Raw genomic sequence first — 56,545 nt, forward strand, 5'->3', positions numbered from 1 at the left:
AGGGAGCGCCCTTGAGGGACCGGCCCACACCGAAAGGACACTGGACTGCCGGGACGCCCCCCGGAACCCCACGAAGCCAAGGGCCAGCCCGCAGCACAGGCCACTCTCACGCCGCCAGCTCGATCCCTCTCCGGCTCAGCTTCAGCGTGTACACCGTGTCCCTGCTGAGCAGGCGGCTCACGCCCGTTGCCAGGGCCACCGCCAGCATGAAGGGGGCCGTCAGGGTGTACTCGCCGGTCAGTTCCACCATGATGACCACCGCCGTGATCGGGGCGCGGGCGCTGCCTGCGAAGACGGCCGCCATGCCGACCAGGGCGAAGGCGGGGGCGTTGGCCGGGGAGGTCAGCAGGCCGAAGGCGGCGCCGAGGGTGGCGCCGATGAAGAGGGACGGGGCGAAGACTCCGCCCGAGCCGCCGATGCCCATCGTGGTGCTGGTCGCCAGGATCTTGCCCAGCATCAGGAGCAGCAGCAGGCCCAGGGCGTACTTCCCGTGGACCGCGCCCTCCAGGACGGGGTAGCCGACTCCGTACATCTGGGGCAGCGCCAGGAGGATCAGGCCGAGCAGCAGTCCACCCACCGCCGGGCGCAGCCATTCCGGGCCGCGCCACAGCCGGTCGCACAGGTCCTCGGCCGCGTAGAGGAAGCGCGTGAAGCCGATCCCGACGGTTCCGGCGAGGACTCCGAGGGCGGCGAAGAGCAGGTACTGCCCGGGGTGTCCCGCGTGCATCGCCTCCAGGGCCAGGAACGGCCGGTCGCCGAAGACCGCGCGGGCGATGGCGCAGGCCGTGACGGAGGCGAGGGCGAGGTACCCGAAGGTGCGGGAGGACCAGCGGCGGAGGATGAGTTCCATCGCGAACACCGCCCCGGCGAGCGGTGCGTTGAAGGTCGCGGCGATGCCGCCGGCCGCGCCGCAGGCGAGGAGCAGCTTGGTGTGCTCCTCGTTGGACTTCAGCAACCGCCCGAGGGTGGAGCCGAGTGCCGCGCCGATCTGGACGATGGGGCCTTCGCGGCCGACGGAGCCGCCGCCGCCTATACAGAGGGCGGAGGCGAGGGATTTGACGGCGGCGACGCGGCCCTTGATCTGCCCGCCGTTGTGGGCGACGGCCAGCATGACCTCGGGGACCCCGTGCCCCCGGGCCTCGCGGGCGTAGCGGTGGACGAGCGGGCCGTAGACGAGGCCGGCGACGACGGGGGCGAGCAGGACGAAGTACGGCCCGAGCAGGCGCGCGCCGGGGTGGGCGGCGTGGCCGGCGGCCGCGTAGTCGGCGTGGCCGGAGAGCAGCTCCGTCGCGCCGATCACCATCCACCGGAACAGCACGGCTCCGACGCCCGCTCCGATGCCGATGAGCAGCACGGGACCGAGGCTCTTGAGGTGGGAGATGCCGCTGATACCGGCGATACGGGTGGGATGGGTGAGACGAGTAAGACGGGTGGGACGGGTGGGACGGGTGGGACGGGTGGGACTTTGCGGCATATGTTCACTTTAGGAACAAAACACGGGCCGCAGGTAGGGGCGAACGCCTTCCACCCCCCGGGACCAACGGGGCAAGATCTCAGCCATGGCTGCAACAGAATCCGCCGACCGCGTCGGCCCTCCCCTCACCGGGGGCGAGCGCGAGACGCTCCGCGCGTACCTCGACTTCCACCGGGCCACCCTCGCCTGGAAGTGCGAAGGCCTCACCGACGAGGAGCTGCGCCGCCAGTCGTCCCCTCCCTCCACGCTGTCCCTGCTCGGGCTGGTGCGGCACATGGCGGAGGTGGAGCGGCACTGGTTCCGGCGCACTTTCGGCGGGGCGGACGTCCCCCACCTCTGGTCGGACACCCACGACTTCCAGGCCGCCTACGACGCCTCCGGCTCGACCCGCGACGAGGCCTTCACGGCCTGGCGGGCGGAGGTCGAGCACTCCCGCGCGGTGGAGGAGGCCGCCGAGTCCCTCGAGGTGACGGTGCGCGTCGAGAAGTGGGAGGAGGACGCCTCGCTGCGCCTGCTCATGCTGCACATGATCCACGAGTACGCCCGCCACAACGGCCACGCCGACTTCCTCCGCGAAGCCGTCGACGGCGCCACGGGCGCCTGAGGCCGGCACACCCCCTCACCCCTCCCCCCTCACCCCCTCACCCCCGATCCGCAGGCAGCTCCGCCAGGAATCCGGTGATCAACGCCGCCCACTCCTCCGGGAGTTCGGCGAACGGCAGGTGCCCGGTGGCCAGTTCCGCCCACCGGGCACCCGGCAGCACGTCCGCCAGCTCCCGCTGGACCTCCAGCGGTACGAGCCGGTCGGCGGTGGTTGCGATGACGAGCGCGGGTACGTCGAGCCGCGCGAGGTCGGCTCGCAGATCGGCCCCCTTCACGAGTGCGGCGTGGTCCCCGCCGCCGGGCGGGAAGGAGGCCGCAGTGGCTCGTACGGCCTCCTCCACCTGCTCGCCGGTCAGCCCTTCGAGCACCTGCGGGCTGAGGGTGAGCGAGACCAGGAGCCGGGCGAGCAGCTCGCGCTCCCCGCGGCGGGCCAGTTCGGCCCACAGGTCGGTGACGAGTCCGAGCCGATGTCCGGCGCGGGCGAAGCTCGCCGTGAGTACGAGCCCGGTGACCCGCTCCGGGTACCGGGCGGCGAGGCGCACGGCGACGTTCCCGCCGAGTGAATAGCCCAGGACGGCGAACCGCTCCAGCCCCTCGGCGTCGGCGGCGGCGACCAATTCGTCGGCGAGCGCGTCCAGTTCCAGCGGCTGCGTGGCGCGCGGGGTCCCTCCCGTACCCGGATAGTCCACGCCCACGACGGTGTGGCCTTCGGCCAGGACATCGAGGATCGGACCGAAGTTCGACTCGATCGAACCCCCTCCACCATGGGCGAGGAGCAGGCCGGGGCCACCGTTCTCCTTGCGGACGGTGCGGGCATAGGTGCTGGCCAGTGCGGTGCTCACGAGGAGTCCTCCAATTTCCGTAACGATCGCTACAGAAAGAACCGTACACGCTTTAACTAGCGATCGCTACAGAACTCTGGTCTTGGACGGATGCCGCACGGGTCGACGGCGCGTCAGCTCAGCCCCACCCCGGAGCCCCAGATGCCGGTTGAGGGCGGTGGTGAACTGCCGGGCGTCCCGATTGAGGCCCACGTAGCAAGTGCGCCGCAGCAGCGGGTTCTCGCGTACCGCGTCGTGAACGTGCACGAGCTCGATCCGCGCGCAGTCTGCCGGACCGCCTGCCGGGAAGGTCTCGATGGGGGTGCGGAAACCGATTCCCATTGACCCCGCCAACCGACCCACGGGAAACTGTGCATCCATCAAATACTGGGCGCTGGGGGGAAATTGACCAGCCAGAATCTTCACATCGGGCCGGACTCGGCAGCAGACCGCTACCGATTGCTCCGGTCCATCGGGCGCGGCGGGGAGGCCGTGCTCTATCTCGCGGAGATCGAGCTCGCGGGAGGATCCGAGCCCGTCGTCGTGAAGGTGCTCGACTCCAAGACCACGATCACCCCGGACGTCTTCGACCGGATCAGCCAGAAGTGGAACGAGCAGGCCGAACTGCTGCGCTTCGTCCACCGGCCCGGTGTCGTGGGCGTACGGGAGCACTTCGAAGGGCCGCCGATCCACCGGCCCGGGGAGTCCTCGACGCTGACCGGCCGGGCCCTGGTCCTGGTCATGAACCACGTCGACGGACTCGACCTGCGGGACTGGCGGGCCGAGCGGACCCTCACCACGGCCGCCGAGCGGCGCGAGGTGATGCGCACGCTGGAGCAGCTGGCCGACGTACTGGACTGGCTGCACTCCGGGAAGGCGACCCCCTCCGGGCGCCAGGTGATCCACGGTGACCTGTCACCCGGCAACGTCATGGTCGACGCGCACGGGCAGGCCACCCTGGTGGACTTCGGCCTCAGCAAGCTGACCGCCGACCACCAGACGGCCGAGGTGTGGTTCACCCAGGGTTACGCGGCGCCGGAGGTCTTCGAGGGCAAGCGGACCCCGGGCGCGGACCGGTACGCCTTCGGGGCCATCGCGTACTTCCTGCTGAGCGGGGAGTCCCCGCCCTCGACGCCCGAACTGCTGGCGGGGGCCCTCGTACGGCTGCCGCAGTTCGCGGTACTGGACGCCGAGCAGCGGGCGCGGATCGCCTCCATCTACGCCGCCGACCCGCTGAAGCGGCCGGTGAACCTGGCGAGCTGGATGAAGGACATCCGCCGCGCGGTGGTGTCCACGACCACGTCCACCTCCCAGCGGGTGGTCCAGGACGCGCCGCCGGTGCCGGCCGCGCCCCCCGCCGCTCCCCCGGTCCCGGCGGCGGCCCCGCCGAAGCCGGTGGCTCCGCCCCAGCAGCCGCCGGCGGCGCCGATGGCGTCCCCGGCCGTCCCGGCGCACCCCCCGGCGCAGCCGGTGCAGCCGGTGCACACCCCGCCACCCGCCCAGCCCGTGTACACGCCCCCGCCCACCGAGCCGGTCTACACCCCGCCCCCGGTCCAGTCGAGCGTGCCGCCGGGGTACGGACCTGCGCCCACGGTCGTCTCCGCCACGGAACCGGCACCGGCACCGCCCCCGCGCAAGAAGCGGCGTACCGGGCTCGTGCTCGGGGCGGTGCTCGCGGTGCTGGTGGTGGCCGCCGGTGCGGTGGTCGGCGTCAAGCTCCTGGGCGCCAAGGACGGGGACGACTCGAAGACGGCGGCCGGCGGGGACAAGTCGGTCTCCGCGTCCGCGTCCGCGTCCGCCTCCGAGAGCCCGACCCCGACGCCCAGCTCCGCAGAACCCTCGGCGTCGGCCTCGGACGAGCCGACGGCCCAGCCCACCGCGGCCGGTTCCGAGCCCCCGTCGGGGGTGGCGCCGGGCGTGAAGGCGGCCGATCTGACCGTCATGGCCCCGGTGAAGGACCTGGACGAGTTCAAGGTCGGGCCCGCCAAGATCAACACCAAGCAGTACGGAGCCGCGTTCATCAAGGAACGCAGTTGCGACTACGAGTCCTTGGTGGAGTTCGACCTCAACCGGGCCTGGAAGACCCTGGAGTTCACCGCGGGGATCGACGACGGCTCGGTGAAGGAGAAGGGCCGGGTCAGCATCTCGCTCGACGGCCAGCCCGCCGCCTTCTCCGAACTCGTTGAACTGGGCAAGCCGATCACCCACACGTTGGACGTGAGCGGCGCCCTGCGACTGCGCATCAAGGTGGACAAGGGCTGCGACTACGGCACGGTCGTCATCGCCGCCCCGCAGCTCAAGCGGTAGCCCCGGAGGGAACGCGGCGGCCCCGCACCGGAGATCCGGTGCGGGGCCGCCGCGTACGTACGGGGTACGGGTACGCCTACTCCGAGACGCCCAGGCGCTCCAGGATGAGCTCCTTGACGCGGGCCGCGTCGGCCTGGCCGCGGGTGGTCTTCATGACCGCTCCGACCAGGGCGCCGACGGCGGCGATCTTGCCGCCGCGGATCTTGTCGGCGATGCCCGCGTTGCCCGCGATGGCCTCGTCCACGGCCGCGCCGAGCGCGCCCTCGTCCGAGACGACCTTCAGGCCGCGCTTCTCGACGACCTCGTCCGGGGTGCCCTCGCCGGCGAGGACGCCTTCGAGGACCTGGCGGGCCAGCTTGTCGTTGAGCTCACCGGCCGCCACCAGGGCCGCGACGCGCGCGACCTGGACGGGGGTGATGGGCAGCTCGTCGACGACGACGCCCTGCTCGTTGGCGTTGCGCGCCAGCTCGCCCATCCACCACTTGCGGGCGGCGGTCGAGTCGGCGCCGGCCTCGATGGTGGCGACGATGGAGTCCACCGCACCGGCGTTGAGGATCGACTGCATGTCGTGCTCGTTGATCCCCCACTCCTGGAGGAGGCGGTTGCGGCGCACGCGCGGCATCTCCGGCAGGCCGGAGCGCAGCTCCTCGACCCAGGTGCGGGCCGGGGCGATCGGGACCAGGTCGGGCTCCGGGAAGTACCGGTAGTCCTCGGCGTTGTCCTTGATGCGGCCGGCCGTGGTGGAGCCGTCCTCCTCGTGGAAGTGCCGGGTCTCCTGCACGATCGAGCCGCCGGAGGAGAGCACCGCCGCGTGGCGCTGGATCTCGAAGCGGGCCGCGCGCTCGACGGAGCGCAGCGAGTTGACGTTCTTCGTCTCGCTGCGGGTGCCGAACTCGGACTCGGGGGTCGGGCGCAGCGACAGGTTGACGTCGCAGCGCATCTGGCCCTTGTCCATGCGGGCCTCGGAGACGCCGAGCGCCTTGATGACCTCGCGCAGCTCGGCGACGTACGCCTTGGCCACCTCGGGGGCGCGCTCGCCGGCGCCCTCGATCGGCTTGGTGACGATCTCGATGAGGGGGATGCCGGCGCGGTTGTAGTCCAGCAGCGAGTGGGACGCGCCGTGGATGCGACCGGTGGCGCCGCCGACGTGCAGCGACTTGCCGGTGTCCTCCTCCATGTGGGCGCGCTCGATCTCCACGCGGAAGATCTCGCCGTCCTCCAGCTGCACGTCGAGGAAGCCGTTGAAGGCGATCGGCTCGTCGTACTGGGAGGTCTGGAAGTTCTTCGGCATGTCCGGGTAGAAGTAGTTCTTCCGGGCGAAGCGGCACCACTCGGCGATCTCGCAGTTCAGCGCGAGACCGATCTTGATGGCGGACTCGATGCCGATCTCGTTGACCACCGGCAGCGCGCCGGGCAGTCCGAGGCAGACCGGGCAGGTCTGCGAGTTGGGCTCGGCGCCCAGCTCGGTCGAGCAGCCGCAGAACATCTTGGTCTTCGTGCCGAGCTCGACATGGACCTCCAGGCCCATGACGGGGTCGTACGACGCGAGGGCGTCCTCGTACGACAGCAGTTCGGTGACAGTCACAGTGGAAATTCCCTCTCAGCCCAGCAGGACGTCGTCGTCGCCGAGACGCTTCAGTTCGCGGTAAAGGATCGCGAGGCCGGTGACGATGGCGGCGGCGGACACGACGGCGTCGATCAGCTTCAGCGTGTCGTGCTCGCTGCGGGCCTTCTTGGCCTGCTTGACCACGCTGAAGGCACCGAAAGCGGTGGTGCCGATCGACAGGTACGTACCGGACTTGGACTTCTTGAAGCCCTTGGCCTTGGACAGCGCACTCGTATTGGAACTCACAGCGACGGAGCCTCCTCAAGCAGCGGGTGGCCCCAGCGCTCGACGAAGGCGGCCTCGACTGCGGCACCCACCTTGTACAGGCGGTCGTCCTTCATCGCCGGGGCGATGATCTGGAGCCCGACCGGCAGACCGTCCTCCGGGGCCAGGCCGCAGGGCAGCGACATGGCGGAGTTGCCGGCCAGGTTGGTCGGGATGGTGCACAGGTCCGCGAGGTACATGGCCAGCGGGTCGTCCGTGCGCTCGCCGATCGCGAAGGCGGTGGTGGGCGTGGTCGGGGAGACGATCACGTCGACCTGCTCGAAGGCCTTCTCGAAGTCCCGCGTGATGAGCGTGCGGACCTTCTGGGCGGAGCCGTAGTACGCGTCGTAGTAGCCGGAGCTGAGCGCGTACGTACCGAGGATGATGCGGCGCTTGACCTCGTCGCCGAAACCGGCTTCGCGGGTCAGGGCGGTGACGTCCTCGGCGGACTTGGTGCCGTCGTCGCCGACGCGCAGGCCGTAGCGCATGGCGTCGAAGCGGGCCAGGTTCGAGGAGCATTCGGACGGCGCGATGAGGTAGTACGCGGCCATCGCGAGGTCGAAGGACGGGCAGTCCAGCTCCACGATCTCGGCGCCGAGCTCCTTGAGGAGGGCGACGGACTCGTTGAAGCGCTGGACGACGCCGGCCTGGTAGCCCTCGCCGGCGAACTGCTTGACGACGCCGACGCGCATGCCGGCGACGGAGCCGTTGCGGGCCGCCTCGACGACCGGCGGGACCGGGGCGTCGATGGACGTGGAGTCCATCGGGTCGTGACCGGCGATGACCTCGTGGAGGAGGGCCGCGTCCAGGACCGTACGGGCGCAGGGACCGCCCTGGTCGAGGGAGGAGGAGAAGGCCACCATGCCGTAGCGGGAGACGCCGCCGTAGGTGGGCTTCACGCCGACGGTGCCGGTGAGGGCGGCGGGCTGGCGGATGGAACCGCCGGTGTCCGTGCCGATGGCCAGCGGCGCCTGGAAGGCGGCCAGCGCGGCCGCGGAGCCGCCGCCGGAGCCGCCGGGGACCCGGGCGAGGTCCCAGGGGTTGCCGGTGGGTCCGTAGGCGCTGTTCTCGGTGGAGGACCCCATGGCGAACTCGTCCATGTTGGTCTTGCCGAGGATGACGACGTCGGCTTCCTTCAGCTTGCGCGTCAGGGTGGCGTCGTACGGCGGGATCCAGCCTTCGAGGATCTTCGAACCGACGGTGGTGGGGATCCCGACGGTGGTGAAGATGTCCTTGAGGGCGAGCGGTACGCCGGCCAGCGGGCCGAGCTCCTCGCCGCGCTCGCGCTTGGCGTCGACGGCGGCCGCCTGGGCCAGCGCGCCCTCGCGGTCGACGTGCAGGAAGGCGTTGACCTTCTCGTCGGTCGCCCCGATACGGGCCAGGTGGGCCTCGGTGACCTCGACGGCCGTGAGCTCGCCGGAGGCGATCTTCTCGGCGGTCTGGGCGGCCGTGAGCTTGATGATGTTGATGTCAGCCATGGTGATTAGTCCTCCCCCAGGATCTGCGGCACCTTGAAACGCTGCTGCTCCTGGGCGGGAGCGCCGGAAAGCGCCTGCTCGGGGGTGAGCGACGGACGGACCTCGTCCGCGCGCATGACGTTCGTCAGCGGCAGCGGGTGGGAGGTCGGCGGGACGTCTTGGTCGGCGACCTCGGAAACGCGGGCGACCGCGCCGATGATGTCGTCGAGCTGTCCAGCGAAGTGGTCGAGCTCTTCGCTCTTCAGCTCCAGACGTGCCAGCCGAGCGAGGTGGGCGACCTCCTCGCGCGTGATGCCAGGCATGCAGCGATCCTCTGGGGGTGGTGAGTGTGTAGGTTTCGGGCCCAATCCTATGGGGCCCGGCCCCCGCCCGGCGCCCCGGTTTACCCCCGGGGCGGTACGAAGCCCCCGCGCGGGCCGATTCCTCCCCCGGCGGGGCCGCCTGCTGCGGCTTGCGCGGAGCACGCCCCGCCCCCGGCTGCGGGCGTGCCGCTGCGCGGGGCGGAGTCCCCTACCCGCCCTTCGCCCGTTCCCCGGGCTGCGCCCGGACCCCTCCTGGGGCTCCGCCCCAGACCCCGCGCCTCAAACGCCGGCGGGGCTGGAATTGCCCTGCGGGCAATCCAGCCCCAGCCACATCCAGCCTCTCCGGCGTTTGAGGAGCGGGGTCCGGGGCGGAGCCCCGGGGAACGGTGGAAGGGCGGGTAGGGGACAGCCCCGCAGGGGATCCGTCAGGTGCGGCCGGCAGGTCCGGCGGTCAGCTCGGTGCGGGCCGCGGTCACCGTTTCGGGGAGGGTGGCGTGGACCGTGAGGTCCGGGCGGGAGAGGGACAGCTGCGTGACGACGTCCGCCCGCCGGGGGTAGCCCGGGTCCGCGCCGACGACCAGCCGGCGTCCTGGGGTGGCCGCGGCCGCGCCGAGTTCGTACAGGGTGATCGGCTGGACCGTGAGGGACGCATCGCACGCGGGGAACCAGAAGAGAGTGAGGTCCGCCCGCAGCAGGTGCGCGTACTCCCACGCGATCTGGACGTCCGTCTGCGAGGGGTCGGACACGTCGAAGTCGGTCCGCCGCGGGTTGAGCACGACGAAGTCGGCCAGCCCCCGCGCCGCCTCCGGCTGCCAGCGCGGGCAGTGCGTGATCCCGCCCGCGAGGAAGACCGACGGCGGATCCCCGGGCGCGGGCCGGTGCACCGCCGGCGCTTCCACGTACCTCACTGGGACTGCGCCGCCGCGGCCGCCGTCTGCGCCGCGGCCTCCGCGGCCAGCTCCGCCGTGATGTCCGCCGGCCGCCGCCAGCCGCGTTCGCCGCGGGCCAGCAGCCAGGCCGTCGCCTCCTGCGGAGGCATCGCGGCGGCGACCAGCCAGCCCTGGACGGCATCGCAGCCCAGGTCCCGGAGCCGCTCCCAGGTCTCGTCGTCCTCGACGCCCTCCGCGACGACCAGCAGGCCGAGGGAGTGGGCGAGGTCCACCGTGCAGCGGACGATCTCCGCGTCCTGGGCGTCGACCGCGAGCCGCGCCACGAACGACCGGTCGATCTTCAGCTCGCTGACCGGCAGCCGCCGCAGGTGGACGAGGGAGGAGTAGCCCGTGCCGAAGTCGTCCAGGGACATCTTCACGCCGTGGCCGGTCAGCCCGGCCATGGTGTCGGCGGCCCGCTGCGGGTCCTCCAGCAGGACGTGTTCCGTTATCTCCAGCTGGAGCCCGCTCGCCGGGACCCCGTGCCGGGCGAGCCGCGCGGCCACGGCTCCCGCGAAGCCGGGGGTGTGGACGTCGCGCGGCGACACGTTGACGGCGACCGGGACCTTGAGGCCCTGGGCCCGCCACCGGGCGACCTGCGCGAGCGCGGTCTCCAGTACGTACTCCGTCAGGTGCGGCATCAGCCCGGAGGTCTCCGCGATCGCGATGAACTCGTCCGGCGGGACCCGCCCGCGTTCCGGGTGCACCCAGCGCACCAGTGCTTCCAGCCCGGCGACCTTGCCGTCGAACCGGACCTTCGGCTGGTAGTGCAGCTCCACCTCGCCCGCGTCCAGCGCCCTGCGCAGGTCACCCAGCAGGCCGAGCCGGTCGGGGGTGTTGCTGTCGCGCTTGGACTCGTAGACCTCGACTCCGGTCCGGTCCCGCTTCGCCTGGTACATGGCGACGTCGGCGCGGCGCAGCAGTCCCTCCGCGTCCAGCGCGTGGTCTGGGAAGACGGCGAGGCCGGCGCTGGCCTCCAGGACCAGGGTCAGGCCGTCCAGGTCGAGGGGGGAGCTGAGTTCGGCGACCAGGTTGCGGGCGACCCGCTGGGCGCTGGTGGTCGAGTCGGTGAAGGGGAGGAGGACGGCGAACTCGTCGCCGCCGAGGCGGGCCGCCTCCGCGTCCTGGGGCAGGGCCTGGCGCAGCCGGTCCGCTATCTGCAGGAGCAGCCGGTCGCCGGCGAGGTGGCCGAGGGTGTCGTTGACCGCCCGGAAGCGGTCGAGGTCGATCAGGACCAGCGCCGCGCGGGTGCCCGTGCGTTCAGCCTGGTCGAGCGCGCTCCAGGCGCGCTCGAGCAGCCACTGCCGGTTCGGCAGCCCGGTGAGCGGGTCCCGCAGCTGCTCCTCGGCGCGGGCCCGGGCGATCCACAGGGTGGAGTCCAGGGCGATCAGCGGTACGGCGAACAGCGGCAGCAGCACCGGCTGCGATTCGGCGACCACGCAGATCAGCGGGGCGATGCCGAGGAGCGCGACGGCGACCAGGGCCTGGCGCAGCAGCGCGGTACGGGCGACCGTGGGCAGTCCCCCGCCGCTCGGGGCGAGGGCGAGCCACAGCAGGACGCGGGTGACGAGCAGGTAGGCGAGGGCGACGAGGATGACCTCGGGGACCGCGTCGAGCTCCCAGCCGGTGGGCCGCCAGGGGCGCTCGACGGAGGGCGACTCCCCGAAGGCGGCGAGGACGAGGGCTCCCGCGCCGATGCCGAGGATGTCGGTGGCTCCGTGCAGCAGGCCCTGGCGCCAGCGGTGCCTGCGGGCGGCGCCGACGAGGGAGACCACGGCGAGGGAGACCAGGCCTGCGGGGACCCATCCGTAGAGGATGAGGACGCCGAGGGTGAGGGCCGCACCCGATCCGGTGCCGCCCCACCAGCGGTCGCGGCCGAGGGCGACGAGGTGGCCGACGATGATGCCGGTGAGCAGGGCGAGCGCCCAGCCGACCGGACCGCCGGGGAACAGGGCGTGACGGCCGGTCAGTGCGGTGATGACGCCGACGCCGAGCAGGACGGCGGCGAGACCCACGACGGCGAAGGGCAGCGCGGCGTGCCGGCCCGCCCTCCCGCCCGCGCCCACTGCGGTGTCGAGCGCGCGCGATTGCGGTGTCCTGGATCCCAGGAGACCGAGCCGGCCCGTCCGCATGGACGGGAACTCCCCGCCGAAATCTGGTGACGGGTCGGCGCTTTCGGTGGGTTTCATGCCCGTCCCTCTCACAGCCGGCGATGCCGATGCCACGCGATGGCCCCGATGTCATGCCATCACGGCTGGAAGCGCGTCAAGCAGCCGTGCACGACAGGCGCACCCCTCAACAGTAGGACGCGGGAGGCGCCCAGGGGCAGCGGTCGGCGGCGGTTGCCCGAATACGACCCAGCCATCCTCATCAGTACGGTATCCGCCGAACGGGTGAGTTTGGACCAGGCCCCCCGGTCGCCCGTCCGATGATCCGACAGGTCGGGGGCCCGCCACCAGCCTTGTACCGGCCTCGCATGGGCCCGGTACCGGCCGTGCGGCGCCGGGCGCCACCGCCGGGCGCGCCCGGCGCGCGCCCGCTCGTACGGCCGGACGCCACGCATCCGTTCCCCTTCGCTACTCCGCTTCGGCGTTGCCGTCCACCGGGAGCGCGGCCTCGCGCGCGGCGTCGGGGCCCTCCTCGAGCAGGACGGCGAATCCGGCGTCGTCGAGGATGGAGAGCTTCAACTGCACTGCCTTGTCGTACTTCGAGCCGGGGTTGTCGCCGACGACGACGAAGGAGGTCTTCTTCGAGACGGACCCGGTCACCTTGGCGCCGCGGCTCTGCAGGGCCTCCTTCGCGCCGTCCCGCGTGTGGCTCTGCAAAGTCCCGGTGACGACGACGGTCAGCCCCTCCAGCGGGCGCGGCCCCTCGTCCTCGCCGGAACCTTCCTCCTCCATCCGGACACCGGCCGCCCGCCACTTGCGCAGGATCTCCTGGTGCCAGTCGACGGCGAACCACTCCTTGAGGGAGGCTGCGATGATCGCGCCGACCCCGTCGGTGGCGGCCAGTTCCTCCTCGGTCGCCTGCTCGATCCGCTCGATGGAGCGGAACTCGCGGGCCAGCGCCTCCGCGGCGACCGGTCCGACGTGGCGGATCGACAGGCCGTTGATGATGCGGGCCAGGGGGCGGTCCTTGGCGGCGGCGATGTTCTCGAGCATCGACAGGGCGTTCTTCTTCGGCTCGCCCTTCTGGTTCGCGAAGACCGTGACGATCTTCTCCTCGCCCGTCTTCGGGTCCCGCTTGGGCAGCCCGCTGTCCGGGTCGAGCACGTACGCCTTGATGGGCAGGAGCTGCTCGATGGTGAGGTCGAAGAGGTCGCCCTCGTCCCGCAGCGGCGGCTCGGACGGCTCCAGCGGGTGGGTGAGCGCGGCCGCGGCGACCGCGCCGAAGTTCTCGATGTCCAGGCACTGACGGCCGCCGAGGTAGAAGAGCCGCTCGCGCAACTGGGCGGGACAGGTCTGCCCGTTGGGGCAGCGCAGGTCGATGTCGCCCTCCTTCATCGGCCGCAGCGCCGTCCCGCACTCGGGGCACTCGGCGGGCATGACGAACTCCCGCTCGCTGCCGTCCCGCAGGTCGACCACCGGCCCGAGGATCTCGGGGATGACGTCGCCGGCCTTGCGCAGCACGACCGTGTCCCCGATGAGCACGCCCTTGGCCTTGACGACCTCCTGGTTGTGCAGGGTCGCGAACTCGACCTCGGAGCCCGCCACCGTCACCGGCTCCACCTGGGCGTACGGGGTCACGCGCCCGGTGCGGCCCACGCCGACCTTGATGTCGATCAGCTTGGAGTTGACCTCCTCGGGCGCGTACTTCCAGGCGATGGCCCAGCGCGGGGCGCGCGCGGTGGAACCGAGCCGGCCCTGGAGGGAGATCTCGTCGAGCTTGACGACGACGCCGTCGATCTCGTGCTCCACCGAGTGGCGGTTCTCGCCGAAGTACGCGATGAACTCCCGGACCTCGGCGAGCGTGGAGACCACCTTGTTGTGCTGGGCGGTGGGCAGGCCCCACTCGTGGAGCAGCTCGTAGGCCTGCGACTGGCAGTCGATCTCGAAGCCCTCGCGGGCGCCGATGCCGTGCACGACCATGTGCAGCGGGCGGCTCGCGGTGACCTTCGGGTCCTTCTGGCGCAGTGAACCGGCGGCCGCGTTGCGCGGGTTGGCGAAGGGCTTGCCCTCGGCTTCGACGAGCCGGGCGTTGAGCTCCTCGAACTTCTCCATCGGGAAGTAGACCTCGCCGCGGATCTCGACCAGGGCGGGGATGCGGTCGCCCTTCAGCCGGTCGGGGATGTCGGCGATGGTGCGGACGTTGGGCGTGATGTCCTCGCCCGTGCGGCCGTCGCCGCGGGTGGCGGCGCGGGTCAGGCGGCCGTTCTCGTAGGTGAGGTTGACGGCGAGGCCGTCCACCTTCAGCTCGCACAGGTAGTGGTAGTCGGAGGTGTTGGCGTCCCGGGCCACGCGCTCGGCCCAGGCCGCCAGTTCCTCGTCGTCGAAGGCGTTGTCGAGGGAGAGCATCCGCTCGCGGTGCTCCACGGAGGCGAAGTCCGTCTCGTACGCCCCGGCCACCTTCTGGGTGGGCGAATCGGGCGTGCGCAGCTCCGGGTACTGCTCCTCCAGCGCTTCCAGCGAGCGCAGCAGCTTGTCGAACTCGGCGTCGCTGACGACCGGCTGGTCGTTCACGTAGTACCGGAAGCGGTGCTCCTCGACCTGCTCGGCGATCAGCGCGTGCTGCTCGCGCAGTGCCGCCGGTACGGCCGATTCGCTGCCCTGCTTCTGTTCGGCTGCCATGCCGTGTCCTCCCGTGACCCGTCTCGATCCATCACTCAGGGTTGTCGGCGAGCGACCTCGCCGCCCTGACGCAGTGCGCCTGAACCGCCCGTGCGTAGGCGGGCGAAGCACCCGCCAGGCCGCACGTCGGGGTGACCACGACGGACTCCGCCAGAGTCCCCGGGGACAGCCCCAGCCTGCGCCAGAGCTTCCTGACACCCATGACGCTACCGCCCGGGTCTGACAACGGGCCGTCGGTCCCGGGCACCACTCCGGCGAAGAGTTTGGTACCCGCTTCGACGGCTTCCCCGATGGCGTCATCCTCGCGCTCGGTGAGCAAGGAGAAATCGAACGACACGCCCGAGACCCCGGCGCGTCGCAGCAGTGCGAAGGGCACTTCGGGGGCGCAGGAGTGGACGATGACCTCTCCGTCGTGGACGGCGAACAGCTCGCGCAGGGTCCCTTCGACGACCTGCCGGTCGACGGCGCGGTACGTGCGGTAGCCGCTGGCGGAGCGCACCCGGCCCAGCAGTACGGCCGTCAGCGAGGGCTCGTCGTACTGGAGGACGATCTCGGCGCCGGGGATCCGCTTGCGCACGTCGGCCAGGTGCTCGCGCACGCCCTCGGCGAGGGAGCCGGCGAGGTCCCGGCAGGCGCCCGGGTCCTGGAGCATGGCCTCGCCGCCGTGCAGTTCCAGGGCGGAGGCCAGCGTCCACGGCCCGACGGCCTGGACCTTGAGCCGGCCCTCGTACCCCTGGGTGAACTCCTCCAGGGCGTCCAGGTCCTCGCCGAGCCAGGAGCGGGCCCGCTTGCTGTCGCGGCCGGGGCGGTCGCTGATCCGCCAGCCGCTGGGCTCGACGTGCGCGTACATGTCCACGAGCAGCCCGAGGGAACGGCCGAGCATGTCCGCGCCGGGGCCGCGGGCGGGCAGCTCGGCGAGGTACGGGAACTCCTCGAAGGAGCCGGTGACCGTCTTGGCGGCTTCGCGGGCGTCGCCGCCGGGGAGCGAGCCGACCCCGGTGGCCCCGCCGGTGGGGCCCGTGCTCATCGTCCGGGCCTGACGGTGAGATCGCTGACCACGGCGTCGCGGGGCAGGTCGACGGCCATCACGATGGTGGTCGCGACGGACTCGGCGTCGATCCAGTCGGCGGCGTCGTAGGACTCGCCCTCCTGGGAACGGACCTTCATCTGCATCGGCGTGGCGGTGCGGCCGGGGTAGACGGAGGTAACGCGGATGCCGTTCTCCTTCTCCTCCGCCCGGAGCGAGTCGGCGAGGGCCTTGAGCCCGTGCTTGGAGGCGGCGTACGCGCTCCAGTCGGCGTGGGCGGCGAGCCCGGCGCCGGAGTTCACGAAGACGACGGTGGCGTGGGAGGCGCGCAGGGTGGGCAGCAGGAGCCGGGTGACCTCGGCGGGGGCGATCAGGTTGACGTTGAGCTGCTGGTGCCAGGTCTTGGGGCGCAGCTCCCCCACCGGGCCGAGGTCCACGACGCCGGCGATGTGCAGGAGCGAGTCGATCCGCTCCGGGATCGCCTGCTTGGAGAAGGCCCACGACAGCCGGTCGGGGTCGGCGAGGTCCCCGACGAGCGCGCTGGACCCGGGGTACCGGTCGGTGAGCTGCCGGGCACGGGCGGCGTCGCGGGCAAGAAGGACGAGCTGGTCGCCACGGGCGTGCAGCCGGTCCGCAACGGCTTTGCCGATGCCGGATCCGGCACCGGTGATCAGGTGAGTAGCCATGCCGCCATGCTCGCACCCCGGCCCGTCCCTCCACCCCACGGCCTCGAACGCCGACGGGGATGGCAGGAACATCCAGCAGGAACGACGGCCCGGCCGCGTCAGAGGGTCGAGGTGTGGGCCCGGATGATCGCCTCGCGCGCCTCTGCCGCATGGGTGGCCGGGAGCGGCGGGGCCAGGCCCCGGCCGACCAGGGCCTGGGGAGCGGCGGCGCGGACCGCTGCGCGGACGTCGCGGCGGGCTCCGGCCCAGCGGGCCAGGGCGGCGTCACGTACCTCCGCCAGGGCCGCCACCCGGTCCGGCTCCCGCACGTCCAGCACCGGAGCCCGCCGCACGTGCTCCGCCCAGCGGTCCTCCCAGAACTCCACGGTCCACCCCGGCCACCGCTCGCCCACCTCCGCCAGCCCCGGCTGGCGGGTGGTGTGCCACCACCCCACGCGCCGCAGCCGCGGGTCCACGTGGACCCCGCCCTCGCAGGCCCCCGAGTACCCCGCGCGCGCCGGCTCCCCCGCCAGCCGCTCCAGCAGGGCCGGGCCCTCGTCCACGGGGTGGTCGCCGAGCATCGCCAGCACGTGGCAGCGCCCGCCCACCGTGACGACCAGCACCGACGGGTCGGGCTCGGCGAGCTCCGGATCGCCCGGCTCCAGCACCGGGCTGTCGGTCGCCCTGCTCCGGTACGTGCAGGGCTCCGCGCCGACGTATGCGCGCAGGCCGCGCTGGCCGTCGTACAGCCATCGCACCCGCCAGCCGGGCCAGGCGAGCCGCAGCAGCTCGCATGCCGCCGCCCGGGTGCGCGTGGAGGCGAAGACGCCTTCCCAGGCGAACACCAGCAGGACCTTCGCGTCCACGTCGACCAGGGCGCCCGCTTCACACACCTCGTCGTCGTACCAAGGGCCGGCCGCTTCTCCATGGGCCTCGGCGAACGGGACGAACGCCCGCGGCCCGGCGAGGAGGTCGAGGTCCAGGCCGACGGCACCGAAGGAGGACTCGTAGCGTCGGCGGCCGATGAGGAAGGTGGCCCGGTCCGCCATGGTCAGAGGCCCGCGGCTTCGCGGAGGGTTGCGGCGGTTTTCGAGGCGTCGTAGTCCGTGGGGACGCCGTCGACGAGGATGATGTCGCCCGCGATGTGGTCGGCGCGGAGCGGGATCAGGGCCTGGTAGGGCTCCGAGGCGTACCAGCCGCGGGCGCTGTCCAGGTCGGGGAAGCCGATCAGCACGATCGTGCCGGGCCAGGTGCCCTCCATGACCTCCACCTGGCGGCCGTGGACGAGGAAGCGGCCCTCGAAGGGGTCCATGGTGGCCTGGATCTCCTCGATGTAGCGGAGGATGTCCTCGTTCATGGTCTCGGGGCGTATGTGGCCGATGGCGTAAGCGGTCATCTCGGGCCTCTTCTTCCTTGCGGGATCGGCTTGTTGGGACGATCCTGCCCGCCGGTGGCCCCGGAAGCGATTACTTCCGGGGTCATCGGCGCGGGCGAGGCGGCCGGCGAGTCGGTCGGCCCGGCGGGTCAGCCCGCGAGGTAGGCGCGCAGGACGGTCACCTCCGAGGTGTTGCCCGAGCGGTCGGTGACGGTGCCGCGCAGGGAGACCGTGCCGCCCTTCTCGGGGGTGCGGACCTCGACCCTGCCGTGCCGGACGTGGAGGGGGCTCCAGGTGCGGCCCTCGTCGTAGGAGACCTGGACCCGCGGGGCGGACCGGTCGGTGGCCGCCGGGCCCTGGACGGTGACCGGGAAGTTCTCCGTGCGGCCCGCGGGCAGGGTGCCGTCCAGGGCCGGGCGGGCGTCGAAGCGGACCGCCGACACCGGGAGCGCGGTCGGTTCGGCCGTCTGCTTCGAGCGGAACCGCCAGGTGGCCGTGGTTTCGGAGGAGGTGGCGGAGAGTTCCGGGCTCAGGCGGGTGGTCGTGGTGAGCTCGTAGGAGGCCTCGCCCGGTGGGACCGGGAAGGGCGCGCTCGACTCCAGCGGGGCCTCGCTGCGGCCGACCTCCACGCCGTCCCGGCGCAGGACGGTGGAGCCGGTGGCGTCGTAGAACCCGCCCGCGTGGTTCGCGCCGTCGGCCAGGAGCGGGACGGAGCCGCTGATCGAGTCGCCTTCGCGCAGCACCCCGTGGAGGTCGTCCACCTTGGGTCCGAAGACCGCCGCGTTGAAGCGCTCGTGGTAGGTGCGGCCGCCCTTGAAGGTGCGCGCGCTCTGCGCCTCGTACATCGTCTCGTCGTGCGGGACGCCGTCGTCGTCGTAGCCGGAGCCCTGGGTGAAGAAGAGGTCCCACGTGGCCCCGTCGAGGGTGGACACGTAGAGCGTGGCCGTGGCCGGCAGGGGCCGCCGGCTGGATGCCGTGGTGCCGGAGCGGCTTCCCGGGATGGTGCCCATGGCCACGGCCGCGCCCCTCTTGCCCGGGACGGAGGCGCCCTGGCCGACCACGAGGGCCGCCAGGTCCCGGCGCCCCAGGTGCCGGGTGTAGCCGGTGGCGAGGCCTCGTACGGGGCCGCCGAGGACCGCGTGGTACTCCGCCGAGGCGCCGTCGTCCCAGTGCACGTCCCACTGCTGGCTGAGGGTGCCGGCCTCCGGCTGCGGACCCAGCTGGCGGGTGCGCAGTCCGGTGAGCGAGTTGAGCCACAGACCGTAGTGGTACTGGGCGTCGCCCTCGCGCAGGGTGTAGGTGGGCATCGTGAACCCGACCTGCGCCGTCTTGGAGGGCACGGTGATCTCCACCGGGCGGGTGGTGCGCGCGTCGAGGGTGACCGTGGTGTCCGCGGTGATCTCCAGCTGCGGCTGGACGATCCAGTCGGTGCCCTGCGTGAGGTCGAGCGGGTCGACGACGAGGGTCGCGTCGAGCAGGTACCCGCCCTTGGGGACGCGCAGGGTGACGGTGCCGGACGGGTCGTGGGGCTCGAAGCGGCGGGTGGCCGCGGCGCCGCGGACGCCCTGCACGGTCGTGGTGTGGTGCTCGGCGGGCCGGCCGTCCCGGCCGAGGTGGCGGAGCGTCAGGTCGTAGGACTCCAGCTCGCGTTCGGCGACGGCCGCCGTGCGCACCTGCCCGCCGGCGCCCGGGCCGCCGGTGACCGTGGCGGTGGCGTACGCGCTGTACGTGCCGTCCACCGAGCCGCCGAGGCGGGTGTCCACGGTCAGCGCCGTCTCGGCGGTGCCGCCCGCCGGGACGGTGAGCCGGCGGGCGCCGAGGGTGAAGAACCCCTCGGGCGCGGGCGCGCCGCCGGGGGCGCTGCCGGCGACGGCGAGGTCGAGCGTGACGGGTTCGCCGCCGAGGTTCCGGTAGGTGATCTTCCGGGACTGCGGGGCGTCGTCGGCGTGCGGCCAGCGCTGCGTGTCGAAGGTCAGCGGCCCCTCCAGGACGACGACGCTCCGGCCCGGCGCGCCGTCGACGGCGATCCGGCCGGTGCCCTGCTGGTAAGGGGTGTACGCGCCGCCCCTGGCGGAGCCGGTCAGTGCGCCCTTGAGCTCGGGGCCCTTCCAGTCCGGGTGCTGCTGCTTGAGCAGGGCGGCGGCCCCCGCGACGTGCGGGGTGGCCATGGAGGTGCCGGAGAGGGTCAGGTAGCCGGGCGGGTTCTGCCCGAACTCGCGGTCGAGCTCGCTGCCCGGGGCGGCGGCCGCGGTGATGTCGACTCCGGGTGCGGTGACGTCGGGCTTGACGCCGCCGCCGGGGAGCGGGCCGGTGCCGGAGAAGGGGGCGAGGGCGTCCGCGTCGTCGACGGCGCCCACGGTGAGGGCGGCGTTCGCGCTGCCCGGGGAGTCGATGGTGCCGGGACCGCGCCGGCCCCGGTTGCCCGCCGCGACGGCGAACAGCACGCCCTTCTCGGCGCTGATCCTGTCCACGGCCGCTTCGACGGGGTCGAGCTGCGGGGTGTCGGGGGCGCCGAGGCTGAGGTTGACGATGTCGGCGCCCTGGGCGACGGCCCATTCCATGCCGGCGAGGATCCCGGAGTCCCTGCCGGAGCCCCCGTCGTCGAGGACCTTGCCGTTCAGGAGCCTCGCGCCGGGCGCGACCCCCTTGAAGGCTCCGGCCGAGCGGGCGCCCGTTCCGGCGGCGATGGAGGCGACGTGCGTGCCGTGGCCGACGCGGTCCACGGCGTCGGCGGACCGGGAGAAGTTCTGTTCGGCGACGACCTGGCCCACGAGGTCGGCATGGGTGGCGTCGATGCCGGTGTCGAGTACGGCGATCTTGACGCCGGCGCCGTCGTATCCGGCGGCCCAGGCCTTGTCCGCGCCGATCTGGCGGGTGCTCCCGTCCAGGGTGGCGGTGCGCACGGCGTCGAGCCAGACCGTGGCGATGCCGGGGGCGGCGGCGCGGCCGCCGGCGTCCCGGCGGGGGTCGGTGAGCGCCTCCCAGAGGGCCGCGGCGCCCCCGGGAGTCGCGCTGACGGCCTCGGCGTCGAGGGTGGGGTAGGAGCGGGTCACCTCGACCCCGTCGGCGGCCCGCAGCGCGGACCGGGCGGCGGTGAATGCGGCGGGGGCGCCGGCGAGGGCAGGGCCCTCGTAGCCGACGATCAGCTGGAGCCGGGCGGCGGGGCGGGGGGCCAGGTACTCGGGGCGGCTCAGTTCGGTGATGTCGAACAGGCGCGGGTCGAGCTTCCCGGCGCGGATCAGCGGCTGGGCGTCGTACGGCACGACGCTGGTGTGGCCGTTCTCGGTGCGCACCGAGAACGGGATGCGCGCGCGGCCCTCGGCGCGTTCGAGGGAGACGGGCCTGCCGTCGGCGGCGAGGACGACGCGGTCGCCGGTGACGAGGGTGATGCGGGTGGCCGGGGCCGGCGGGGCGGCGGATCTCGCGCCGGGCCCGGTGCCCAAGGAGCCGGGCCCGGTGGCTAAGGAGCCGGTCGCGGGCGCTGCGGCGGCCGGGGTGGTCAGCCCCGCCGCGAGCGCGAGGGCGGCGGCCGCCGCGACCGAGGCCGCCGCCCCCGCCCTGGAGTGGTGGTTGCGCACGTGGTTCCCCCTGAGAAGAAGAGTGCAGGGCCACGCAGTATGCCGACGTCCTGACGGAGCATCAATGGTGCGCAACTACAGGGGAGTTGGGCTGATAGACGCGTCGGTAGGCGATCGGGGAGATGCCGAGTGCGGAACGCATGTGCTGGCGCAGCGAGTTCGCGGAGCCGAAGCCGGAGCGGTGGGCGACCAGGTCGACGGGGAGGTCGCTGGATTCCAGCAACTGGCGGGCGACTTCCAGGCGTTGGCTGGTGAGCCACTGCACCGGGGTCATGCCGACCTCGTCGCGGAAGCGGCGGGTGAAGGTGCGCAGGCTCATCCGGGCGTGGGCGGCCAGCTCCGCCAGGGCGATCGGTTCGGTGAGGCGTTCCAGTGCCCAGGCCCGGGTGGCGGTGGTGGTGGCGACGGTGGGTTCGGGGACGGGACGGACGATGTACTGGGCCTGCCCGCCGTCGCGCCACGGCGGGACCACGCACAGCCGGGCGGCGAGGTTGGCGACGGCGCTGCCGTGGTCGGCGCGTACGAGGTAGAGCAGCAGGTCGATGCCTGCGGCGACCCCGGCCGAGGTGAGGATGTCGCCGTCGTCGACGAAGAGGACGTCCTCGTCGAGCGCGACCCGCGGGAAGGCCCGCCGGAACTCCGGCGCGTGGATCCAGTGGGTGGTGGCGGGCCTGCCGTCGAGCAGCCCGGCGGCGGCGAGCACCTCGGAACCGGTGCAGATCGACACGATGCGCGTGCCCGGGCGGATCCGGGCGAGGGCGTCGGCGAGGGCCTGCGGCAGCGGCTCCCCGCGCAGGAGCCCGGGCAGGGAGTGGGTGGGCGGGATGATCACGGTGTCGGCCGCCGCGAGGGCCTCGGGCCCGGCGCTGACGCCGATGGTGAATCCCGCGTCGGTCGCCACGGGCAGGCCGTCCGGGGTGCAGACGGTGACCTCGTACAGGAAGCTCCCGCCCTCTCCCCGGGCGTTCCCGAAGACCCGCGAGGGCATGCCGAGCTCGAACGGGGCGACGCCTTCGAGGGCGAGTACGGCTACACGGTGCATGGCCAGATTCTGTCACATGGTGGCCATTCGGCCACCACCACGCGGGTCGACGCGGGGCCAAGCTGGTGCCATCGGCCGGGGAAACCGGCAGGTCACTACGGATCAGGGAGACATTCATGCGCGCCATCGTCGTCAGCCAGTGGGGCGGACCCGAGGTACTGACCGAGACCGAGATCGAGCGGCCGGAGCCGGCCATCGGCGAGATCCTGGTACGGGTCCACGCGGCCGGGGTGAACCCGGTGGACTGGAAGACCCGGGCGTCCGGCGCCCTCATCCCCTGGGGGCCCGTCCCGGCAGTCGGCTGGGACGTGTCCGGCACGGTCGAGGCCGTCGGTGCCGGCGTGACGATGTTCCAGCCGGGCGACGAGGTCTTCGGCATGCCGCGCTTCCCCGTCCAGGCGGGCGGCTACGCCGAGTACGTCACGGCCCCGGCCAGGCACTTCACCCGCAAGCCCGCCGAGATCGACCACGTGCAGGCGGCGGCGCTCCCGCTGGCCGCGCTCACCGCCTGGCAGGCGCTGACCGACACCGCGGGCCTGCGGGCCGGGCAGCGGGTCCTGGTGCACGCGGCGGCCGGCGGCGTCGGGCACTTCGCCGTCCAGATCGCCAAGGCGCTCGGGGCGCACGTGATCGGCACCGCCAGCGCCGCCAAGCACGAGGTGCTCCGCTCGCTCGGGGCCGACGAGCTGATCGACTACCGCACCACCGCGTTCGAGGACGCGGTGACGGAGGAGGTCGACGTGGTGATCGACGCCATCGGCGGCGACTACGGGACGCGCTCGCTGAAGGTGCTGCGCCCCGGCGGGCACCTGATCACCCTGAACGGCCCCGACCAGGTCCCGGCCGCCGACACGGAGGGCTTCCACACCGGCTGGACCCTCGTCGAGCCGGACCACGCGGGCCTGAAGGCCATCGCGGCACTGGTCTCCGAGGGCAGCCTCCGCCCGGTCATCGACACGGTCCTGCCGCTGTCGCAGGCCGCGAAGGCCCACGAGATCGGCGAGCAGGGCCGGACCACCGGCAAGATCGTCCTGACGGTGGTCTGACTCGGACCCTAGACGCCCGCGGTCGCCCGGGTGGTCGCGGAGATCGTGGCGGAGCCGACCACGCGGGTGCCGTCGTAGAGGACGATCGCCTGGCCGGGGGCCACGCCGCGGACCGGCTCGGTGAAGCGGACGTGCAGTTCGCCCTCCACCAGCTCCGCGAAGACCTCGGTCTCGCCGCCGTGGGCGCGCAGCTGCGCGGTGTACGTACCCGGGGCGGCGGCGGTGGAGCCGCACCAGCGGGGGCGGATCGCGGTGAGGGCGGTGACGTCGAGCGCCTCCACCGGTCCCACCGTGACGGTGTTGTTCACCGGGGAGATGTCGAGGACGTAGCGCGGCTTGCCGTCGGGGGCCGGGTGGCCGATCCGCAGGCCCTTGCGCTGGCCGATGGTGAAACCGAAGGCGCCCTCGTGGGTGCCGACCTTCTCGCCGGTGGCCTCGTCGACGATGTCGCCCTCGGCCTTGCCGAGGCGGTTCGCCAGGAAGCCCTGGGTGTCGCCGTCGGCGATGAAGCAGATGTCGTGGCTGTCGGGCTTCTTCGCGACGGCCAGACCCCGCTCCTCGGCCTCGGCGCGAATCTCTTCCTTGGTGGTGAGGGTGTCGCCGAGCGGGAACAGCGCGTGGGCGAGCTGCTTCTCGTCGAGGACGCCGAGGACGTACGACTGGTCCTTGGCCATGTCGGAGGCGCGGTGCAGCTCGCGCGTGCCGTCCTCGTTCAGGACGACGGTGGCGTAGTGGCCGGTGCAGACGGCGTCGAAGCCGAGGGCCAGGGCCTTGTCGAGCAGCGCCGCGAACTTGATCTTCTCGTTGCAGCGCAGGCAGGGGTTCGGGGTGCGTCCGGCCTCGTACTCGGCGATGAAGTCCTCGACGACGTCCTCGCGGAAGCGTTCGGCGAGGTCCCAGACGTAGAACGGGATGCCGATGACGTCGGCGGCGCGGCGGGCGTCGCGGGAGTCCTCGATCGTGCAGCAGCCGCGGGCTCCGGTCCGGAAGGACTGCGGGTTCGCGGAGAGGGCGAGGTGGACGCCGGTCACGTCGTGCCCGGCTTCGACGGCGCGGGCGGCGGCGACGGCGGAGTCCACACCGCCGGACATGGCGGCCAGGACGCGGAGGGGGCGGGGGCTGCTCGGCAGGTTCTCAGTCATAGCACCGTCCAGGGTACGGGGGAACCGCGCGGGGTCACAGCGCGTTCTCGGTGGCAGGGGGTGGATCACCAATGGGGAGCAAGAGCGACAAGGGCGGTACGGGCAACAAGGGGCGGCCGGGCCGGACCCGCAGGGCGGTGCTGTTCGGCGGGCTCGGGGTGGTGACGGCCGCGGCGGTCGCCGGGCGCGACGAGCTCAGGCGGGCCTGGTGGCTGGTGCCGGGGGTGTCCAAGCCGCGCAAGGAGGGCGAGCTGGACCACGCGGGGGCCTCCTGGACGGCGGCCTCTCCGGCGAACTGGCGGCTGGCGGACCGGCCCGCCGACTACCGGGTGGACCGGATCGTGGTGCATGTCACCCAGGGCGGCTTCAAGTCCTCGGTGGACGCCTTCAAGAATCCGTTCCACCGGGCGTCGGCGCACTACATAGTCGGCCAGGACGGGCACATCGAGCAGATGGTGCGCGAGCTCGACGTCGCCTTCCACTCGGGCAGCCGCTCGATGAACGAGCGCAGCGTCGGCATCGAGCACGTCGGCTTCGTGGACCGGCCGCAGGACTTCACGGACGCGATGTACGGGGCTTCGGCGCGGCTCGCCGCGGACGTCTGCAGGCGGTACGGGATCCCCGCCGACCGCAAGCACTTCCTCGGTCACTCCGAGGTGCCCGGAGCCGACCACACGGACCCGGGCCGCCACTGGGACTGGGGCCGCTACCTCCGCATGGTCAACGAGGCCGGCGCCGCGGGCGCGGCCTGACCGGCAAGACGCCCCCTGGCCGAGTCAGCTGAGTCCCGCCGTGCGTGCGCGGGCCACGGCCGGGCCGATGGCGGCGGCGACCGCGTCCACGTCGGCCTGCGTGGAGGTGTGGCCGAGGGAGAAGCGCAGGGTTCCCCGGGCCAGGCGCGGGTCGGTGCCGGTGGCCAGCAGCACGTGGCTGGGCTGCGCCACGCCGGCCGTGCACGCGGAGCCGGTGGAGCACTCGATGCCCTGCGCGTCGAGCAGGAGCAGCAGGGAGTCCCCCTCGCAGCCGGGGAAGCTGAAGTGGGCGTTGGCGGGGAGCCTGCCGTCCGGGTCGCCGCCCAGGACCGCGTCGGGGACCTCGCGGAGCACGGCGGCGACGAGCCGGTCGCGCAGGGCGCCGATCTCGGTGGCGAACCGTTCGCGCCGCTCCGCGGCGAGTACGGCGGCCACCGCGAAGGCGGCGATGGCCGGGACGTCGAGGGTGCCGGAGCGCACGTGCCGCTCCTGGCCTCCGCCGTGCAGGACGGGTACGGGGGTCTGGTCGCGGCCGAGCAGCAGCGCGCCGATCCCGTACGGTCCGCCGACCTTGTGGCTGCTCACGGTCATGGCGGCGAGGCCGCTGTCGCCGAAGCGGACATCGAGCTGGCCGAAGGCCTGGACGGCGTCGGAGTGCAGCGGGATGCCGGACTCCCTTGCGACGGCGGCCAGTTCGGCGATCGGCATGACGGTGCCGATCTCGTTGTTGGCCCACATGACGGTGGCCAGCGCGATGTCCTCGGGGCTCCGCTCGATCGCCTCGCGGAAGGCCTCGGGGTGCACGCGCCCGTATCGGTCCACGGGCAGGTACTCGACCTGCGCGCCCTCGTGTTCGGCGAGCCAGTGCACGGCGTCGAGGACGGCGTGGTGCTCCACGGGGCTGGCGAGCACCCGGGTCCGGGCGGGGTCCTGGTCCCGCCGGGCCCAGTAGAGCCCCTTGACGGCGAGGTTGTCGGCCTCCGTGCCGCCGGCGGTGAAGACCACCTCGCTCGGACGGGCCCCGAGCGCGTCGGCGAGGGCCTCGCGGGCCTCCTCGACGGTGCGGCGGGCGCGGCGGCCGGCGGCGTGCAGGGAGGACGCGTTGCCCGTGACGCCGAACTGCGCGGTCATCGCCGCAGCGGCCTCCGGCAGCATCGGGGTGGTGGCGGCGTGGTCGAGGTAGGCCATGATCCCCCGATTCTACGAGCCCCCCGCACCCCCACTGCCCCGCCGGGGCCTCACAGCCCGCCGACGGACCCCCCGCCCGCGCGGCGACCTGCCCTTCCGTCCGGGCCCGGAGCGCTACGGCCGCGCCGCGCGCGGGGCCGGACCCGGCTGCGGGTGTGCCGCTGCGCGGGGCCAAGTCCCCTACCCGCCCTTCCACCGTTCCCCGGGCTCCGCCCGGACCCGCAAAGACCCTGGGGCTCCGCCCCAGACCCCGCGCCTCAAACGCCGGCGAGGCTGGATGTACCCAGCCCCTCCGGCGTTTGAGGAACGGGGGTCCGGGGCGGAGCCCCGGGGAACGGGCGAAGGGTGGGTAGGGGAACTCGCCCCGCAGGGCCGACCCGCCACCGCCGGACGGAGTTCGGCGCAGCGCGGCGAAGCCCGCGCAGCGGTGCGGGGAGCGCGTTAAGAGGGCGCCACTACGCGGGGGGCGCTCGCCAGCTGGCGGGACTGGGCCACCAGGCGGTCCGCCGAGTCCCAGACCTCCGCGTCCTCCTCCAGGAAGCCGCCCGCCAGGTTCCGCGTGGTGATCGACACCCGGAGCGGACCGGGCGCAGGGCGGTGGCGGATGTGGGTGGTGAGTTCGACCGTCGGGGTCCAGCCGAGCAGGCCGAGGTCGAAGGAGGTCGGCGGGAGCGCGTCCACCGCGAGGAGGAGGGAGAAGGGGTCGGCGTCGCGGCCGTCGGCGAGCTCGAACCAGGACCGCATCTCCCCCTTGCCCGAGGGCTGCCCGACGGCCCAGCCGGCCGTCGCCGGGTCCAGGCGCAGCCGGAGCCGGTCCACGATCGCGGAGCTGCCGGGGATCGGGGCCGGGCCCGCTTCGGGGCCGAGGCAGTCCTCGTAGGCGGGAATGACGGGCGGGAGGGCCGTGGTGTGGACGGAGTCCGGGAGCGCCGCGAGGTCCCCGTAGGAGGCCAGGACGCGGATCCGCTCGATCTCGGCGCCGTTCTCGTCGAACTGGAAGAGCGAGGCCTGCCCGGTGGAGAGCGTGCGGCCGACCCGTACGACCTCGGTGCGGATCACGGCGGGGCCGGGGACCGACGAGGTCAGGTAGTGCGCGGAGACCGTGAAGGGGTCCGGGTGCGGCAGGGCCGCCGACAGGGCGCGGCCGACGAGGGCCAGGAGGTAGCCGCCGTTGACGGCGGTGATGATCGTCCACCCGGCGGAGAGGTCCGCGTCGTACACACCGGGCTCGCCCGCACGGGCGGTGACGGTGGTGTCGCGGTCGAACTCGCTGTCGCCGATGGAGGCCTTGGCAGCTGCGTGTGACATGGAACGACCGTACACCCGGTCCCTACTAAGCGGTAGCTTTGCTTGGTGTGGCGGCCGCTACGGTGCCCCGCCCCCTACGGCTCCTCCGCCACCGACGAGCGGCGGTTCCACGCGAGGGGCGCCCGCAGGTGGTAGCGCATGGCCAGCAGCCGCAGGACGAAGGTGGTGACGATCGCCAGGGCCGTCGTGACGGCGTTCAGGTTGTCGAAGCTGATGAAGAGCGCCACCATCGAGGCGCCGACGAGGGCCGGCACGGCGTACATCTCGCGGTCGCGCAGCAGCGAGGGCACCTCGTTGACGAGGACGTCGCGCAGGACGCCACCGCCGACGGCCGTCGCCACGCCGAGCGCGGCGGAGGCGGTGAGGCCCAGACCGAACTCGTACGCCTTGGTCGTGCCCGTCACGCAGAACAGCCCGAGGCCGGCCGCGTCGAAGACGTTGATCGCGCGGTTGATGCGCTGGACCTCGGGGTGGAGGAAGAAGACGAGCGCGGCGGCGACCAGCGGTGTGACGAAGAACCCGAGATCGCTGAAGGCGGCGGCGGGGGTGGCGCCGATGACGATGTCGCGGAACAGGCCGCCGCCGAGGGCGGTGACGAGCGCGAGGACGACGATGCCGAAGACGTCGAAGTTCTTGCGTACGGCGAGCAGGGCGCCGGCCGTGGCGAAGACGAAGATGCCCGCGAGGTCCAGGCCGTGCTGGACTCCGGGCGGGAAGAGATCGTGGAGCACGGGCTCATTGTGCCGGTCGCCTGCGGCGTGCTCGAACATGTGTGGTGCGGCCGCGGCTCCGAGGGGGCGGCGGGCCCTGCCGGGCCGGGGCTGCACCCCGTGGGGCCGCGGAGCGTGGCCGGGTGCGGCGCCGTTCCCGGGGGCCGGCCCCCGGACCCCCGCTCCTCAAACGCCGGAGGGGCTGATCTTGCCCGGCGCCGCCGATTCGTCCCGGCGGCGCCCACGCTCCCCGGGCGGGGCCGATGACACCCGGGCGGGCCCGGAGCTCCCCCGGGCGGCTCCGGACCTGGCCGGCGCCGCCCGGGGTGCGGCCTCAGTCCGTCGGGGCGGCCACGGCGTCCGACGCGCCCGGCAGGGCCGGGTCGCCCGGGGCCTGGTCGGGGGCGTTCTCCGGGTGGTGGCAGGCCACCTGGTGGCCGGTCTTCAGCGCGATGAGCGGGGGCTCCTGCGTGGTGCAGACCTGGGTCGCCTTCCAGCACCGGGTGTGGAAGCGGCAGCCGGAGGGCGGGGAGATCGGCGAAGGGACGTCGCCCTTGAGCAGGATGCGGCCGCTCTTGACTCCGCGTCGGCGCGGGTCCGGCACCGGGACGGCCGACATCAGGGCCGTGGTGTACGGGTGCATAGGCGCCGTGTACAGGGACTTGTTGTCCGCGAGCTCGACGATCTTGCCCAGGTACATCACCGCGATGCGGTCCGAGACGTGCCGGATGACCGACAGGTCGTGGGCGATGATCACGTACGTGAGGCCGAGCTCCTGCTGGAGGTCGTCCAGCAGGTTGACCACCTGGGCCTGGATGGAGACGTCCAGGGCCGAGACCGGCTCGTCCGCCACGACGAGCTTCGGCTTCAGGGCCAGTGCGCGGGCGATGCCGATGCGCTGGCGCTGGCCGCCGGAGAACTCGTGCGGGTAGCGGTTGTAGTGCTCCGGGTTGAGGCCCACCAGGGAGAGGAGGCGCTGGACCTCCGCCTTGAGACCGCCCTCGGGCTCGACTCCCTGGAGCTTGAACGGGGCGCTGACGATGGTGCCCACCGTGTGCCGCGGGTTCAGCGATCCGTAGGGGTCCTGGAAGATCATCTGCACGTCGCGGCGCATCGGGCGCATGCCCGACACGCCCAGGTGCGTGATGTCCTTGCCCTCGAACTCGACCTTTCCGCCGGTCGGTTCGAGCAGCCGGGTGATCAGCCGGCCCATGGTCGACTTTCCGCAGCCGGACTCGCCGACGATGCCGAGGGTCTCACCGGGGTAGACCTCGAAGTCGATGCCGTCGACGGCCTTCACGGCCCCGACCTGGCGGCGCAGCAGCCCCTTGGAGATGGGGAAGTGCTTGACCAGTCCGGTCACCCTGAGCAGCGGCTCCGGGGAGTCCACCGCCTGGGCCGGGACTGTGACCGTGGCGGCCTTCTCGTTCTTGCTCATGTCGGTCACAGCTTCGGCGCAATCTCTTCGGTCCAGATCCGGTCCCGCTGCTCCGGGGAGAGGTGACAGGCGGCCCAGTGCCGGCCGGCGCCCTCCGCGGAGGTGTCGACGAGGGACAGCTCGGGCCGTACGGTCCGCGTGACATCGCCCTTGGGCAGGTCGGCGTACGGGCACCGGGGGTTGAAGGCGCAGCCGCTCGGGATGTTGATCAGGCTGGGCGGCGAGCCCTTGACCGGGATGAGGCGCTCGGTCTGCTCCCGGTCGATGCGGGGCATCGAGCCGAGCAGGCCCCAGGTGTACGGGTGGCGGGGCTCGTAGAACACCTTCTCCGCGCTGCCGCGCTCCACGCACCGGCCGCCGTACATCACGAGGAGGTCGTCGGCCATCTCGGCGACCACGCCGAGGTCGTGCGTGATCATGATGACCGCGGAGCCGAACTCCTTCTGCAGGTCCCGGATCAGGTCGAGGATCTGCGCCTGGACGGTGACGTCGAGGGCGGTGGTGGGCTCGTCCGCGATGAGCAGTTCGGGGTTGTTGACCAGCGCCATCGCGATCATCGCGCGCTGGCGCATGCCGCCGGAGAACTCGTGCGGGTAGCTGTCGACCCGCTTGTGCGGCTCGGGGATGCCCACGCGGTCGAGGAGCTCGACCGCCCGCTTGCGGGCGGCCTTCTTGTCGACCTTGTGGTGGACCCGGTAGGCCTCGGCGATCTGCTTGCCCACGGTGAAGTAGGGGTGCATCGCCGACAGCGGGTCCTGGAAGATCATCGCGATCTCCCGGCCGCGCAGCTTGCGGACCTCTTCCTCGGGGCTGGACAGCAGTTCCTTGCCGTCGAGCCAGATCTCGCCGGAGATCCGGGCCCGCTGGCGGCCGTACTGGCCGACGCGGTGCAGGCCCATGATGCCCAGCGAGGTCACCGACTTGCCGGAACCGGACTCGCCGACGATGCCGAGGGTCTTGCCCTTCTCCAGCGTGAAGGAGAGTCCGTCCACGGACTTGACCAGGCCGTCTTCCGTGGGGAAGTGGACCTTGAGGTCGCGTACGTCGAGGAACGCGGTGCCGGGTGCGCCGGAGGCGACGGGCTCGTTCAGTGCGCCCGTCACGGCGGGCGTCGTCGAATCGGTCATGACAGCCTCACTCGGGGGTCGATCACCGCGTACAAGAGGTCGACGACGAGGTTGGCCGCGACGACGAAGAAGGCGGAGATCAAGGTGATGCCGAGAATGACCGGCAGGTCGTGCTCGCTGATGGCGCGGACGGCGCTGTAGCCGAGGCCGTGCAGCGAGAAGGTGTACTCGGTGAGGACGGCGCCGCCCATCAGCGCGCCGAGGTCGAGACCCAGGACGGTCAGGATCGGCGTCATGGTCGAGCGCATCGCATGCTTGCCGATGACGACGGGTTCCGTCAGTCCCTTGGCGCGCGCGGTGCGGATGTAGTCCTCGTTGAGCACTTCGAGCATGGTCGCGCGGGTGAGTCGCGCGTACATCGCCGCGTAGAGGAAGGCGAGCGAGATCCACGGCAGGACCATGCCGTTGAACCAGGCTCCCGGATCCTCGGCGAAGGTCTTCTCCGGCCGTCCGAACCAGCCGAGCTGGTCGGAGAAGAGGGCGATGGCGAGCATGCCGGTGAAGTAGATGGGGAGGGAGACGCCGGCGAGGGCGAGGCCCATAGCCGAACGGTCCAGGACCGTACCGCGCTTGAGGGCGGAGATGACGCCGGCGGCGACACCGCCGATCACCCAGAGCACGACGGCACCGGCGGCGAGCGAGAGGGTGACGGGCAGCCAGTCGGTCAGCAGCGGCCACACCTCCTGCTCGGTCTTGAAGGAGTAGCCGAAGCAGGGCGCGGCGCATTGCGTGACGTCGTTGCCGTTGGCGTACGTACGACCCGCCACCAGCCCGACGACGAACTTGCCGAACTGGACGAGGATCGGGTCGTCGAGACCCATCTTCTGCCGGATGCCTTCGATGGCGGCGGGGTCGGACTGCTTGCCGACGAAGTACAGGGCCGGGTCCGTCCCGATCATCTTCGGGAAGAGGAAGAAGATTCCGAAGGTCACCAGCGAGATGACCAACAGCATGACGATGACGGCGAAGATCCGCCGGATGAGATATGCAAGCACTGCGCTCGGCCTGGCCGCGGCCCGGGGACGCCCTCTTCTGGAGAGCGCCCCCGAGCCGCCGCCGCGGCCATCACCTGCCCTTCGTGCCTAGCGGGTGTGGCACTGGAACTGAATCGGACGGTCGGTCTACTGGACGCCGAGCGAGGCGTAGTCGTAGCGGCCGTTGTACGCGTCGGAGGTGTAGACGTTGGTCAGACGGCTGCTGCGCCAAGAGATCGTCTTGTCGTAGACGAAGGGCAGGTAGACCGCGGCCTCGGAGACCTTCTGGTTCATCTGCTTGTAGATGTCGCCGGCCTTGGCCGGGTCGGTCTCCGCGATGGCGTCGTCGAACAGCTTGTTGATCGCCGGGTCGTTGAGCTCGGAGAAGTTGTTGTTGCCGCTCTGCAGGATGAAGCGGCCGTCGACCAGCGGCTGGGAGAAGCCCTGACCGGTCGGGAAGTCGGCGCCCCAGCCCATGATGATGATGCCGTAGCCCTTCTCCTTGACCACCTTCGGCGAACCGATGATGCCGGAGGTCTGGGCGCCGTCGAACTGGTCGACGTCGGCCTCGATGCCGACCTGCTTCAGGGCGTTCTGCAGGGAGACGGCCGTGGCGACCTCGACCGGCTTGTTGTTGCGGACCGCGATGGTGGTCTTGAAGCCGGTCTCCTTGCCACAGGCCTTCAGTGCGGCCTTGGCCTTCTCGACGTCGGGCTTGCCGTCGTTCGTCAGGACACCGTACGGGTCGTACTTGCCGTCAGCGCCCTTGATGCCCAGCGGCAGCATGTTGGGGGCGATGTCGCCACCGGCCTGCGGGCCGCCGCGGGCGGTCTGCAGGGACTTGTGGTCGGCCGCGTAGATGACGGCCTTGCGGCACTCGATGTTGTCGAACGGCGCGACGGTCTGCGGCATCACGGCGTACCGGATGAAGCCGGTCTGGCCGTTGTCCAGGTTGTCCTTGTGGTCCTTCAGCGCGGTGGCGCGGGCCGCCTGGCCGATGCCGGTCGCGTTGATGTCCAGGTCGAACTCGCCGTTCATCAGGCGCTTGTCCATGTCGTCCGCGTTCGCCATGAACGTGACCGAGATGGTGTCCGGGAGCGCCTTGCGGATGGTGTCCGACTCGGCCTTCCAGGCGGTGTTGCGCGAGAGCTTCATGCTCTTGTTGGGCTCGTACGAGTCGATCTTGTACGGGCCGTTGGAGAAGGGCTTGAGGCCGTACTTGGCCGCGGTGTCCTTGTCCTGCTTGACCGGGCTGGCGGCCGGCATGGCCAGCATCTGCTCGAAGTCGCCGTTGGGCGCGGGGAGCTTGAAGATGATGGTCTTCGCGTCCGGCGTCTCGATCGCCTTGAGGCCGAGCTTGTCCGGGCTGGTGTCCTTGTACGGACCCTGGTACTCGGTCTTCGGGTCGAGGACCTGCATCAGGTAGACCGGGCCGCCGGAGATGACGTCCTGGGCCCAGGTGCGCTCGATGCCGTACTTCACGTCCTGGGCGGTGACGGGGGTGCCGTCCTCCCAGGTCACGTTGTCCTTGAGGGTGTACTTGTAGGTCTTGCCGCCGTCGCTGATCTCCGCGTTGGCGGTGGCCAGGTCGGGGACGAGCTCGGTGCTCTTGGTGCCCGGCTCCGCCTTGAAGCTGACGAGCTGGCGGGCGTAGTACCGGGAGAAGTCCCACATGAAGCCGTAGTAACCGCGCTGCGGGTCCCAGGAGTCGGCTTCCTGGGTACCGACGAACTTCAGCTCGCCGCCCGCCTTGGTGGAAGCGTTGGCGACCTTGCCGATGGCGGCGTTGAAGCCGGCCGAGGCGGACGGCTTGTCCCCGTCCTTGGCCTTGCCGTCGTCTCCGCCACAGGCGGTCGCGGACAGCATCGTCGCGAGCACGACGGCCGTGCCGGCGACAAGCCTGCGCTTGGACATGCGATGGGTAGTCACGATGCTCGCAACCCTCCGTTGTGATTCCGGTTCGAAGCCGGGTTCCGGTGTGCCCTGCGGTTCTGACCTACGGGTGCCCTGCGGGATGACCTGCGGGGACGGCTAACGGGAGCCCTTCGGGTCGAGGGCGTCGCGGACGCCGTCGCCGAAGAGGTTGAAGGCCAGCACGGTGATGAAGATCGCCGTGCCGGGGAAGATCATGAAGAGCGGATCGTCCTCATAGGTCCGCACGGCCGTCGAGAGGGTCTCGCCCCAGGACGGTGTGGGCGGCTTGACGCCGACGCCCAGGAAGCTGAGCGCGGCCTCGGTCAGCACGTTGGTGGGGATCATCAGCGTCGCGTAGACGGTGATCGGCGCCACCAGGTTCGGCAGCAGCTCGCGGAAGAGGATGTACATCCGGCCCGCGCCCAGGCTCCGCGCGGCTTCGACGTACTCCCGTTCGCGCAGCGACAGGGTCTGTCCGCGGACGATGCGGCCGATGTAGGGCCAGCCGAAGAAGCCGATCACCAGGACCAGTACGGCGATCCGCAGACCGGATCCCTCGAAGCCCCAGAGCTTGGCGGGGACGACCGAGACCAGCGCGATGATGAAGAGCAGCTGCGGGAAGGCCAGCAGCAGGTCCATGACCCGGCTGATGGCCGCGTCGACCCAGCCGCCGAAGTAGCCGGCGACGATGCCGAAGAAGGTGCCCAGGGAGACCGCCACGAAGGCGGACAGGAAGGCGACCAGCAGGGAGATGCGGGCGCCGTAGATGATGCGGCTGAACACGTCGCGGCCGTTGACCGGCTCGACGCCCAGCAGGAAGTCGCCGCTGATGCCGCCGTAGTCACCGGCGGGCAGGCCCAGCAGCGGGTCCAGCAGGTCTTCGTGCAGCTCCTCCGGGGGGTGGCCGAACGCGCTGACGATCAGCGGCGCGAACAGTGCGACGAGGATCAGCAGGAGCACGACGAAACCGCCGGCCAGCGCGACCTTGTCGCGCTTGAGCCGCATCCAGGCGATGCGGCCGGGCGAGCGGCCTTCGATGGCCTTGGCGGGGACGTCGGCTACGGACACGGGTGCGGGTGTCTCCGCGCTCATGTCGTGCAGTGGTGCCGTCATCGTGGTGGGGACCCCTCTCGGCCGACGGGTGGGCCGGCCCATGCCCGCCGCTGTGGCGGCGTTGGTGCGGAGTGGCGCTCGGAGTGCGAGGTACGGATGCGTTGCTGCGGAACGGGCCGTGCTGGTGGTGCGCATGGTGCTGTGCGAAACAACAGGCGAAGTTCCCGTGACGGGATCGTCTTTGGAGGACTCACCCGCTCTTGGGTGGGGAGTCTTCATCGGGCGCTCGATCAGCCGCCAGACCCGCAGGTGAATGGATGCGCAACCGTGATCTGAGGGTCGAGTTCCCGTTATCCGGACTTCGCTGTCATCTCAGCGGAGCAAGACATCCTGTTCGGTACGGAATCGGACATGGCGCCCAACTCGGCGTACTACTGCGCCTATTGGGCGTACATCAGCGTCGAAATCAGGACAACGCAAAGGCCGCACGGAACGACTGTTCCGTGCGGCCTCGGGTGGCTGAATACCGATGTCTCAGTAGGCGGGCGCCTGTCCCTCGCGGTCATAGAAGGGCCTGGTTTGCGCCCGCAGCCACATCGCCACCGGATCGTGTTCGTCCGCGAGCGCGACCGTGCACACGGGCACTCCCTCGGGGACCGCGCCGACCGACTGGCGCATCATCTCGCGCACGGATTCCAGCGCGTGCGCGGAGGCGTCGTACAGGTCGAGCCCGACGGCGAGGTACGGGGACCCCAGCGCGGGCTGCACCCAGGCGCGGCGCAGCGAGCGGACGGCGGGCGTGCGGTGCGCGTGCTGCGTGAGCAGCCCGTAGAACTGCGGCAGCTCGATGGCGGGCTCGGACAGCCGCAGCGGGCCGGCCGGCATCCGGTCCAGCCCGGTGGCGATCCGGCGCAGGTCGGCCCAGGGAATGCCGACGCCGCCGCCCTGGGCGTGCGGGTTGAGCCACAGCCCCCAGCGGTCGGGGTAGAGGGCGCGGGCGATGTCCCGGCCGGTGACCACCTCGTACCCGCGGTTCCAGCCGCTGGCGGCCAGCTCCTGCGGGGAGGTCACGCAGGGCGCGTACCCGAGCCCTTCGACCTCCATGCCCCCGTACTGGGCCTCGGGGGAGCCGGGCTGCCCCTGCCAGAGGAGCATCCACAGCCGCCCCTCGGCCAGGGCGTGCAGGAGAGACTCGTAGCTCTCGTAGCGCCCCGGAGTCACCTGGCGCAGCATGTGCTCGACCTGCCCGACCGCGGCCGTGCCTGACGCACTCACCCGGTACCCCTCTTCGTCTGTTCGTCCGCCCGTCGTCCACGCGTGTCGGCCACCAGCTTAAGCGTCACTACGGCAGGTAGAAGGGGCGTACGCGCTCACGTATGTAGTCGACGACCGGGTCCTCGGCGGCGTCGAGCAGGATCAACTGCACCGGCCAGGGCGGTGGTACGCGGGTCAGGGCGCGGCCCAGCGCGTCCATCGGGGCGTTTCGCATGCCGGGCTCCCATCCCACCAGGTGGACCCCGACGTACAACTCCGGCGCGCCGCCCTCGACGCTGGCGAGGCAGCGGTGCGCGGACGCGACGACTCCGGTGGCGCGGAACTCCTCCGCAGCGGCGGCCAGGAACTCGACCGGGTCCTCCTGCCAGTCGGGCTCGTAGAGCCGGACCCGGCCGCCGGTGGCGGGGCCGTCGAGCGGGCTGCGGCCGGTGCGGCAGAGCTCCGCGACGGCCGGCGGGGGCAGGGGCACGCCGACGGCCCCCTCGGGGTTGACCGCGATGCCGAGCTGCGGGGGCAGGCCGCGGGCGAAGTCCACGGCGGGGGCGACGGCGAAGTCCATGGCGGGTCCGGCGCAGGCGCGGAACTGCTCCTCGGAGCTGTAGACGGGCACGTAGGCGGCGCCGTCGATGTCCATGGTGGGCAGGCTCAGACTGTTCACCCCGCCGGGCAGCGGGATCCACAGGTGGCTCCGCCCGAGGACCTCGAGGATCCGCCCCCCGGCGTCCGCCTGTCCGAGCGCCGCCCCGAGCACCTGCTCCAGCTCGTTACCCGGCCACATGTACGTCTCCGCTCGCTTGCCCTTGGTCTCGACCCGAGATTAACGGGCGCCTGCGACACCCCGGCCGGGGGCCGCCCCCCGCCCGCCATCCGCCGCCCGCTATCCGCTATCCGTCTCCGCCGTCCGCTAGCGGAAGCCGATCGACGTCAGCCGGGACGCCGCCGGCCGGTCCAGCAGGGTCACCGACGCGCAGCCGGCCGGCGGGCGGCCCGCCTCGGCCTCGCGCAGCAGCCGGGCCACCGCGCCCCGGTGCCGGGCGAAGGCGTACGCCGAGACGCCCCGGCCCCGCGCGGCCTGCCCGGCCCGGGCCTCCTCGGGTGTGGTGTCCAGCAGCACGAGGTGCAGCGCGCGGCCGCGCCGCCGGGCCGCCGAGGCCAGCCGCGCCCGTACCCAGCTCTGCGTACCGCAGTCGTGGACGACGGCCGGGGCCCCGGAGCGCAGGACCCGCCACAGGCCCCAGTAGTGCGCGATGCGGACCGCGGGCCGGTACACCGCGTAGGGCAGGGCGGCCGGCATCCGGCGCTCCCACCGCTCGCGGGCGTCCTGGGAATCGATGCCGCCGCCCTCCGCGGCCCGTTTGATCAGGGTGCTCTTGCCGCCGCCGGGCAGTCCGGAGACCACCACGACGTCCCCGGCGGCGAAGCGGAGCGCCCGCGGCCCCTCGGATCCGCGCAGGTCGCGTACGGCTCCGGGCTCCCCCGCCGCCGCGGCCGCCGCCGGATCCCGTACGACGGCGCGCTGCGTCGGCACCCCGGCCACCGCGTCCTCGACGGTGCCCGTGGTCGTCGCCGCCAGTACTCCGAATCTCCGCACAGTGATCGCCTCCCCCGATACGGGTCACGGGACCCGTTCCCCCTGAGTGTAAAGAGACGGTAATCCGGCGGCGCCGGTTCCGTTCCCGGTCCGCTCCGCTTGCGGACCCCCTCCCCCATTCGGCCGCACGTCGTGCAATGATGTGCGCCATCTGGACACCTAACTGCATACCGGCCGCTTGAATCCGCGCGGGAGAGTCCCGGCACGCCGCAAGGCGGTGCCCGGGCGCCGAAGGAGCAAGTACCTCCCTTGAATCTCTCAGGCCCCGTACCGCGTGGATGAGGCAGATCTGAAAAGCGAGCCGCGCCACCGCCCGTGAGGGCTCCGGCGACGGTTCCACCCAAGGTGCAAGTCGATGGCCTTCCCCTTGAAGCGGGGAACTCTCGGCGAACCTCTCAGGTTCCGATGACAGATGGGGAGGAACTCCTCCTCGTCATGTCATGCCCTGGGACCCGGGAGCCACACCCATGAGCACTGCCCCCCGCCTGACCGCCCTCGATGCGCTGCACCGTTCCCTCGGTGCGACCATGACCGATTTCGCGGGCTGGGACATGCCCCTGCGGTACGGCAGCGAGCGCGACGAGCACAACGCCGTCCGCACCAAGGCCGGTCTGTTCGACCTCTCCCACATGGGCGAGATCACCCTGACGGGCCCCGAGGCCGTCAAGGTCCTGGACTACGCCCTGGTCGGCAACATCTCCACCGTCGGCGTCGGCCGCGCCCGCTACACGCACATCTGCCAGGAAGACGGCGGCATCGTCGACGACCTGATCGTCTACCGCCTGGGCGAGACCGAGTACATGGTCGTCGCGAACGCCTCCAACGCCCAGGTCGTCCTGGACGCGATCACCGAGCGCGCCGCCGGCTTCGACGCCGAGGTCCGCGACGACCGCGACGCGTACGCGCTGCTCGCGGTGCAGGGTCCGGAGTCCCCCGGCATCCTCGCCTCCCTCACCGACGCCGACCTGGACGGGCTGAAGTACTACGCCGGCCTGCCCGGCACGGTCGCCGGGGTGCCCGCGCTGATCGCGCGTACCGGCTACACCGGCGAGGACGGCTTCGAGCTGTTCGTCGCCCCCGAGCACGCCGTGGAGCTGTGGCAGGCGCTGACCAAGGCGGGCGAGGGCGTCGGCCTGGTCCCGGCCGGTCTGTCCTGCCGCGACACCCTGCGCCTGGAAGCGGGCATGCCGCTGTACGGGCACGAGCTGACCACCTCCCTCACCCCGTTCGACGCGGGTCTGGGCCGGGTCGTGAAGTTCGAGAAGGAGGGCGACTTCGTCGGCCGCGCCGCCCTGGAGGCCGCCGCCGAGCGCGCCGCCTCCAACCCGCCGCGCAAGCTGGTCGGCCTGATCGCCGAGGGCCGCCGCGTTCCGCGTGCGGGCTTCTCCGTGACCTTCGACGGCCAGGTCGTCGGCGAGGTCACCTCGGGCGCCCCGTCCCCGACGCTGGGCAAGCCGATCGCGATGGCCTATGTCGACGCGGCGCACGCCGCGCCCGGCACCTCCGGCGTCGGCGTGGACATTCGCGGTACGCATGAGGCGTACGAGGTCGTGGCACTGCCGTTCTACAAGCGGCAGAAGTAATCCTCGTACAGCTCGTACCCGCACGTCGGCGCCCCGCGCCGCCCTCGCACGACCACCGTTCGTATCCACTCCCCCGCATCCAGGAGAATCAGGCCATGAGCAACCCCCAGCAGCTGCGTTACAGCAAGGAGCACGAGTGGCTGTCGGTCGCCGAGGACGGCGTCTCGACGGTCGGCATCACGGAGTTCGCGGCCAACGCGCTCGGTGACGTCGTCTACGCCCAGCTTCCCGAGGTGGGTGACACGGTGACCGCGGGCGAGACCTGCGGCGAGCTGGAGTCGACCAAGTCGGTCAGCGACCTGTACTCCCCCGTCACCGGCGAGATCGTCGAGTTCAACCAGGACGTCATCGACGACCCGTCGCTGGTGAACTCGGCTCCGTTCGAGGGTGGCTGGCTCTTCAAGGTGCGCGTCACGGAGGAGCCGGCCGACCTGCTCTCCGTCGACGAGTACGCCAAGCTCACCGCCGGCAACTGACCCAGGGAACCCTGATGTCTGTACTGAACACGCCCCTCCACGAGCTCGACCCGGACGTCGCCGCCGCCGTCGACGCCGAACTCGTGCGCCAGCAGTCCACCCTGGAAATGATCGCGTCGGAGAACTTCGCTCCGGTCGCCGTCATGGAGGCCCAGGGCTCGGTCCTGACCAACAAGTACGCCGAGGGCTACCCCGGCCGCCGCTACTACGGCGGCTGTGAGCACGTCGACGTGGTCGAGCAGATCGCGATCGACCGCATCAAGGCGCTCTTCGGCGCCGAGGCCGCGAACGTGCAGCCCCACTCGGGCGCGCAGGCCAACGCGGCCGCGATGTTCGCGCTGATCAAGCCGGGCGACACGATCATGGGCCTGAACCTGGCCCACGGCGGTCACCTGACCCACGGCATGAAGATCAACTTCTCCGGCAAGCTCTACAACGTGGTCCCGTACCACGTCGACGAGACCGGTGAGGTCGACATGGCCGAGGTCGAGCGCCTCGCCAAGGAGACCAAGCCGCAGCTGATCGTCGCGGGCTGGTCCGCCTACCCGCGCCAGCTCGACTTCGCCGCCTTCCGCCGCATCGCGGACGAGGTCGGCGCGTTCCTGATGGTCGACATGGCGCACTTCGCGGGCCTGGTCGCCGCGGGTCTGCACCCGAACCCGGTGCCGCACGCCCACGTCGTCACCACCACCACGCACAAGACCCTCGGCGGTCCGCGCGGCGGTGTCATCCTGTCGACGCAGGAGCTGGCCAAGAAGATCAACTCCGCGGTCTTCCCGGGTCAGCAGGGCGGCCCGCTGGAGCACGTGATCGCGGCCAAGGCCGTCTCCTTCAAGGTCGCGGCCTCGCCCGAGTTCAAGGAGCGCCAGGAGCGCACCCTGGAGGGCGCGAAGATCCTCGCCGCCCGTCTGGTCCAGGACGACGTCAAGGCCGTGGGCGTGGACGTCCTCACCGGCGGCACCGACGTGCACCTGGTCCTGGTCGACCTGCGCAACTCCGAGCTGGACGGCCAGCAGGCCGAGGACCGCCTCCACGAGGTCGGCATCACGGTCAACCGCAACGCCATCCCGAACGACCCGCGGCCGCCGATGGTCACCTCGGGTCTGCGGATCGGTACGCCGGCGCTGGCCACCCGCGGTTTCGACGCCGAGGCCTTCACCGAGGTCGCCGAGATCATCGCGCAGGCGCTGAAGCCGGCGTACGACGCCGAGGACCTCAAGGCGCGCGTCTCCGCGCTCGCCGCGAAGTTCCCGCTGTACCCGACGCTCTAGGCACCGGCTTGAGGGGGCCCGGTCTTGTTGTGCACAGGGCCGGGCCCCTTTCATGACCAAAGCCCCAGGCGGATGCGACCTATTGCCGCTGATTCTTCCAATAAATGGCAAATAGGCTCCGAATAAAGGATCGACGCAGACCCCCTGGCAGGACGGACAGCACACCTCATGGACATGAGCGCAGCGAACAAGAAGGGACTCAGTCTCTTCGCCCTGATCATGATCGGGCTCGGCTCGATCTTCGGATCGGGCTGGCTCTTCGGGGCGGGCCAGGCGGCCGCCGTCGCAGGGCCCGCGGCGATCATCGCCTGGGTCATCGGTGCCGTCTTCATCGGCATGATCGCCATGTCCTACGCGGAGGTGGGCGCCGCCTACCCGCTGCCCGGCTCGATGGCCCGCTTCGGCACCATCTCGCACGGGCCGGTGCTGGGCTTCATCACCGGCTGGGCGGTCTGGATCGCCATCGCGGCCCTGATCCCGATCGAGTCCATCGCCGGTACGCAGTACATGTCCTCCTGGAACTTCGGCTGGGCCAAGGGCCTGGTCGAGAACGGCGGCCTGACGACCTCCGGCATGGCGATGGCGCTGTTCCTGACCGTGGCGCTGTGGCTGGCCTGCTACTGGTCGGTCGCGCTGCTCGCCAAGGCGAACAACCTCCTCACCCTGGTGAAGTTCGCCATCCCGGTGCTCGCCGTGATCGCCCTGATCGCCTCCGGCTTCCACACCGGCAACTTCACCGACCACGGCGGCTTCGCGCCCAACGGCTGGTCGGCGGTCATGACCGCCGTCACCACCTCCGGCGTGGTCTTCGCCTTCAACGGCTTCCAGGCCGTCGTCAACCTCGGCGGCGCCGCCAAGAACCCCGGCCGCGCCATTCCGCTGGCCCTGGTCGGCGCGCTCTCCCTCGGCCTGGTCATCTACCTGGCCCTGCAGATCGCCTTCATCGGCGGTGTCCCGCCGGAGAAGCTGGCCGAGGCCGGCGGCTGGAGCGGCATCAACTTCTCCTCGCCGTTCGCCGACCTCGCCAAGATGCTGATGCTGCACTGGGTCGTCACGATGCTCCAGTTCGGTGCCTTCATCTCCCCGTCCGGCGCGAACATCGGCAACGTCGCCTCGGCCTCGTACATGGCGCAGAACCTCGCGGACACCGGCTTCTTCCCGAAGAAGATCCGCGAGGTCCACCCGAAGTACGGCACCGCGCGTCCCGCGATGTGGCTGAACCTCGGCTTCTCGATCCTGCTACTGGTCACCGTCGGCCACAGCTGGGAGGCCCTGGCCAGCGTGGTCTCCGCCGCGATGGTGGTCTCGTACCTCATCGGCCCGATCGCGGTCGGCGTCTTCCGCAAGACCAAGCCCGAGCTGCCCCGTCCCTTCCGCCTGCCGGCGGCCCGGATCCTGTGCCCGATCACCTTCGCCTTCGCCGCCTGCGCCCTGTACTGGTCCAAGTGGCCCGACACCGGCAAGGTGGTGCTCCTCACCCTGGTCGCCGCCCCGATCGCGGCCGTCGTGCTCAAGCGCAAGGGCGAGAAGAACCTGGCCAAGCAGTTCGCCCCGGCCTGGTGGATGATCGCCTTCCTGCTGTGGCTCGGCACCCTGTCGGCGCTCGGCAGCAAGGAATTCGGCGGCCACGGGGTCATCCCGGGCGGCGTGGACATCGCCCTCGTGGGCCTCTCGGCCCTGGGCTTCTACTTCTGGGCCGTACGGTCCGGGGTCAAGGCCCACTACGCGGGCCTGCCGGGCCCGGACCCGGTCCTGGACGCCCCCGGGGCCGACACCCCCGCCGCCGAGCAGTCCGACGCACCGGAGCGCGAACTGAGCCACGCCTGAGCGTCCCCCTCCCGACCCGTCCGGCGGCCGAGCTGTTCACCTCACCGCGTTAAGCTCGGCTGCCGGACAAAATCCGCAGATCACCCCGATCAACCCCTCCTGCCCACGCTTCCCACCCACGAGCAGACATAGGAGTCCGCAACCGTGGCCATCTCCGTCTTCGATCTCTTCTCGATCGGCATCGGTCCCTCTTCCTCCCACACCGTCGGACCGATGCGCGCCGCGCGCATGTTCGTGACCCGGCTCAAGAAGGACGGCGTCCTCGCCCAGACCGCCTCGGTCCGCGCCGAGCTCTTCGGCTCGCTCGGGGCCACCGGGCACGGCCACGGCACCCCCAAGGCGGTGCTGCTGGGCCTGGAGGGCCACTCGCCCCGCACCGTGAACGTGGAGACCGCCGACGCCGAGGTCGAGCGCATCCGCCAGACGGGCCGCCTGCGCCTGCTCGGCACTGAAATAGGCGATGGCCACGAGATCGACTTCGACGAGCCGAACCAGCTGATCCTGCACCGCCGGCGCTCGCTCCCGTACCACGCGAACGGCATGACGCTCTTCGCGTACGACGAGGCGGGCACCCCGCTGCTGGAGAAGACCTACTACTCGGTCGGCGGCGGGTTCGTCGTGGACGAGGACGCGGTCGGCGAGGACCGGATCAAGCTGGACGACACCCCGCTGAAGTACCCCTTCCGCAGCGGTGACGAGATGCTCCGTCTCGCGAACGAGACCGGCCTGTCGATCTCCTCGATGATGCTGGAGAACGAGAAGGCCTGGCGCACCGAGGACGAGATCCGCGAGGGTCTGCTGGAGATCTGGCGCGTCATGCAGGCCTGTGTCGCGCGCGGCATGTCCCGCGAGGGCATCCTCCCCGGCGGCCTGCGGGTCAAGCGCCGGGCCGCCTCCACGGCGCGCCAGCTGCGCACCGAGGGCGACCCGATGATGCACCGCAGCGAGTGGGCGACCATCTACGCGATGGCGGTCAACGAGGAGAACGCGGCCGGCGGCCGGGTCGTCACCGCCCCGACCAACGGTGCGGCGGGCGTCCTCCCGGCGGTCCTGCACTACTACATGAACTTCGTGCCGGGCGCCGACGAGGACGGCGTGGTCCGCTTCCTCCTCGCCGCGGGAGCGATCGGCATGCTCTTCAAGGAGAACGCCTCGATCTCCGGCGCCGAGGTCGGCTGCCAGGGCGAGGTCGGCTCGGCCTGCTCGATGGCGGCCGGCGCGCTGGCCGAGGTGCTGGGCGGCACCCCGGAGCAGGTCGAGAACGCGGCCGAGATCGGCATGGAGCACAACCTCGGTCTGACCTGCGACCCGGTCGGCGGCCTCGTGCAGATCCCCTGCATCGAGCGCAACGGCATGGCGGCGGTCAAGGCCGTCACCGCGGCCAAGATGGCGATGCGCGGCGACGGCAGCCACAAGGTCTCCCTCGACAAGGTCATCAAGACCATGAAGGAGACGGGCGCCGACATGAAGGTCAAGTACAAGGAGACCGCCCGCGGCGGCCTCGCGGTCAACGTCATCGAGTGCTGATCCGTACCCCCTGACCGACCTGACCGACCTGACCGATTCGGGCCCCGACGCTTGGCGTCGGGGCCTTCGTCGTTTCCCCTGCCGGACAGGTGGGTTACGCCAGTAACTTCGTTCGGGATTGGGGGGTATATGAGGTTTGACGGTGGGTTACTCATGCTTGAGGGGGAACAAGGCAGTCTGGGCTGGTTTCTTGATGATCACTTGCGCCAGGGTGAGGGCACGACGTCGCGTCCACACCCCCGACGGTCGGCCAACCGTCTTGGACCACAGCCGTTTTGCTTAACTGGAGGACTTGAAACATGGCAAGCACCCGCAGCATCCGCGTGATGGCGGCCGCCGCATCGCTCCCCCTCGCCTTCGCGCTCTTCTCGGGCGTCGCCCAGGCCGACAACGGGGCAGGTGCGGCCGGGACCGCGTCGAACGCGGCCCTCGCCGGCGTCCTCGGCAGCGGGGTCGGCGGCAGCAACACCGGCAACTCCTCCACCGCCCAGCAGGTCGCCTCGGGCTTCGGCGCCTCCAACCAGAACAACGGCGCCCAGGCCAACGGTTCGGGCTTCACCGCGATCGGCCAGTCCAACTCCCACGAGTCCTTCATCTACAACCCGCTCCCGTAGTTCCGGCCGGGGCCCCCGCCCCGGTCACGTCCTTCCGCCGAGCCCCGACCTCCCCCCGGAGGCCGGGGCTCGGTGCGTCGGGAGAAGTCGGGCCGAGCGGCCCGGCCGGACGGGACCTTTGGCCACGGGAAAGGGGCCCGGGGGTGGGCTAGCTTGCCGGAGTGGGCAAATGTGGCGCGTGCGCCGGCGAGTGCCCACCCCGAGAGAGAGGCGCCCGCATGACCGGCACCGAACACCGCGTCCTCCCGCTGCGCCTGGAGACCGCGCCCGCGGCCGTCCCGGTGCGGGGCGTCTTCGTGTACCGCACCAAGCGGCCCTACGAGATCTCCCTCGACTTCGAGGGTGCCGGCATGCACCTCGCCCGCTGGGTCTTCTCCCGGGAACTGCTGCTCGACGGCCAGGTCTGCGCCACCGGCGAGGGCGACATACAGGTGTGGCCCCGCTGGAAGGGCACCGAGCCGCGGGTCTTCTTCGCCTTCAGCAACGGCGAGCAGTCGTGCGTGGTGTCGGCCCGGGCCAAGGACGTACAGGCGCTGTGCCGCCGGATGACCGAGCTGGTGCCGCGCGGCCAGGAGCACCGGTACTACGACCTCGACGCCGAGCTGAGCGCCCTCCTGCCCAGCTGACCGGGGCGGATCCGGCGGCACCCCGCGGGACCCGGCAGACCGGGTGATCCCGGTGCAACCACGACCGTAGCGGGCGCGTCTTCACGGGTGACACCGTTCCCCGTCTCTCGGAATCGAGGGGACGCAATGAACCGTCCACGCCGCCGGCAGGCCACCGCACTGGGGTTGGGCGCACTGCTCACCGCCATGCTCGCCTTCGCCGCACCGGCTTCCGCCGCGGCCACCACGGCCGCATCCACCACCACGGCCACCCAGACTCCGCTCGTCGTCAATGCCCGCTGGGGCGGTCACTGCACGTACGACCGGGTGGTCATCGACCTTCAGGGGTACGTACCCGGGGTCACCGTCACCCCCGTCCCGAAGCTGGTCTACGACGGGTCCGGCAAGCCCGTCCCGCTGGCCGGGCGGTACTTCCTGGAGATCCGCCTGCACCCCGCCGCCGGACACGACGACGCGGGCAACAACGTCTACCGCGGGCCCAAGCTCCTCAAGATCTACCTGCCCAAGCTGAAGGGCATCGCCCTGACCGGCGACTACGAGGGGTACGTCACCTTCGGCGCCGCCTTCGACACCAAGCCCGCCTACACCTCCTTCAAGCTGCACGCTCCGGAGCGCTTCGTCCTGGACATCGCGCACCCGAACGTCTGCTGAACACCCACCGGCGGGAGGCCGGGCCGGGACCTACCGGCATCCCGCCGGACCGCTCGAGCAGGGCGGCCAGGTGCGTCCACACGAAGGCTCGCTCACCGAACTGCCCTTGGAGCATTGGGTGTTGGCAGTAGATTGACAGCCCCATCGAGCCTGTACGACCTGGAGGTCTGTATGGCTGATCAGCCCGTCAAGGCGCACTTCACCGAAGACGTCACCCTTCCCGACGGCCGAAGGATTCGCGTCAGCGCCTACCCCGACGGAAGCATCCGGTTCCGCGTGGATGGCCTTCCGTACGTCCTGACCGAGGCGTACCTGACCGGGGACCCGGAGAAGAACCAGGCGATCATGAAAATCTCGCCGGGGAAGCAGGGCAGCAATGCCTCGCACAACTATGTGGAGTGGCTGGAGTCCAAGAAGCAGAGCTAGACCGTCTCGGCGGAGGACGATCGATACGGCGTGCGACCGAACCCCGCGACGACGCGATGTCAGTCCTCCGCGGCCAGGCGCCGCACCTCGGCCAGCGCCTCGTTCACCGCCGCCGGGATGTCCGTCACCGGGAAGCGCGCGTGCCGCACCGTGCCGTCGCGGTCGACGACCAGCACGGTCCGCTTCAGCCGCAGCAGCTGTCCGGCACGAAAGGTCGGCAGGCGCAGGGCGGCGGCGAGGCGGAGGTCGACGTCGGAGAGGAGGGTGAAGGGGATGCCCTCCTGGCTCGCGAACACGCATTGTTCGTCGGGGCGTTGGGTGCTGACGCCGCGCACCTCCGCGCCCGCGGCGCGGAAGTCCTCGTAGGCGTCCCGGAAGAGCCGGTTCTCCAGCGTGCAGCCGACGGTGCCGGGGATCTGCGACCAGCCCTCCGGCAGGGGGCTGGGGCTCCCGGTCGCCGGATAGCAGAACAGGACGGTGGCCACGGCGTCGGCCACCGGGTCGACCGGCACGCCGTCCCGGTGACCGGACAGCCGCAGGCGCGGCAACTGCCGGCCGGTCAGGTCCGCGACGCGCCGCGCCTCCGCGCTCGCCTCGCCGGCGGTGCCGCTGAGAGAGCCGTCACCTAGGAGCCAGCGGTCGGCCCAGTCCTGCATCGACAGCAGGACCGGCAGCAGCCCCCGGCCGCTCTCGGTCAGCCGGTACTCGTGCCGCGTCGGCCGCTCCTGGTACGGGACCTTCTCCAGCACCCCCGTCTCCACCAGGTGCGCCAGGCGCTCGGCGAGCACCTTCCGGGAGATGCCCAGCTCCTCCTGGAGCGCGTCGAACCTGTGGTGCCCCCTGGCGGTCTCCCGGATCAGGAGCAGGCTCCACCAGTCGCCGACCACCGCCGCGGCCTGCGCGATCGCACAGGCGGCGTCCCGCTCGGGGATCGACCTCATCACCACGTCTCCACTTCTGCGCGCACGGCGGCCGTTCGTCGGAACCATCTTGCGCCATGAGGTCAGTTCCGGATAGAAACTCACCTGGAACAGGTTAGTTCCCAAAAGAGACTGACAAGACCCGGGGGTGGGCTCCGCATGAGCGGAACGCAAGCGATCCAAGAGCACGACCGACGCGAAGACGAACGGGAGACCTCGTCGCCGGGCGTCTTCTGGCGCTTCTGGGCCGCCGCCACGGTCAGCGGCGCGGGCACCGCCGTCACTTCCCTCGCCCTGCCGCTCGTCGCCCTCACCGTTCTGGACGCCACCGCCTTCCAGGTCGCCCTGCTCGCCGCCGCCGGGCAGGTCTCCTGGCTGCTGCTCAGCCTCCCGGCGGGCGTCCTCGCGCAGCGCGTGCCGCTGCGCCGGCTCCAGGTCACGCTCGACCTCGTACGGTTCGCGGCGCTCGGATCGCTGCCGCTCGCCTGGTGGATCGGCACGCTCACCTATCCGCACCTGGTGTTCGCGGCGCTCGTCACCGGCTCGGCGACCGTGCTGTTCGACATCGGCAACTCGACCTTCCTGCCCGCCGTCGTCCCGGCCCGGCAGCTGGCCGCCCGCAACAGCGTCATGTCGGGCACGCACGCCGTCACCGACACCGGCGGACCCTCCCTCGGCGGCGTCCTGATCGGTGTGACGGGCCCGGTCGGCGCGATCGTCGTGGACGCCGCCAGCTACCTGGCCTCCGCCGTGCTCCTGCGCACCCTCCCCGAGAGCCGCCCCGCGCCCCGCACCGGCGAGAGCGCGCTGCGGCTGATCCGCGCGGGATGGCGCTACGTCACCAAGCACCCGGTCATGCGCCCCTGCATGATCTGGGCGACCGCCGCCAACTTCCTCAACGCGGCCCTCGTCGCCCTCACCCCCCTCTACCTGGTCCGCGGAGCCGGCCTCGACTCCATGCAGCTCGGTCTCGTCCTTGCCATGGACGGGGTCGGCGCGCTCGCCGGCGCCGCCGTCGCGGTCCGCGTGACCACGCGCCTCGGCACCGCGCGGGGCATCATCCTGGCCGATCTGGCCGGCGGCGCGCTGCTCCTGCTCGCCCCGCTGACCACGTCGGCGGGGGACGCGTTCTGGTTCGCCCTGGGCAACGCCGGCTTCGCCTTCGGCACCGTCATCGGCTCGATCACCACCCGCACCTACCGGCAGACGCAGTCACCCCCGGAACTGCTGTCCCGCGTGATGGCCACGGTCCGCTTCGTCTCCTGGGGCGCGCTGCCGCTCGGCGCGCTCACCGCCGGTCTCCTCGCCACCCACTTCGGCGCCCGTACCGCGCTCTGGACCGTCTGCGCCGCCGCCCTCCTGCCCCCGCTCTACCTCTTCTCCACCAAGGTGGGCCGCCACCGCGACCTCATCTGACGGGCCGGCCCGAGCTCAGCGGTGCTCGGGGTTCTCGAAGTCGAACCGGCAGCCGGCGTCCCACTCGGAGCGCTGGTTTCCGTGGGCGGGGATGCCACCGGCGTCCTTGAGCATCCTCGCCAGGTGGAGCTGGTTCCAGGTCATGAAGGTCGTGTTGCGGTTCGTGAAGTCGTTGTCCGGCCCGCCGGAGCCGGGGTCGAGGTACGAGGGGCCCGGGCCGGCCTCGCCGACCCAGCCCGCGTCCGCCTGCGGCGGAATGACGTATCCGAGGTGCTGGAGGCTGTACAGGACGTTCATCGCGCAGTGCTTGGCGCCGTCCTCGTTGCCGGTGATCAGGCAGCCGCCCACGCGACCGTAGTAGGCGTACTGGCCGTGCTCGTTGAGGATCGACGAGCAGGCGTACAGGCGCTCGATCACCTGCTTCATGACCGAGGAGTTGTCACCCAGCCATACGGGCCCGGCCAGCGTGAGGATGTCCGCGGCCATGACCTTCGAGTAGACGACCGGCCACTCGTCGGTCTCCCAGCCGTGCTCCGTCATGTCCGGCCAGACGCCGGTCGCGATGTCGAGGTCCACGGCCCTGAGCACCTCGACCCGGACGCCCTGGCGCTTCATGATGCCGGTGCTGACGTCGATCAGGCCCTGCGTGTGGCTCCGTTCCGGAGACCGCTTGAGGGTGCAGTTGATCACCACGGCGGTCAGGTCGGAGTAGTCGGAGGCGGGCGCGGCATCGGATTCGGTGGTCACCCCACCAGGCTCGGCGTCCCGGGGCGGACCCGCCAGCGGACCGCACCCGTCCGGGCGTGCGCCACACCGCACCCGTCCAAGCGTGCACCACCCGGGCGGAACGGCGCCGGGCCCCGGATCCGCCGGTCGCCCACGACGGCGGGCCTACGGAACTCCCCCTCGGCTCCCCACCCTTGGGGAGGAGACCGCGACCCCGGTGGCGGAGAGTCACGGCGAAGCGGAATCCGGACAGGCGGCGGCGCGATTGGGGCGGGTTGTTCCCGGTCCGTGCGGCCGACTAGGGTCAGCGGGCCTTGGTGTTCGGGAAACCGGTGGGAAACCGGTGCGGCCCTCGCCACTGTGATCGGGAAGTCCGGCTCCACTCCTGCGGGAAAGCCACTGGGCTGCGCGGGAGGTTCCGCGCTGCCCGGGAAGGCGGAGCATGGACGTCAACCCGTGAGCCAGGAGACCGGCCGGGGCGCGTTGTCCATCCACGAGGTGCTGGAGAGGTCTCCCTACCCATGCATATAGCCGAGGGGTTCCTGCCCCCTTTGCACGCGGTCGCCTGGGGCGCCGCGTCCGCCCCCTTCGTCGTCCACGGCGTCCGCTCGCTCACCCGAGAGGTGAAGGCCAACCCGGAGAGCACGCTGCTGCTCGGTGCGTCCGGGGCCTTCACCTTCGTCCTGTCCGCCCTGAAGATCCCTTCGGTGACGGGCAGTTGCTCGCACCCCACCGGCACCGGGCTCGGGGCGATCCTGTTCCGGCCGCCGATCATGGCGGTGCTCGGCACGATCACCCTGCTGTTCCAGGCCCTGCTGCTGGCGCACGGCGGACTCACCACGCTCGGCGCCAACGTCTTCTCGATGGCCATCGCCGGCCCGTGGGCGGGCTACGCCGTCTACCGGCTCCTGCGCACGTCCGGACTCCCGCTGATGGTGACCGTGTTCTTCGGCGCCTTCTTCGCCGATCTGGTCACCTACTGCGTCACCAGCGTGCAGCTCGCCCTGGCCTTCCCGGACCCGGCCTCCGGGTTCGTGGGCTCGCTCGCGAAGTTCGGGGGGATCTTCGCGGTCACGCAGATCCCGCTGGCCGTGAGCGAGGGGCTGCTGACCGTCCTCGTGATGCGGCTGCTGATGGCGTCGAGCAAGTCGGACCTGGTCCGGCTGGGTGTCGCCAAGCTGACGGCCCCCCGTACCGGAGAGAAGGCGGCGGCCTGATGAGCGGGATGTCCAAGAACGCGAAGATCAACACCCTGCTGCTGCTCCTGGTGGCGGCGCTGGCCGTCCTGCCGATCGCGCTGGGGCTGGGCGAGGGCAAGGAGGAGCCCTTCGCCGGCGCCGACGCGCAGGCGGAGGCGGCGATCACCGAGCTGAAGCCGGATTACGAGCCCTGGTTCTCCCCGCTGTACGAGCCCCCCTCCGGCGAGGTCGAGTCCGCGCTGTTCGCCCTGCAGGCGGCGCTGGGCGCGGGCGTCCTCGCGTACTACTTCGGGGTCCGCAAGGGCCGCCGCCAGGGCGCGGCCGCCGCTGCGGCCGCTCCCGCCGCCGCACCGGAGGCGTAGCCGGGTGCTGCCGATCGACGTGGCCGCGCACGGCAGTCGCTGGCGCGGCCGGCACCCGCTGGAGAAGGCCCTGCTCGGGATCGGGCTGACGGTCACCGCCGTGTGCCTGCCCCCCTGGCCGGGCGGGCCGCTGGTGGCCGCCGCCACCCTCGCCGTGCTGCTCGGCCCGGCCGGGGTGGCCGGCCGGCAGCTCTGGCGGGCCTTCCGGATCCCGCTCGGCTTCTGCTTCACCGGGGCGCTGCCCCTGCTGTTCGCGGTCGGCGGCCCGGCGGGGCCGGTGTCCCTGGCCCCCGACGGCCCCCGGCTCGCCGCCGAACTGCTGCTGCGGACCTCGGCGGCCTCGCTCGGGCTGCTGCTGTTCGCCTTCACCACCCCGGTCTCCGACGTACTGCCCCGGCTGGTCCGGGCCGGGGTGCCGGCCCCCGTGGTGGACGTGGCCCTGGTCATGTACCGGATCGGCTTCCTGCTGCTCGACTCCATGGCCCAGGTCCGCCGGGCCCAGGCCGCCCGGCTCGGGCACACGAGCCGGGCGGCGCTGTGGCGGTCCCTGGCCGGGCTGGCCGCCACCTCCTTCGTACGGGCCTTCGACCGCGCGGCCAAGCTCCAGGCGGGTCTGGCCGGACGCGGCTACGACGGCGCGCTGCGGGTCCTCGTACCGGAGGCGGCCCTGTCGTGGCGCTTCCTGACGGCCACCGCCGGCCTGCTGGCGGCCCTGATCACCCTGACCCTCACCCTGAAGGGGCTGTACTCGTGAACCCGTCACTCAACCCGGTGGTGGAACTGTCCGGTGCGGGCTACGCCTACGAGGACGGCCCGGCGGTCCTGACCGGCGTCGACTTCGCCATCGCGCCGGGCCGGGCGCTGGCCCTGCTGGGCCGCAACGGCAGCGGCAAGACCACGCTGATGCGGCTGCTGAGCGGCGGCCTGCGGCCCGGCGCGGGATCGCTGTGGCTGGACGGCACGGAGGTCTCGTACGACCGGGCCGGACTGACCCGGCTGCGCACGTCCGTCCAGCTGGTGGTGCAGGACCCCGACGACCAGCTGTTCGCGGCCTCGGTCGAACAGGACGTGTCCTTCGGCCCGATGAACCTGGGGCTGCCCGCTCCCGAGGTCCGCGCCCGCGTGGACTCGGCCCTCGCCGCCCTGGACATCACCCGGCTCCGGGACCGCCCCACCCATCTGCTCTCCTACGGCCAGCGCAAGCGCGCGGCGATCGCGGGCGCGGTGGCGATGGCTCCGCGGGTGCTGATCCTGGACGAGCCGACGGCCGGTCTGGACCCGGACGGCCAGGAGCGGCTCCTCGACGTCCTCGCGGGACTGCGCGCCTCCGGCACGACGGTGGTCATGGCCACCCACGACGTGGACCTGGCGGTCCGCTGGGCCGACGACGCGGCGGTCCTGACCCCGGCGGGCATCCGCTTCGGTCCGGCCGAAGCCCTCCTCTCAGAGCCGGCCCTCCTGACCGAGGCGGGCCTGCGCCAGGCCTGGTCCCCGGCGGTGGCCGCGCTGTTGCGGGCCCACGGACTGCTGGAGGCGGGTGCCCCCGGGCCCCGCAATCCGGAGGCACTGGCCGCCTGGAGGTAGGCAGGTTCGCGCTTCGTGATGATGATCGAGACATCGAGCGCACCCTTGTCCCTCCGGTGGGACGGCGAGAACTGGTCGACGCGGTCGGCGGGTTCCGCCGCTGCCCCCCGGACGGGGCCGAACACTCCAGCGGGCTCCGGTACCCGCACGCATTCGACCGGGCTCGCCGTGAGTCCGGACGGACGGCGCCTGCTCTCCGCCGGCTGGGTGTGGAGCCCGGTCGGACTCCTGAGCACGTACGAACTGCAGGAGGCGCTGACGGACCCCTCGGTCCTGGACCGGGAGGGAGCACCGGGGTACATGGCGCTGGACGCACCGCAGTGGCGGTGGCGACTGGGGAACCGTCGTCCCGTGCGGCGGGAGCCTCGCCCTGGAGAAGGGCATCGCGGTCCTCGATCTGCCGCAAACCTAGGATGGCCGCATGTCGCTCCCGCACGCCATCCTCACCGCCCTGCTCGAGAAGCCCTCGTCGGGGCTGGAGCTGACCCGGCGGTTCGACAAGTCGATCGGGTACTTCTGGTCCGCGACGCACCAGCAGATCTACCGCGAGCTCGGCCGGCTGGAGGAGTCCGGGCTGATCCGGGCGCTGCCCAGCGAGGGTCCCGTGCGCGGGCAGAAGAAGGAGTACGAGGTGCTGCCCGCCGGGAGCGGGGAGCTGGCGCGGTGGGTCGGGGAGCGTCAGGACCCCAAGGCGGTGCGGGATCCCCTGCTGCTGCGGATCCGGGCGGCCGCGGTGGTCGGGCCGCAGGGGCTGGCCGCCGAGCTGCGGCGGCACCTGGAGCTGCACCGGGCCCAGTTGGCCGTGTACGAGGGCATCGAGGAGAAGGATTTCCCGGCCGGCCGGGACTCCGACGAGGACCGGCTGCGGCGTGTCGTGCTGCACGCGGGAACCGGGCTGGAGACCTTCTGGCTGCGCTGGCTGGAGGAGGCCCTCGCCGAGGTGGAGGGCATGACCGGCGGGCCGCGCGAGGCCTGACGCGCGCCCCCGGCCCGACAGGGGGCCGGGGGGCGGCGCGGGTGCTTACTTGTTCAGGGAGGCCCAGAACTCGTCGAAGCTCAGCAGGCCGTCGTCGTTCGAGTCCTTGGCGGCGATCACGGCCTCCGCGACCGGGCCGGTGACGAACGGGTCGCCCATCTCCGCCATCGCCGAACGGAACTCGTCGGCCGTGACGAAGCCGTCACCGTTCACGTCGAACTTGCCGAACGTCGTCCGTGCGCTCTCGATGTCCGCCACTGGGTCCACCCCTTCTTGCTTGGTGCTTGTTGACCGGCTCAGGGTAGCGGCACGCCCGGCCCCCTCACGCCCCGGGTCCCGTTCGAGCGGCAGATAGAAATTCAATTACTCTTCCGTAGTGCGGAAGCGATAATTCCAGCCAACAATTCAAGCCTCCACTTGTCACGCTCCGGGACCACCGCATAACGTAGTGACATTGCCGCCACACCGGGAGCGCAGGGCTCCCAGGGACAAGCGGCAACAAGGGCGATCACACAGGTGACGATCACAGCTGACGCATCATTCGAAGTTCTGCCCTTCACCCGCACTTGCCACCACATCTGGGAAGACGGCGACCATGTGCTCATCGGAGTGAGTCCTGGCAACAGCTACTTCAGCTCCGAGCGCATATCCAGCCTCACCCGATGGGCCACGACCCGCTTCGCACAGGTCGACTTCGTCTACGCAGACCTCCACGTGGACGGGATGTTCGCCGCCTTCGGCTACACCCGGGAACACGCGGAGAAGCGTGCGACGAAGGAAATCAAGGCAGTCCGGCGAAGGATTCTCAAGGGCGTGGAGGAATCAGGACCTCCGAACGCCGAGATCCGAGTGAGGGCACTTTCGGAGTTCCAGACGAACCCCGTCTACCAACTTCTGCACCGACGCGTACTCCATTTCCTGGAGACCGACGACGAATTCCGCAAGGGCTGCGAGGAAATGGCCCTCCACTTTGTCGGCTCCAAGTTGCCGGAAGGTGAATCAATCACCGACGCACAGTTGCAGGTGTGTTTCGATTACATGGCGGCAGAGCTGCCGTTCTTCATCGACACCCCGAGCATTCTCGACGTGCCGTCCTCCGTGGCGGCCTACCACGTCAAGATGCCGATGACCGACGTCCTCTTTGCGCGCGGTGGGGGACTCCGCGCGACGAGGAACCAGGCATACGCCGTGGTGCGCCCCGAGGCGGCCGAAACGGCGCAGAGCAACCCGAACCACCCGATCACGCACACGCACACCGCACCAACCGAAGGGACCGTCGATGAGCGTCGAGCAGCTTGAGGCCCATTCCGATCAGGGCGGCGGACAGACCACCGGGCCCCTCGTCGACTTCCCCCTCTCGCGGCGCGGTGACGTGCTCCCCGAGGAGTGCACCTGGCTGCGCGAGAAGGCTCCGGTCGCACAGGTCCGCACCCTCACCGGGGACCCGGCCTGGCTGGTGAGCAGCTACGCGCTGGCCAAGCAGGTACTGGAGGACGAGCGCTTCAGCCTCAAGGACACGGCCAATGCCGGCGTCCCGCGCCAGTACGCGCTGACGATCCCGCCCGAGGTCGTCAACAACATGGGCAACATCAACAGCGCCGGACTGCGCAACGCGGTCATGAAGGCGCTCAACCCGCGCCAGAAGGGCCTGCAGGACTGGCTGCGCGCGAAGGCCGGCGAGCTCATCGACCAGCTCCTCGCCGAAGGGGGGCCCGCCGACCTGCGGGCCGGGTTCGCCGACCCCTTCTCCGCGGCCATGCACTGCCAGGTGCTGGGCGTGCCGTTCGAGGACGGGCGGCGGCTGATGTCGGGTCTGGACGTCGCGTTCATGACCGCGCGCGAGCCGTTCGCCGACTCCGCGCTCAACTGGTACAAGGACGTGGGCTACTTCGAGAAGCAGCTGAGGACGCAGCTGGCGCTGCCTGCCGAGGAGCGTACGGGGCTCCTCGGCAAGTTCGCCGAGCTGAAGGAGGCGGACCCTGAGTCGGCGCACCTGACCGACGACATGTTCGCCACCGTCGCCGTCTCGCTCTTCGGGGCCGGCGCCGTCTCCACCTCCGCGTTCCTGACCCTGGCGGTCCTGGCGCTGCTGCAGAAGCCCGAGCTCATCGGGTACCTGCGCAAGCACCCGGAGCGCATGGGCAAGGCCGTGGACGAGCTGCTCCGCTGGAACCTGTCCGTCGGCGACGGCCTGCCGCGCATCGCGATGGCGGACATCCAGGTCGGGGACGTGCTGGTCAAGGAGGGCGAGCTGGTCCTCGTCCTGCTGGAGGGGGCCAACTTCGACCCGGAGGCCTTCGAGAACCCCGACGAGCTGGACCTGGAGCGCGAGAGCTCCAACGCCAACCTCGCCTTCGGCGCCGGCCGGCACTTCTGCCCGGCTTCCGCGCTGGGCCGGGCACACGCCGAGATCGCGCTGGAGGTGCTGGTCGAGCGGCTGCCCGAGCTGCGTCTCGCGGTGCCGGCGGAGAACCTCGTGTGGCGGACCGGCTTCATCAAGCGGCTTCCCGAGCGGCTCCCCGTCGCCTGGTGACGTTGAGCGCATGAGCGTGCCCCGGGAGCTGTGCGAGCCCCCGGGGCACTCC

At 71.6% G+C, this 56,545-nt stretch carries 50 protein-coding genes, 1 pseudogene and 2 riboswitches; of the genes and pseudogenes, 21 read left to right on the top strand and 30 right to left on the bottom strand.

Annotated features, from left to right (window positions below):
* Nucleotides 1-115: 115 nt before the first annotated feature.
* Nucleotides 116-1,303, bottom strand: a pseudogene (locus ACFRU2_RS39855) (chloride channel protein); the annotation flags it as partial.
* A gap of 256 nt (nucleotides 1,304-1,559) precedes the next feature.
* Here ACFRU2_RS39855 and ACFRU2_RS39860 point away from each other — a divergent pair.
* A complete protein-coding gene (locus ACFRU2_RS39860; RefSeq protein ID WP_382981215.1) occupies nucleotides 1,560-2,078 on the top strand; it encodes a DinB family protein in 519 nt (172 codons plus the stop codon).
* 37 nt (nucleotides 2,079-2,115) lie between these two features.
* On the opposite strand, the gene ACFRU2_RS39865 is transcribed toward ACFRU2_RS39860, so the two are convergent.
* Nucleotides 2,116-2,919 carry an alpha/beta fold hydrolase gene (locus ACFRU2_RS39865; protein ID WP_382981217.1) on the bottom strand — a complete coding sequence of 268 codons (804 nt, stop codon included), beginning with the start codon at nucleotides 2,917-2,919 and terminating at the stop codon, nucleotides 2,116-2,118.
* A 384-nt stretch (nucleotides 2,920-3,303) separates the two neighbouring features.
* On the opposite strand from ACFRU2_RS39865, the gene ACFRU2_RS39870 reads away from it, so the two are divergent.
* Nucleotides 3,304-5,205, top strand: coding sequence for a protein kinase (locus ACFRU2_RS39870; protein ID WP_382981219.1), 1,902 nt, complete (start codon nucleotides 3,304-3,306; stop codon nucleotides 5,203-5,205).
* Between the two features lie 76 nt (nucleotides 5,206-5,281).
* Here ACFRU2_RS39870 and gatB read toward each other — a convergent pair whose 3' ends face one another.
* From gatB to ACFRU2_RS39935, 13 genes are all read right to left on the bottom strand, one after another.
* Nucleotides 5,282-6,790: an Asp-tRNA(Asn)/Glu-tRNA(Gln) amidotransferase subunit GatB gene (gene gatB / locus ACFRU2_RS39875; RefSeq protein ID WP_375946795.1), complete on the bottom strand. Its 1,509-nt coding sequence runs from the start codon at nucleotides 6,788-6,790 to the stop codon at nucleotides 5,282-5,284.
* A gap of 15 nt (nucleotides 6,791-6,805) precedes the next feature.
* The gene (locus ACFRU2_RS39880; RefSeq protein ID WP_382981220.1) at nucleotides 6,806-7,057 is read right to left on the bottom strand and encodes a hypothetical protein; all 252 of its coding nucleotides are present in this window, start codon (nucleotides 7,055-7,057) and stop codon (nucleotides 6,806-6,808) included.
* Nucleotides 7,054-8,553 (bottom strand): Asp-tRNA(Asn)/Glu-tRNA(Gln) amidotransferase subunit GatA, encoded by a 1,500-nt coding sequence (gene gatA / locus ACFRU2_RS39885; RefSeq protein ID WP_382981222.1) that lies wholly within the window; start codon nucleotides 8,551-8,553, stop codon nucleotides 7,054-7,056. Before gatA ends, ACFRU2_RS39880 begins: the two co-directional genes overlap by 4 nt.
* Before the next feature lie 5 nt (nucleotides 8,554-8,558).
* Nucleotides 8,559-8,855, bottom strand: coding sequence for an Asp-tRNA(Asn)/Glu-tRNA(Gln) amidotransferase subunit GatC (gene gatC / locus ACFRU2_RS39890; protein WP_007266718.1), 297 nt, complete (start codon nucleotides 8,853-8,855; stop codon nucleotides 8,559-8,561).
* A gap of 425 nt (nucleotides 8,856-9,280) precedes the next feature.
* Nucleotides 9,281-9,754, bottom strand: a complete 474-nt coding sequence (locus ACFRU2_RS39895; RefSeq protein ID WP_382981224.1) for a nucleoside 2-deoxyribosyltransferase domain-containing protein — start codon at nucleotides 9,752-9,754, stop codon at nucleotides 9,281-9,283.
* A gap of 5 nt (nucleotides 9,755-9,759) precedes the next feature.
* A complete protein-coding gene (locus tag ACFRU2_RS39900; RefSeq protein ID WP_382981225.1) occupies nucleotides 9,760-11,973 on the bottom strand; it encodes a putative bifunctional diguanylate cyclase/phosphodiesterase in 2,214 nt (737 codons plus the stop codon).
* A gap of 387 nt (nucleotides 11,974-12,360) precedes the next feature.
* Nucleotides 12,361-14,571 (bottom strand): NAD-dependent DNA ligase LigA, encoded by a 2,211-nt coding sequence (gene ligA / locus ACFRU2_RS39905; protein ID WP_382981226.1) that lies wholly within the window; start codon nucleotides 14,569-14,571, stop codon nucleotides 12,361-12,363.
* 31 nt (nucleotides 14,572-14,602) lie between these two features.
* Nucleotides 14,603-15,598, bottom strand: coding sequence for a methionine synthase (locus tag ACFRU2_RS39910; protein WP_382981228.1), 996 nt, complete (start codon nucleotides 15,596-15,598; stop codon nucleotides 14,603-14,605).
* Complete coding sequence (locus ACFRU2_RS39915) at nucleotides 15,595-16,284, bottom strand: SDR family oxidoreductase (RefSeq protein ID WP_382981229.1); 690 nt, start codon at nucleotides 16,282-16,284, stop codon at nucleotides 15,595-15,597. The genes ACFRU2_RS39910 and ACFRU2_RS39915 overlap by 4 nt, the downstream gene beginning before the upstream one ends.
* Nucleotides 16,285-16,382: 98 nt before the next feature.
* Nucleotides 16,383-17,312, bottom strand: coding sequence for a hypothetical protein (locus ACFRU2_RS39920; protein ID WP_382981231.1), 930 nt, complete (start codon nucleotides 17,310-17,312; stop codon nucleotides 16,383-16,385).
* A gap of 2 nt (nucleotides 17,313-17,314) precedes the next feature.
* A complete protein-coding gene (locus tag ACFRU2_RS39925; RefSeq protein WP_382981232.1) occupies nucleotides 17,315-17,659 on the bottom strand; it encodes a DUF1330 domain-containing protein in 345 nt (114 codons plus the stop codon).
* Nucleotides 17,660-17,787: 128 nt separating this feature from the next.
* Nucleotides 17,788-21,216 carry a S8 family serine peptidase gene (locus tag ACFRU2_RS39930; protein WP_382981234.1) on the bottom strand — a complete coding sequence of 1,143 codons (3,429 nt, stop codon included), beginning with the start codon at nucleotides 21,214-21,216 and terminating at the stop codon, nucleotides 17,788-17,790.
* A 61-nt stretch (nucleotides 21,217-21,277) separates the two neighbouring features.
* Nucleotides 21,278-22,258: a GlxA family transcriptional regulator gene (locus ACFRU2_RS39935; RefSeq protein WP_382981235.1), complete on the bottom strand. Its 981-nt coding sequence runs from the start codon at nucleotides 22,256-22,258 to the stop codon at nucleotides 21,278-21,280.
* 116 nt (nucleotides 22,259-22,374) lie between these two features.
* Between ACFRU2_RS39935 and ACFRU2_RS39940 the strand changes: the two genes are divergently transcribed.
* A complete protein-coding gene (locus ACFRU2_RS39940; protein WP_382981236.1) occupies nucleotides 22,375-23,304 on the top strand; it encodes an NADP-dependent oxidoreductase in 930 nt (309 codons plus the stop codon).
* Between the two features lie 8 nt (nucleotides 23,305-23,312).
* Here ACFRU2_RS39940 and mnmA read toward each other — a convergent pair whose 3' ends face one another.
* Nucleotides 23,313-24,446 carry a tRNA 2-thiouridine(34) synthase MnmA gene (gene mnmA / locus ACFRU2_RS39945; protein ID WP_382981237.1) on the bottom strand — a complete coding sequence of 378 codons (1,134 nt, stop codon included), beginning with the start codon at nucleotides 24,444-24,446 and terminating at the stop codon, nucleotides 23,313-23,315.
* A 71-nt stretch (nucleotides 24,447-24,517) separates the two neighbouring features.
* Here mnmA and ACFRU2_RS39950 point away from each other — a divergent pair, with 71 nt between their 5' ends.
* The gene (locus tag ACFRU2_RS39950; protein ID WP_382981238.1) at nucleotides 24,518-25,198 is read left to right on the top strand and encodes an N-acetylmuramoyl-L-alanine amidase; all 681 of its coding nucleotides are present in this window, start codon (nucleotides 24,518-24,520) and stop codon (nucleotides 25,196-25,198) included.
* Nucleotides 25,199-25,222: 24 nt separating this feature from the next.
* Here ACFRU2_RS39950 and ACFRU2_RS39955 read toward each other — a convergent pair whose 3' ends face one another.
* The 11 genes from ACFRU2_RS39955 to ACFRU2_RS40005 form a co-directional block, all read right to left on the bottom strand.
* Nucleotides 25,223-26,386, bottom strand: a complete 1,164-nt coding sequence (locus ACFRU2_RS39955) for a cysteine desulfurase family protein (protein ID WP_382981239.1) — start codon at nucleotides 26,384-26,386, stop codon at nucleotides 25,223-25,225.
* Nucleotides 26,387-26,827: 441 nt separating this feature from the next.
* On the bottom strand, nucleotides 26,828-27,694 hold the full coding sequence (locus ACFRU2_RS39960; protein WP_382981240.1) for a thioesterase family protein: 867 nt from the start codon (nucleotides 27,692-27,694) through the stop codon (nucleotides 26,828-26,830).
* A 74-nt stretch (nucleotides 27,695-27,768) separates the two neighbouring features.
* Entirely contained in the window at nucleotides 27,769-28,425 is a 657-nt protein-coding gene (locus ACFRU2_RS39965) for a trimeric intracellular cation channel family protein (RefSeq protein WP_382981241.1), read from the bottom strand.
* 313 nt (nucleotides 28,426-28,738) lie between these two features.
* Nucleotides 28,739-29,842, bottom strand: a complete 1,104-nt coding sequence (locus tag ACFRU2_RS39970) for an ABC transporter ATP-binding protein (RefSeq protein ID WP_382981242.1) — start codon at nucleotides 29,840-29,842, stop codon at nucleotides 28,739-28,741.
* Between the two features lie 5 nt (nucleotides 29,843-29,847).
* Nucleotides 29,848-30,969, bottom strand: coding sequence for an ABC transporter ATP-binding protein (locus ACFRU2_RS39975; protein WP_382981243.1), 1,122 nt, complete (start codon nucleotides 30,967-30,969; stop codon nucleotides 29,848-29,850).
* The gene (locus ACFRU2_RS39980) at nucleotides 30,966-31,964 is read right to left on the bottom strand and encodes an ABC transporter permease (RefSeq protein WP_382981244.1); all 999 of its coding nucleotides are present in this window, start codon (nucleotides 31,962-31,964) and stop codon (nucleotides 30,966-30,968) included. Before ACFRU2_RS39980 ends, ACFRU2_RS39975 begins: the two co-directional genes overlap by 4 nt.
* Before the next feature lie 126 nt (nucleotides 31,965-32,090).
* Nucleotides 32,091-33,872 carry an ABC transporter substrate-binding protein gene (locus ACFRU2_RS39985; RefSeq protein ID WP_382981245.1) on the bottom strand — a complete coding sequence of 594 codons (1,782 nt, stop codon included), beginning with the start codon at nucleotides 33,870-33,872 and terminating at the stop codon, nucleotides 32,091-32,093.
* 102 nt (nucleotides 33,873-33,974) lie between these two features.
* Nucleotides 33,975-34,970, bottom strand: a complete 996-nt coding sequence (locus tag ACFRU2_RS39990) for an ABC transporter permease (RefSeq protein WP_382981246.1) — start codon at nucleotides 34,968-34,970, stop codon at nucleotides 33,975-33,977.
* 474 nt (nucleotides 34,971-35,444) lie between these two features.
* The gene (locus tag ACFRU2_RS39995) at nucleotides 35,445-36,185 is read right to left on the bottom strand and encodes an enhanced serine sensitivity protein SseB C-terminal domain-containing protein (protein ID WP_250746298.1); all 741 of its coding nucleotides are present in this window, start codon (nucleotides 36,183-36,185) and stop codon (nucleotides 35,445-35,447) included.
* Between the two features lie 67 nt (nucleotides 36,186-36,252).
* Nucleotides 36,253-36,963: an enhanced serine sensitivity protein SseB gene (locus ACFRU2_RS40000; protein WP_382981247.1), complete on the bottom strand. Its 711-nt coding sequence runs from the start codon at nucleotides 36,961-36,963 to the stop codon at nucleotides 36,253-36,255.
* Between the two features lie 126 nt (nucleotides 36,964-37,089).
* Nucleotides 37,090-37,776: an AAA family ATPase gene (locus ACFRU2_RS40005; protein WP_382981248.1), complete on the bottom strand. Its 687-nt coding sequence runs from the start codon at nucleotides 37,774-37,776 to the stop codon at nucleotides 37,090-37,092.
* Nucleotides 37,777-37,955: 179 nt separating this feature from the next.
* Nucleotides 37,956-38,059: riboswitch (glycine riboswitch) on the top strand.
* Between the two features lie 184 nt (nucleotides 38,060-38,243).
* Between ACFRU2_RS40005 and gcvT the strand changes: the two genes are divergently transcribed.
* From gcvT to ACFRU2_RS40050, 9 genes are all read left to right on the top strand, one after another.
* A complete protein-coding gene (gcvT, locus tag ACFRU2_RS40010; RefSeq protein ID WP_382981249.1) occupies nucleotides 38,244-39,359 on the top strand; it encodes a glycine cleavage system aminomethyltransferase GcvT in 1,116 nt (371 codons plus the stop codon).
* 95 nt (nucleotides 39,360-39,454) lie between these two features.
* Nucleotides 39,455-39,835 (top strand): glycine cleavage system protein GcvH, encoded by a 381-nt coding sequence (gene gcvH / locus ACFRU2_RS40015; protein WP_250746304.1) that lies wholly within the window; start codon nucleotides 39,455-39,457, stop codon nucleotides 39,833-39,835.
* A 14-nt stretch (nucleotides 39,836-39,849) separates the two neighbouring features.
* Nucleotides 39,850-41,106, top strand: a complete 1,257-nt coding sequence (glyA, locus tag ACFRU2_RS40020) for a serine hydroxymethyltransferase (RefSeq protein WP_382981250.1) — start codon at nucleotides 39,850-39,852, stop codon at nucleotides 41,104-41,106.
* Nucleotides 41,107-41,274: 168 nt separating this feature from the next.
* Nucleotides 41,275-42,933, top strand: a complete 1,659-nt coding sequence (locus ACFRU2_RS40025; protein ID WP_382981251.1) for an APC family permease — start codon at nucleotides 41,275-41,277, stop codon at nucleotides 42,931-42,933.
* A 144-nt stretch (nucleotides 42,934-43,077) separates the two neighbouring features.
* The gene (locus ACFRU2_RS40030) at nucleotides 43,078-44,460 is read left to right on the top strand and encodes an L-serine ammonia-lyase (RefSeq protein ID WP_274549670.1); all 1,383 of its coding nucleotides are present in this window, start codon (nucleotides 43,078-43,080) and stop codon (nucleotides 44,458-44,460) included.
* A gap of 299 nt (nucleotides 44,461-44,759) precedes the next feature.
* Nucleotides 44,760-45,074 carry a hypothetical protein gene (locus ACFRU2_RS40035; RefSeq protein WP_382981252.1) on the top strand — a complete coding sequence of 105 codons (315 nt, stop codon included), beginning with the start codon at nucleotides 44,760-44,762 and terminating at the stop codon, nucleotides 45,072-45,074.
* 218 nt (nucleotides 45,075-45,292) lie between these two features.
* Nucleotides 45,293-45,700, top strand: coding sequence for an SsgA family sporulation/cell division regulator (locus ACFRU2_RS40040; protein ID WP_382981253.1), 408 nt, complete (start codon nucleotides 45,293-45,295; stop codon nucleotides 45,698-45,700).
* A 126-nt stretch (nucleotides 45,701-45,826) separates the two neighbouring features.
* Nucleotides 45,827-46,351, top strand: a complete 525-nt coding sequence (locus ACFRU2_RS40045) for a hypothetical protein (protein WP_382981254.1) — start codon at nucleotides 45,827-45,829, stop codon at nucleotides 46,349-46,351.
* 171 nt (nucleotides 46,352-46,522) lie between these two features.
* Entirely contained in the window at nucleotides 46,523-46,777 is a 255-nt protein-coding gene (locus tag ACFRU2_RS40050; protein WP_382981255.1) for a hypothetical protein, read from the top strand.
* Nucleotides 46,778-46,836: 59 nt separating this feature from the next.
* On the opposite strand, the gene ACFRU2_RS40055 is transcribed toward ACFRU2_RS40050, so the two are convergent.
* Complete coding sequence (locus ACFRU2_RS40055) at nucleotides 46,837-47,718, bottom strand: winged helix-turn-helix transcriptional regulator (RefSeq protein ID WP_382981270.1); 882 nt, start codon at nucleotides 47,716-47,718, stop codon at nucleotides 46,837-46,839.
* A 138-nt stretch (nucleotides 47,719-47,856) separates the two neighbouring features.
* On the opposite strand from ACFRU2_RS40055, the gene ACFRU2_RS40060 reads away from it, so the two are divergent.
* Entirely contained in the window at nucleotides 47,857-49,113 is a 1,257-nt protein-coding gene (locus tag ACFRU2_RS40060; RefSeq protein WP_382981256.1) for an MFS transporter, read from the top strand.
* Nucleotides 49,114-49,128: 15 nt separating this feature from the next.
* Here ACFRU2_RS40060 and ACFRU2_RS40065 read toward each other — a convergent pair whose 3' ends face one another.
* On the bottom strand, nucleotides 49,129-49,860 hold the full coding sequence (locus ACFRU2_RS40065) for a flavodoxin family protein (protein ID WP_382981257.1): 732 nt from the start codon (nucleotides 49,858-49,860) through the stop codon (nucleotides 49,129-49,131).
* A gap of 277 nt (nucleotides 49,861-50,137) precedes the next feature.
* Nucleotides 50,138-50,332: riboswitch (cobalamin riboswitch) on the top strand.
* 28 nt (nucleotides 50,333-50,360) lie between these two features.
* Here ACFRU2_RS40065 and ACFRU2_RS40070 point away from each other — a divergent pair.
* The 5 genes from ACFRU2_RS40070 to ACFRU2_RS40090 all read left to right on the top strand — a co-directional run bounded on the left by ACFRU2_RS40070 (nucleotide 50,361) and on the right by ACFRU2_RS40090 (nucleotide 53,960).
* Nucleotides 50,361-51,056: an energy-coupling factor ABC transporter permease gene (locus ACFRU2_RS40070; protein WP_382981258.1), complete on the top strand. Its 696-nt coding sequence runs from the start codon at nucleotides 50,361-50,363 to the stop codon at nucleotides 51,054-51,056.
* 8 nt (nucleotides 51,057-51,064) lie between these two features.
* Nucleotides 51,065-51,400, top strand: a complete 336-nt coding sequence (locus ACFRU2_RS40075) for an energy-coupling factor ABC transporter substrate-binding protein (protein WP_382981271.1) — start codon at nucleotides 51,065-51,067, stop codon at nucleotides 51,398-51,400.
* Nucleotides 51,401-51,404: 4 nt separating this feature from the next.
* Complete coding sequence (gene cbiQ / locus ACFRU2_RS40080) at nucleotides 51,405-52,154, top strand: cobalt ECF transporter T component CbiQ (protein ID WP_382981259.1); 750 nt, start codon at nucleotides 51,405-51,407, stop codon at nucleotides 52,152-52,154.
* Entirely contained in the window at nucleotides 52,151-52,984 is an 834-nt protein-coding gene (locus tag ACFRU2_RS40085) for an energy-coupling factor ABC transporter ATP-binding protein (protein WP_382981260.1), read from the top strand. The genes cbiQ and ACFRU2_RS40085 overlap by 4 nt, the downstream gene beginning before the upstream one ends.
* A 421-nt stretch (nucleotides 52,985-53,405) precedes the next feature.
* Nucleotides 53,406-53,960 (top strand): PadR family transcriptional regulator, encoded by a 555-nt coding sequence (locus ACFRU2_RS40090; RefSeq protein ID WP_382981261.1) that lies wholly within the window; start codon nucleotides 53,406-53,408, stop codon nucleotides 53,958-53,960.
* 45 nt (nucleotides 53,961-54,005) lie between these two features.
* On the opposite strand, the gene ACFRU2_RS40095 is transcribed toward ACFRU2_RS40090, so the two are convergent.
* Nucleotides 54,006-54,218, bottom strand: a complete 213-nt coding sequence (locus ACFRU2_RS40095) for an EF-hand domain-containing protein (RefSeq protein WP_243336380.1) — start codon at nucleotides 54,216-54,218, stop codon at nucleotides 54,006-54,008.
* Between the two features lie 258 nt (nucleotides 54,219-54,476).
* Between ACFRU2_RS40095 and ACFRU2_RS40100 the strand changes: the two genes are divergently transcribed.
* Nucleotides 54,477-55,259, top strand: coding sequence for a tRNA-dependent cyclodipeptide synthase (locus ACFRU2_RS40100; protein WP_382981262.1), 783 nt, complete (start codon nucleotides 54,477-54,479; stop codon nucleotides 55,257-55,259).
* Nucleotides 55,240-56,493, top strand: a complete 1,254-nt coding sequence (locus ACFRU2_RS40105; RefSeq protein WP_382981263.1) for a cytochrome P450 — start codon at nucleotides 55,240-55,242, stop codon at nucleotides 56,491-56,493. Before ACFRU2_RS40100 ends, ACFRU2_RS40105 begins: the two co-directional genes overlap by 20 nt.
* Nucleotides 56,494-56,545 lie beyond the last annotated feature (52 nt).

Origin of the sequence: Streptomyces sp. NPDC056883 (assembly GCF_042788835.1) — a bacterium.
In the GTDB taxonomy this organism is placed as follows: Bacteria; Actinomycetota; Actinomycetes; order Streptomycetales; family Streptomycetaceae; genus Streptomyces; species Streptomyces stoeckheimensis.

Bases quoted from the DNA above. Each gene is read 5' to 3' on its own strand.
- ACFRU2_RS39860 (WP_382981215.1), top strand. From the start codon at position 1,560: ATGGCTGCAACAGAATCCGCCGACCGCGTCGGCCCTCCCCTCACCGGG.
- gatA (WP_382981222.1), bottom strand. From the start codon at position 8,553: ATGGCTGACATCAACATCATCAAGCTCACGGCCGCCCAGACCGCCGAG.
- gatC (WP_007266718.1), bottom strand. From the start codon at position 8,855: ATGCCTGGCATCACGCGCGAGGAGGTCGCCCACCTCGCTCGGCTGGCA.
- ACFRU2_RS39900 (WP_382981225.1), bottom strand. From the start codon at position 11,973: ATGAAACCCACCGAAAGCGCCGACCCGTCACCAGATTTCGGCGGGGAG.
- ligA (WP_382981226.1), bottom strand. From the start codon at position 14,571: ATGGCAGCCGAACAGAAGCAGGGCAGCGAATCGGCCGTACCGGCGGCA.
- ACFRU2_RS39910 (WP_382981228.1), bottom strand. From the start codon at position 15,598: ATGAGCACGGGCCCCACCGGCGGGGCCACCGGGGTCGGCTCGCTCCCC.
- ACFRU2_RS39915 (WP_382981229.1), bottom strand. From the start codon at position 16,284: ATGGCTACTCACCTGATCACCGGTGCCGGATCCGGCATCGGCAAAGCC.
- ACFRU2_RS39920 (WP_382981231.1), bottom strand. From the start codon at position 17,312: ATGGCGGACCGGGCCACCTTCCTCATCGGCCGCCGACGCTACGAGTCC.
- ACFRU2_RS39925 (WP_382981232.1), bottom strand. From the start codon at position 17,659: ATGACCGCTTACGCCATCGGCCACATACGCCCCGAGACCATGAACGAG.
- ACFRU2_RS39935 (WP_382981235.1), bottom strand. From the start codon at position 22,258: ATGCACCGTGTAGCCGTACTCGCCCTCGAAGGCGTCGCCCCGTTCGAG.
- ACFRU2_RS39940 (WP_382981236.1), top strand. From the start codon at position 22,375: ATGCGCGCCATCGTCGTCAGCCAGTGGGGCGGACCCGAGGTACTGACC.
- mnmA (WP_382981237.1), bottom strand. From the start codon at position 24,446: ATGACTGAGAACCTGCCGAGCAGCCCCCGCCCCCTCCGCGTCCTGGCC.
- ACFRU2_RS39950 (WP_382981238.1), top strand. From the start codon at position 24,518: ATGGGGAGCAAGAGCGACAAGGGCGGTACGGGCAACAAGGGGCGGCCG.
- ACFRU2_RS39955 (WP_382981239.1), bottom strand. From the start codon at position 26,386: ATGGCCTACCTCGACCACGCCGCCACCACCCCGATGCTGCCGGAGGCC.
- ACFRU2_RS39960 (WP_382981240.1), bottom strand. From the start codon at position 27,694: ATGTCACACGCAGCTGCCAAGGCCTCCATCGGCGACAGCGAGTTCGAC.
- ACFRU2_RS39970 (WP_382981242.1), bottom strand. From the start codon at position 29,842: ATGAGCAAGAACGAGAAGGCCGCCACGGTCACAGTCCCGGCCCAGGCG.
- ACFRU2_RS39975 (WP_382981243.1), bottom strand. From the start codon at position 30,969: ATGACCGATTCGACGACGCCCGCCGTGACGGGCGCACTGAACGAGCCC.
- ACFRU2_RS39990 (WP_382981246.1), bottom strand. From the start codon at position 34,970: ATGACGGCACCACTGCACGACATGAGCGCGGAGACACCCGCACCCGTG.
- ACFRU2_RS40000 (WP_382981247.1), bottom strand. From the start codon at position 36,963: ATGTGGCCGGGTAACGAGCTGGAGCAGGTGCTCGGGGCGGCGCTCGGA.
- gcvT (WP_382981249.1), top strand. From the start codon at position 38,244: ATGAGCACTGCCCCCCGCCTGACCGCCCTCGATGCGCTGCACCGTTCC.
- gcvH (WP_250746304.1), top strand. From the start codon at position 39,455: ATGAGCAACCCCCAGCAGCTGCGTTACAGCAAGGAGCACGAGTGGCTG.
- glyA (WP_382981250.1), top strand. From the start codon at position 39,850: ATGTCTGTACTGAACACGCCCCTCCACGAGCTCGACCCGGACGTCGCC.
- ACFRU2_RS40025 (WP_382981251.1), top strand. From the start codon at position 41,275: ATGGACATGAGCGCAGCGAACAAGAAGGGACTCAGTCTCTTCGCCCTG.
- ACFRU2_RS40035 (WP_382981252.1), top strand. From the start codon at position 44,760: ATGGCAAGCACCCGCAGCATCCGCGTGATGGCGGCCGCCGCATCGCTC.
- ACFRU2_RS40040 (WP_382981253.1), top strand. From the start codon at position 45,293: ATGACCGGCACCGAACACCGCGTCCTCCCGCTGCGCCTGGAGACCGCG.
- ACFRU2_RS40045 (WP_382981254.1), top strand. From the start codon at position 45,827: ATGAACCGTCCACGCCGCCGGCAGGCCACCGCACTGGGGTTGGGCGCA.
- ACFRU2_RS40050 (WP_382981255.1), top strand. From the start codon at position 46,523: ATGGCTGATCAGCCCGTCAAGGCGCACTTCACCGAAGACGTCACCCTT.
- ACFRU2_RS40055 (WP_382981270.1), bottom strand. From the start codon at position 47,718: ATGAGGTCGATCCCCGAGCGGGACGCCGCCTGTGCGATCGCGCAGGCC.
- ACFRU2_RS40060 (WP_382981256.1), top strand. From the start codon at position 47,857: ATGAGCGGAACGCAAGCGATCCAAGAGCACGACCGACGCGAAGACGAA.
- ACFRU2_RS40070 (WP_382981258.1), top strand. From the start codon at position 50,361: ATGCATATAGCCGAGGGGTTCCTGCCCCCTTTGCACGCGGTCGCCTGG.
- ACFRU2_RS40075 (WP_382981271.1), top strand. From the start codon at position 51,065: ATGTCCAAGAACGCGAAGATCAACACCCTGCTGCTGCTCCTGGTGGCG.
- ACFRU2_RS40090 (WP_382981261.1), top strand. From the start codon at position 53,406: ATGTCGCTCCCGCACGCCATCCTCACCGCCCTGCTCGAGAAGCCCTCG.
- ACFRU2_RS40105 (WP_382981263.1), top strand. From the start codon at position 55,240: ATGAGCGTCGAGCAGCTTGAGGCCCATTCCGATCAGGGCGGCGGACAG.